The organism is Streptomyces spinoverrucosus (genome assembly GCF_006539505.1).
GTDB classification, from domain to species: Bacteria; Actinomycetota; Actinomycetes; order Streptomycetales; family Streptomycetaceae; genus Streptomyces; species Streptomyces spinoverrucosus.
In genome coordinates, this window is sequence record NZ_BJND01000012.1 from 228447 (window position 1) to 284509 (window position 56063).

The 56063-nt window shown below is 70.7% G+C and carries 55 protein-coding genes (2 of these 55 cut by a window edge); 35 read left to right on the plus strand and 20 right to left on the minus strand.

Annotation, left to right across the window (positions count from 1 at the left end; genetic code table 11):
* The 6 genes from SSP24_RS09305 to SSP24_RS09330 form a co-directional block, all read left to right on the plus strand.
* Positions 1–1543, plus strand: the 3' portion of a protein-coding gene (locus SSP24_RS09305) for a glycoside hydrolase family 13 protein (protein WP_141308774.1). It extends 89 nt beyond the left edge of the window; the window shows 1543 of its 1632 coding nt (coding positions 90–1632); its start codon lies off the left edge, out of view; it ends in the stop codon at positions 1541–1543.
* 13 nt (positions 1544–1556) lie between these two features.
* Positions 1557–2882 carry an ABC transporter substrate-binding protein gene (locus SSP24_RS09310; RefSeq protein WP_141308776.1) on the plus strand — a complete coding sequence of 442 codons (1326 nt, stop codon included), beginning with the start codon at positions 1557–1559 and terminating at the stop codon, positions 2880–2882.
* A gap of 1 nt (position 2883) precedes the next feature.
* Positions 2884–4242, plus strand: a complete 1359-nt coding sequence (locus tag SSP24_RS09315; RefSeq protein ID WP_141308778.1) for a carbohydrate ABC transporter permease — start codon at positions 2884–2886, stop codon at positions 4240–4242.
* Positions 4243–4273: 31 nt separating this feature from the next.
* Positions 4274–5113 carry a carbohydrate ABC transporter permease gene (locus tag SSP24_RS09320; RefSeq protein WP_141308780.1) on the plus strand — a complete coding sequence of 280 codons (840 nt, stop codon included), beginning with the start codon at positions 4274–4276 and terminating at the stop codon, positions 5111–5113.
* 64 nt (positions 5114–5177) lie between these two features.
* Entirely contained in the window at positions 5178–6884 is a 1707-nt protein-coding gene (locus tag SSP24_RS09325; RefSeq protein WP_141308782.1) for a helix-turn-helix domain-containing protein, read from the plus strand.
* A gap of 137 nt (positions 6885–7021) precedes the next feature.
* Positions 7022–8398: an FAD-binding oxidoreductase gene (locus SSP24_RS09330; RefSeq protein ID WP_141308784.1), complete on the plus strand. Its 1377-nt coding sequence runs from the start codon at positions 7022–7024 to the stop codon at positions 8396–8398.
* 50 nt (positions 8399–8448) lie between these two features.
* Here the strand turns inward: SSP24_RS09330 and pgl are convergent, their stop codons facing one another.
* From pgl to tkt, 5 genes are read right to left on the minus strand one after another with little or no spacing between them, the layout of a single operon-like run.
* A complete protein-coding gene (gene pgl / locus SSP24_RS09335) occupies positions 8449–9231 on the minus strand; it encodes a 6-phosphogluconolactonase (protein ID WP_141308786.1) in 783 nt (260 codons plus the stop codon).
* The gene (opcA, locus tag SSP24_RS09340) at positions 9228–10316 is read right to left on the minus strand and encodes a glucose-6-phosphate dehydrogenase assembly protein OpcA (RefSeq protein WP_141308788.1); all 1089 of its coding nucleotides are present in this window, start codon (positions 10314–10316) and stop codon (positions 9228–9230) included. Before opcA ends, pgl begins: the two co-directional genes overlap by 4 nt.
* Positions 10313–11836 carry a glucose-6-phosphate dehydrogenase gene (gene zwf / locus SSP24_RS09345; protein ID WP_141308790.1) on the minus strand — a complete coding sequence of 508 codons (1524 nt, stop codon included), beginning with the start codon at positions 11834–11836 and terminating at the stop codon, positions 10313–10315. The genes opcA and zwf overlap by 4 nt, the downstream gene beginning before the upstream one ends.
* A 4-nt stretch (positions 11837–11840) precedes the next feature.
* Entirely contained in the window at positions 11841–12959 is a 1119-nt protein-coding gene (tal, locus tag SSP24_RS09350; RefSeq protein ID WP_141308792.1) for a transaldolase, read from the minus strand.
* A 34-nt stretch (positions 12960–12993) separates the two neighbouring features.
* Positions 12994–15081 carry a transketolase gene (gene tkt / locus SSP24_RS09355; protein ID WP_141308794.1) on the minus strand — a complete coding sequence of 696 codons (2088 nt, stop codon included), beginning with the start codon at positions 15079–15081 and terminating at the stop codon, positions 12994–12996.
* Between the two features lie 360 nt (positions 15082–15441).
* Here tkt and SSP24_RS09365 point away from each other — a divergent pair, with 360 nt between their 5' ends.
* The 4 genes from SSP24_RS09365 (at position 15442) to SSP24_RS09380 (ending at position 18771) form a co-directional block, all read left to right on the plus strand.
* On the plus strand, positions 15442–16410 hold the full coding sequence (locus SSP24_RS09365) for a heme o synthase (RefSeq protein ID WP_373306656.1): 969 nt from the start codon (positions 15442–15444) through the stop codon (positions 16408–16410).
* A 55-nt stretch (positions 16411–16465) separates the two neighbouring features.
* Positions 16466–16777: a hypothetical protein gene (locus SSP24_RS09370; protein ID WP_141308796.1), complete on the plus strand. Its 312-nt coding sequence runs from the start codon at positions 16466–16468 to the stop codon at positions 16775–16777.
* 131 nt (positions 16778–16908) lie between these two features.
* Positions 16909–18015 carry an amidohydrolase family protein gene (locus tag SSP24_RS09375; RefSeq protein WP_141308798.1) on the plus strand — a complete coding sequence of 369 codons (1107 nt, stop codon included), beginning with the start codon at positions 16909–16911 and terminating at the stop codon, positions 18013–18015.
* An 18-nt stretch (positions 18016–18033) separates the two neighbouring features.
* Positions 18034–18771: a nucleotidyltransferase domain-containing protein gene (locus tag SSP24_RS09380; RefSeq protein ID WP_141308800.1), complete on the plus strand. Its 738-nt coding sequence runs from the start codon at positions 18034–18036 to the stop codon at positions 18769–18771.
* Here SSP24_RS09380 and SSP24_RS09385 read toward each other — a convergent pair.
* Genes SSP24_RS09385 through SSP24_RS09395 form a run of 3 tightly spaced genes read right to left on the minus strand, consistent with a single transcriptional unit; the run spans position 18726 to position 21476 of the window.
* Positions 18726–19751 (minus strand): COX15/CtaA family protein, encoded by a 1026-nt coding sequence (locus SSP24_RS09385; RefSeq protein WP_141308802.1) that lies wholly within the window; start codon positions 19749–19751, stop codon positions 18726–18728. The genes SSP24_RS09380 and SSP24_RS09385 overlap by 46 nt on opposite strands.
* 34 nt (positions 19752–19785) lie before the next feature.
* On the minus strand, positions 19786–20502 hold the full coding sequence (locus tag SSP24_RS09390; RefSeq protein WP_167529552.1) for an ABC transporter permease: 717 nt from the start codon (positions 20500–20502) through the stop codon (positions 19786–19788).
* A gap of 50 nt (positions 20503–20552) precedes the next feature.
* A complete protein-coding gene (locus tag SSP24_RS09395; RefSeq protein ID WP_141308807.1) occupies positions 20553–21476 on the minus strand; it encodes an ABC transporter ATP-binding protein in 924 nt (307 codons plus the stop codon).
* A 208-nt stretch (positions 21477–21684) separates the two neighbouring features.
* Between SSP24_RS09395 and SSP24_RS09400 the strand changes: the two genes are divergently transcribed.
* The 8 genes from SSP24_RS09400 to SSP24_RS09435 all read left to right on the plus strand — a co-directional run bounded on the left by SSP24_RS09400 (position 21685) and on the right by SSP24_RS09435 (position 28266).
* Positions 21685–22422 (plus strand): helix-turn-helix transcriptional regulator, encoded by a 738-nt coding sequence (locus SSP24_RS09400; protein WP_141308809.1) that lies wholly within the window; start codon positions 21685–21687, stop codon positions 22420–22422.
* Complete coding sequence (gene sufB, locus SSP24_RS09405; RefSeq protein WP_141308811.1) at positions 22419–23840, plus strand: Fe-S cluster assembly protein SufB; 1422 nt, start codon at positions 22419–22421, stop codon at positions 23838–23840. Before SSP24_RS09400 ends, sufB begins: the two co-directional genes overlap by 4 nt.
* A gap of 89 nt (positions 23841–23929) precedes the next feature.
* On the plus strand, positions 23930–25114 hold the full coding sequence (gene sufD / locus SSP24_RS09410; protein ID WP_141308813.1) for a Fe-S cluster assembly protein SufD: 1185 nt from the start codon (positions 23930–23932) through the stop codon (positions 25112–25114).
* On the plus strand, positions 25111–25431 hold the full coding sequence (locus tag SSP24_RS09415) for a bifunctional 3-phenylpropionate/cinnamic acid dioxygenase ferredoxin subunit (RefSeq protein WP_141308815.1): 321 nt from the start codon (positions 25111–25113) through the stop codon (positions 25429–25431). The genes sufD and SSP24_RS09415 overlap by 4 nt, the downstream gene beginning before the upstream one ends.
* A gap of 7 nt (positions 25432–25438) precedes the next feature.
* Entirely contained in the window at positions 25439–26203 is a 765-nt protein-coding gene (sufC, locus tag SSP24_RS09420) for a Fe-S cluster assembly ATPase SufC (RefSeq protein ID WP_141308818.1), read from the plus strand.
* A complete protein-coding gene (locus SSP24_RS09425; protein WP_141308820.1) occupies positions 26200–27456 on the plus strand; it encodes a cysteine desulfurase in 1257 nt (418 codons plus the stop codon). The genes sufC and SSP24_RS09425 overlap by 4 nt, the downstream gene beginning before the upstream one ends.
* 16 nt (positions 27457–27472) lie before the next feature.
* Entirely contained in the window at positions 27473–27937 is a 465-nt protein-coding gene (gene sufU / locus SSP24_RS09430; protein WP_141308822.1) for a Fe-S cluster assembly sulfur transfer protein SufU, read from the plus strand.
* A complete protein-coding gene (locus SSP24_RS09435) occupies positions 27934–28266 on the plus strand; it encodes a metal-sulfur cluster assembly factor (RefSeq protein WP_073942328.1) in 333 nt (110 codons plus the stop codon). Before sufU ends, SSP24_RS09435 begins: the two co-directional genes overlap by 4 nt.
* Positions 28267–28313: 47 nt before the next feature.
* Here SSP24_RS09435 and SSP24_RS09440 read toward each other — a convergent pair whose 3' ends face one another.
* Positions 28314–29183: an AbfB domain-containing protein gene (locus SSP24_RS09440; protein ID WP_141308824.1), complete on the minus strand. Its 870-nt coding sequence runs from the start codon at positions 29181–29183 to the stop codon at positions 28314–28316.
* A 212-nt stretch (positions 29184–29395) separates the two neighbouring features.
* On the opposite strand from SSP24_RS09440, the gene SSP24_RS09445 reads away from it, so the two are divergent.
* From SSP24_RS09445 to dapD, 3 genes are read left to right on the plus strand one after another with little or no spacing between them, the layout of a single operon-like run.
* Positions 29396–29716 (plus strand): DMT family transporter, encoded by a 321-nt coding sequence (locus SSP24_RS09445; protein WP_141308826.1) that lies wholly within the window; start codon positions 29396–29398, stop codon positions 29714–29716.
* Positions 29716–30285 carry a TetR/AcrR family transcriptional regulator gene (locus SSP24_RS09450; RefSeq protein WP_141308828.1) on the plus strand — a complete coding sequence of 190 codons (570 nt, stop codon included), beginning with the start codon at positions 29716–29718 and terminating at the stop codon, positions 30283–30285. The genes SSP24_RS09445 and SSP24_RS09450 overlap by 1 nt, the downstream gene beginning before the upstream one ends.
* A gap of 53 nt (positions 30286–30338) precedes the next feature.
* Complete coding sequence (gene dapD, locus SSP24_RS09455; protein WP_141308830.1) at positions 30339–31328, plus strand: 2,3,4,5-tetrahydropyridine-2,6-dicarboxylate N-succinyltransferase; 990 nt, start codon at positions 30339–30341, stop codon at positions 31326–31328.
* Positions 31329–31370: 42 nt separating this feature from the next.
* Here dapD and SSP24_RS09460 read toward each other — a convergent pair whose 3' ends face one another.
* Entirely contained in the window at positions 31371–32309 is a 939-nt protein-coding gene (locus SSP24_RS09460) for a GNAT family N-acetyltransferase (RefSeq protein WP_229864863.1), read from the minus strand.
* 102 nt (positions 32310–32411) lie between these two features.
* On the opposite strand from SSP24_RS09460, the gene SSP24_RS09465 reads away from it, so the two are divergent.
* A complete protein-coding gene (locus SSP24_RS09465) occupies positions 32412–32648 on the plus strand; it encodes a hypothetical protein (RefSeq protein WP_141308832.1) in 237 nt (78 codons plus the stop codon).
* 80 nt (positions 32649–32728) lie between these two features.
* On the opposite strand, the gene dapA is transcribed toward SSP24_RS09465, so the two are convergent.
* Positions 32729–33667 carry a 4-hydroxy-tetrahydrodipicolinate synthase gene (dapA, locus tag SSP24_RS09470; protein ID WP_167529548.1) on the minus strand — a complete coding sequence of 313 codons (939 nt, stop codon included), beginning with the start codon at positions 33665–33667 and terminating at the stop codon, positions 32729–32731.
* A 133-nt stretch (positions 33668–33800) separates the two neighbouring features.
* Between dapA and SSP24_RS42795 the strand changes: the two genes are divergently transcribed.
* The 7 genes from SSP24_RS42795 to SSP24_RS09500 all read left to right on the plus strand — a co-directional run bounded on the left by SSP24_RS42795 (position 33801) and on the right by SSP24_RS09500 (position 37777).
* Positions 33801–33977: a hypothetical protein gene (locus SSP24_RS42795; protein WP_167529539.1), complete on the plus strand. Its 177-nt coding sequence runs from the start codon at positions 33801–33803 to the stop codon at positions 33975–33977.
* Positions 33974–34720: a hypothetical protein gene (locus SSP24_RS09475; protein ID WP_141308836.1), complete on the plus strand. Its 747-nt coding sequence runs from the start codon at positions 33974–33976 to the stop codon at positions 34718–34720. Before SSP24_RS42795 ends, SSP24_RS09475 begins: the two co-directional genes overlap by 4 nt.
* 52 nt (positions 34721–34772) lie before the next feature.
* Entirely contained in the window at positions 34773–35192 is a 420-nt protein-coding gene (locus SSP24_RS09480) for a phage holin family protein (protein WP_141308838.1), read from the plus strand.
* The gene (locus SSP24_RS09485) at positions 35189–35686 is read left to right on the plus strand and encodes a DUF3618 domain-containing protein (protein ID WP_141308840.1); all 498 of its coding nucleotides are present in this window, start codon (positions 35189–35191) and stop codon (positions 35684–35686) included. Before SSP24_RS09480 ends, SSP24_RS09485 begins: the two co-directional genes overlap by 4 nt.
* A 143-nt stretch (positions 35687–35829) precedes the next feature.
* Positions 35830–36441 carry an ArsR/SmtB family transcription factor gene (locus tag SSP24_RS09490; RefSeq protein ID WP_141308842.1) on the plus strand — a complete coding sequence of 204 codons (612 nt, stop codon included), beginning with the start codon at positions 35830–35832 and terminating at the stop codon, positions 36439–36441.
* 31 nt (positions 36442–36472) lie between these two features.
* A complete protein-coding gene (locus SSP24_RS09495) occupies positions 36473–37210 on the plus strand; it encodes an SRPBCC family protein (protein ID WP_141308844.1) in 738 nt (245 codons plus the stop codon).
* A 27-nt stretch (positions 37211–37237) separates the two neighbouring features.
* Positions 37238–37777 (plus strand): GNAT family N-acetyltransferase, encoded by a 540-nt coding sequence (locus tag SSP24_RS09500; RefSeq protein ID WP_141308846.1) that lies wholly within the window; start codon positions 37238–37240, stop codon positions 37775–37777.
* Positions 37778–37842: 65 nt separating this feature from the next.
* Here the strand turns inward: SSP24_RS09500 and SSP24_RS09505 are convergent, their stop codons facing one another.
* Positions 37843–39669: a DUF8508 domain-containing protein gene (locus SSP24_RS09505; protein ID WP_141308848.1), complete on the minus strand. Its 1827-nt coding sequence runs from the start codon at positions 39667–39669 to the stop codon at positions 37843–37845.
* Between the two features lie 306 nt (positions 39670–39975).
* Between SSP24_RS09505 and SSP24_RS09510 the strand changes: the two genes are divergently transcribed.
* From SSP24_RS09510 to SSP24_RS09525, 4 genes are all read left to right on the plus strand, one after another.
* Positions 39976–41406 (plus strand): hypothetical protein, encoded by a 1431-nt coding sequence (locus tag SSP24_RS09510; protein WP_141308850.1) that lies wholly within the window; start codon positions 39976–39978, stop codon positions 41404–41406.
* Positions 41407–41599: 193 nt separating this feature from the next.
* Complete coding sequence (locus SSP24_RS09515) at positions 41600–43045, plus strand: alkaline phosphatase PhoX (RefSeq protein ID WP_141308852.1); 1446 nt, start codon at positions 41600–41602, stop codon at positions 43043–43045.
* Positions 43046–43389: 344 nt separating this feature from the next.
* Entirely contained in the window at positions 43390–44979 is a 1590-nt protein-coding gene (locus SSP24_RS09520) for a TROVE domain-containing protein (protein ID WP_141308854.1), read from the plus strand.
* Between the two features lie 121 nt (positions 44980–45100).
* Positions 45101–45673, plus strand: a complete 573-nt coding sequence (locus SSP24_RS09525; protein WP_141308856.1) for a TetR/AcrR family transcriptional regulator — start codon at positions 45101–45103, stop codon at positions 45671–45673.
* Between the two features lie 167 nt (positions 45674–45840).
* Here the strand turns inward: SSP24_RS09525 and SSP24_RS09530 are convergent, their stop codons facing one another.
* The 7 genes from SSP24_RS09530 to SSP24_RS09565 form a co-directional block, all read right to left on the minus strand.
* Positions 45841–47067 carry a TerD family protein gene (locus SSP24_RS09530; protein ID WP_141308975.1) on the minus strand — a complete coding sequence of 409 codons (1227 nt, stop codon included), beginning with the start codon at positions 47065–47067 and terminating at the stop codon, positions 45841–45843.
* A 293-nt stretch (positions 47068–47360) separates the two neighbouring features.
* Positions 47361–48350 carry a zinc-dependent alcohol dehydrogenase family protein gene (locus tag SSP24_RS09540; protein ID WP_141308860.1) on the minus strand — a complete coding sequence of 330 codons (990 nt, stop codon included), beginning with the start codon at positions 48348–48350 and terminating at the stop codon, positions 47361–47363.
* Positions 48347–49189, minus strand: a complete 843-nt coding sequence (locus SSP24_RS09545) for a carbohydrate ABC transporter permease (protein WP_141308862.1) — start codon at positions 49187–49189, stop codon at positions 48347–48349. The genes SSP24_RS09540 and SSP24_RS09545 overlap by 4 nt, the downstream gene beginning before the upstream one ends.
* Positions 49186–50127: a carbohydrate ABC transporter permease gene (locus SSP24_RS09550; RefSeq protein WP_141308864.1), complete on the minus strand. Its 942-nt coding sequence runs from the start codon at positions 50125–50127 to the stop codon at positions 49186–49188. Before SSP24_RS09550 ends, SSP24_RS09545 begins: the two co-directional genes overlap by 4 nt.
* On the minus strand, positions 50124–51494 hold the full coding sequence (locus SSP24_RS09555) for an ABC transporter substrate-binding protein (protein WP_141308866.1): 1371 nt from the start codon (positions 51492–51494) through the stop codon (positions 50124–50126). The genes SSP24_RS09550 and SSP24_RS09555 overlap by 4 nt, the downstream gene beginning before the upstream one ends.
* Before the next feature lie 79 nt (positions 51495–51573).
* Positions 51574–52341 (minus strand): DeoR/GlpR family DNA-binding transcription regulator, encoded by a 768-nt coding sequence (locus SSP24_RS09560; RefSeq protein ID WP_167529549.1) that lies wholly within the window; start codon positions 52339–52341, stop codon positions 51574–51576.
* A gap of 304 nt (positions 52342–52645) precedes the next feature.
* Positions 52646–53470, minus strand: a complete 825-nt coding sequence (locus tag SSP24_RS09565) for an NAD-dependent epimerase/dehydratase family protein (protein ID WP_141308870.1) — start codon at positions 53468–53470, stop codon at positions 52646–52648.
* 230 nt (positions 53471–53700) lie between these two features.
* Between SSP24_RS09565 and SSP24_RS09570 the strand changes: the two genes are divergently transcribed.
* Entirely contained in the window at positions 53701–54642 is a 942-nt protein-coding gene (locus SSP24_RS09570) for a 5-dehydro-4-deoxyglucarate dehydratase (protein ID WP_141308872.1), read from the plus strand.
* Complete coding sequence (locus SSP24_RS09575) at positions 54639–55802, plus strand: hypothetical protein (protein WP_141308874.1); 1164 nt, start codon at positions 54639–54641, stop codon at positions 55800–55802. Before SSP24_RS09570 ends, SSP24_RS09575 begins: the two co-directional genes overlap by 4 nt.
* On the opposite strand, the gene SSP24_RS09580 is transcribed toward SSP24_RS09575, so the two are convergent.
* On the minus strand, positions 55739–56063 hold the 3' end of the coding sequence (locus SSP24_RS09580; RefSeq protein WP_141308876.1) for an MFS transporter. Its footprint extends 908 nt past the window's final position; 325 of the gene's 1233 nt are visible here — the last part of the coding sequence; its start codon lies off the right edge, out of view; its stop codon occupies positions 55739–55741. The genes SSP24_RS09575 and SSP24_RS09580 overlap by 64 nt on opposite strands.

Below are 56063 nucleotides of genomic sequence, written 5' to 3' on the forward strand. Positions count from 1 at the left end.
CGATCTCGCCGGGGTCCGGGCCGGGCTGCCGTACCTGAAGAAGCTCGGGGTCGACGGGATCTGGCTGAGCCCCTTCTATCCGTCGCCGCAGCACGACCACGGGTACGACGTGGCCGACTACTGCGACGTCGACCCGCTGTTCGGCGATCTCGCCGAGTTCGACCTCCTGGTGCGGGCCGCCCGGCGGCTCGGCATCAAGGTGCTGCTGGACATCGTGCCGAACCACTGCTCCAGCGAGCACCGCTGGTTCCGCGAGGCGCTGGCCTCGCCGCCCGGCAGCGCGGCCCGCGCCCGCTTCCACTTCGCCGACGGCCGCGGCCCCGACGGCGCCGAGCCGCCCAACAACTGGCACGCCATGTTCGGCGGCCCGGCCTGGACCCGGGTCCCCGACGGCCAGTGGTACCTGCACATGTTCACGCCCGAGCAGCCGGACTGGAACTGGCGCAACCCCGAGACCGGCGCCGAGTTCGCGCGGGTGCTGCGTTTCTGGCTCGACCGCGGTGTCGACGGCTTCCGCATCGACGTGGCCGCCGGCCTCTTCAAGCACCCCGACCTGCCGGACTCCCCGGATCCGGAGGCCGACGCCCGCACCCGCGACTCGGTCAACCCGCTCGCCTGGAACCAGCCCGAGGTGCACGACGTGTGGCGGCAGTGGCGCGCCATCTGCGACGAGTACGCCGCCCGCGACGGCCGGGAGCGGCTGCTGGTCGGCGAGGTGTCCGTGCCGACCGCCCGCGAGCACGCCCTGTACGTCCGCCCGGACGAACTCCACCAGGCCTTCTTCTTCGACCTGCTCGGTGCCCCCTGGGACCCGGACGCCTTCCGCAAGGTCATCTCCGAGGCCATGCAGGACATCGCCGGGACCGGCTCCACGGTCACCTGGGTCCTCAACAACCACGACCAGGTCCGCACCGTCACCCGCTATGGCGAACCCGCTCCCGAAGGCAGCGGCCTGGGCGCCGCCCGTGCCCGTGCCGCCGCGCTGTTGATGCTGGCGCTGCCCGGGGCCGCGTACATCTATCAGGGCGAGGAGCTGGGCCTGCCCGAGGTCGTCGATCTGCCCGACGATGTGCTCACCGACCCGATCTTTCGCCGCACCGGCAGCCGGGCCCGGATCCGTGACGGCTGCCGGGTGCCGCTGCCGTGGTCGGGGCAGGCCTCGCCGTTCGGGTTCACCTCCGGTGTCGAGGGCGTCAAGCCGTGGCTGCCGCAGCCCGAGTGGTTCGCCGAGCACGCCACCGACCGGGCCCTCGCCGACACCCGCTCCTTCTGGCACCTGTACCGCGACGGCCTCCAACTGCGCGCCTCACTGCCCCAGTTGGGCGAGGGCACGCTGCGCTGGCTGGACACCCCGCCGGACGTCCTGGCCTTCGCCCGCGGCGACGACCTGGTCTGCGCCGTGAACTTCGGCACTGCCCCTGTACCGGCCCCCGTCCCCGGCGCCCCGCTGCTGGCGAGCGGGCCCTGCCCCGACGCCGGGGTGCTGCCCGGCTCCACCGCCGCCTGGTGGATCACCGACCCCTCGTCAACTCCCCACCTCTGAAGGGACATCAACGATGATGCGACGACGTACCACCCTGCTCACCGGCTGCACCGCCCTCGTCCTGGCACTCGGCGCGACCGCCTGCGGCGGCGGCCCGGTCACGGCCGGCGGCGGGGACAAGGCGCTCAGCGGCCAGACGGTCACCGTGGCCGGTGTCTGGTCCGGCAGCGAGCAGGAGAACTTCCAGAAGGTGCTCGACGCCTTCAGCGAGAAGACCGGCGCGAAGACCCAGTTCGTGTCCACCGGGGACAACGTCTCCACCGTCGTCGGCAGCAAGATCGAGGGCGGCAACGCCCCCGACGTGGTGATGGTCCCGCAGGTCGGCGTGCTCCAGCAGTTCGCCAAGGAGGGCTGGCTCAAGCCGCTCTCCAAGACCGCCCAGTCCGCCGTCGACGCCAACTACGCGGGCGTCTGGAAGACGTACGGCAGTGTCGACGGCACGCTGTACGGCCTGTACTTCAAGGCCGCCCACAAGTCGACCGTCTGGTACAGCCCCGACGCCCTCACCCAGGCCGGGGTCGAGCCGCCGACGACGTACGAGGACATGCTGAAGGCCGGACAGACCATCTCGGACTCCGGGCTCGCCGCCTTCTCGGTCGCAGGGCAGGACGGCTGGACGCTCACCGACTGGTTCGAGAACATCTACCTCTCCCAGGCCGGGCCCGAGAAGTACGACGCCCTCGCCGCGCACCAGCTGAAGTGGACGGACGCTTCGGTGGTCGACGCGCTGACGACGCTCGGCAAGCTGTTCAAGGACAAGCAGCTCATAGCGGGCGGGCAGAAGGGGGCCCTCAACACCGACTTCCCGGGCTCGGTGGAGAAGGTGTTCGGGCCGAAGCCCGAGGCCGGCATGGTCTACGAGGGGGACTTCGTCGCCGGGGTCGCCAAGGACCAGTTCGGCAGGACCATCGGCGAGGACGCGAACTTCTTCCCCTTCCCTGCGGTCGGCGGCGGTGACGCGCCGGTCGTCAGCGGCGGCGACGCGGCCGTCGTCCTGAAGGACGGCAAGAACGCCGAGGCCGGGATGCAGCTCCTGGAGTACCTCGCCACCCCCGAGGCCGCGGCGGTGTGGGCCGAGGCGGGCGGCTTCCTGTCGCCGAACAAGAAGCTCGACCTCGCCTCCTACGGCGACGACGTGACCCGCGCGACCGCCAAGTCCCTGGTCGGCGCGGGCGACTCGGTCCGCTTCGACATGTCCGACCAGGCACCGGCGGCCTTCGGCGGCACCAAGGGCGCCGGCGAGTGGAAGATCCTTCAGGACTTCCTGCGCGACCCGTCCGACCCGAAGGGCACGGCGGCCGACCTGGAGGCCGCGGCGGCGAAGGCGTACCGGGGCTGACATGGCAGCCACACTGGTGAAAGAGGCGAGCCGTCCGGCCGCCGCGGGCTCCGGGAACGGCCGGCGCCCGCGGCGGCGGGGTCCGCTCGTCGCCCTGCTCTTCGTCCTCCCCGCGCTGCTCCTGCTCGGCGCGCTCGTCGTCTACCCCGTGCTGTTCTCCGTCGGCCGCAGCTTCTTCGACGCGTCCGGCACCCGGTTCGTGGGCGGCGACAACTACACCGAGATGTTCCGCGACCCGGCGACGCTGAAGGCCGTACGCAACACGGCGATCTGGGTCGTCGTCGCACCGACGCTGCTGACCGGGCTGGGGCTGATCCTGGCCGTGCTCGTGGAGAAGGTCCGCTGGGCGACGGCGTTCAAGCTGCTGCTGTTCATGCCGATGGCGGTGTCCTTCCTCGCGGCCGGCATCATCTTCCGGCTCGCCTACGACGAGGACCCGGACAAGGGTGTGCTGAACGCCGCCGTGGTCTCCGTCCACGACGCCTTCGAGGGCACGTCGTCCTATCCGACCGCGCGGGCGCGCGACGGGCAGGGGATGACCAAGGAGGCGGACGGGGCGTACCGGACGACGGCGAGCGCGTCGCCGGGTCAGACGGTGGTGCTCGGCCTGGTCGGGGTGCTGCCGGGTGACCTGCCCGGCGGTGCGCGGCCCGCGTACCCGGCGGCCGAGCAGAAGGCCGGTGCCGGTGAGCTGCGCGGAGTCGTGTACCTGGACTTCACGCCCGGTGGGGGAGGGGAGCAGGGCCGGGTCGACCGGCAGGAGAGCGGGCTGCCCGAGATGACGGTCGAGGCGGTGCGCGACGGCAGGACCGCCGGTACGACGACCACGGCGTCCGACGGCTCCTTCCGCTTCGCGGGCCTGGACTCGGGCTCGTACACACTGCGGCTGCCCGCCTCGAACTTCTCCCCGCCCTACGACGGCATCTCCTGGCTCGGGCCCACGCTGGTGACACCCGCGATCATCGGGGCGTACCTGTGGATCTGGACCGGCTTCGCGATGGTGCTGATCGGCGCGGGGCTGTCGACGCTGCCGAGGGACGCGCTGGAGGCGGCGCGGATGGACGGCGCCAACGAGTGGCAGATCTTCCGCAGGATCACGGTGCCGCTGCTGGCGCCGGTACTGACGGTCGTCTTCGTCACCCTGGTGATCAACGTGATGAAGGTCTTCGACCTCGTCTACATCATCGCGCCCGGCCCGGTGCAGGAGGACGCGACCGTGCTGGCGACACAGATGTGGCTGGTGTCCTTCGGCGGGGGCAACGACCAGGGCCTCGGCAGCGCGCTGGGCGTCCTGCTGCTGCTCCTGGTGATCCCCGCGATGGTCTTCAACGTCCGCCGTTTCCGAAGGAGCCAGCGATGAAAGGGGAGCCGGCGATGAAGGGAAGTCAGCGATGAACGCCGTCCGACGAAGCCTGGGCAACAGCCTGGTCCAGGCCTTCCTCGTGGTGGTGGGCCTGATCTGGCTCACCCCGCTGGCCGGGCTGTTCCTGTCGTCGCTGCGGTCCGCCGAGGACACCGCGAAGGGCGGCTGGTGGACGGTGTTCACCAGCCCCGGCCAACTGTCCTTCGACAACTACTCGGCGCTGCTGGAGAACGCGGGCATCACGCAGGCGTTCTGGAACACGGTCCTGATCTCGGTGCCGACGACGGTCCTGGTCGTCGTCATCGCGGCCCTCGCCGGATACGCCTTCGCCTGGCTGGACTTCCCGGGCCGCGAGCCGCTGTTCCTTCTGGTGGTGGCGTTGCTGGTGGTGCCGGTCCAGATCGGTCTGCTGCCGGTGGCCAAACTCTTCGGCCAGCTGGGCCTGTTCGGCACGATCCCGGGCGTCGTCCTCTTCCATGTGGCCTACGGCCTGCCGTTCGCGGTGTTCCTGCTGCGCAACTACTTCGCCGAGATGCCGAAGGAGATGCTGGAGGCCGCCCGGATGGACGGCGGCAGCGAGTGGCGCATCTTCACCCGCCTCGTCCTGCCGGTGGGCCGGCCGGCCATCGCCAGCCTCGCCATCTTCCAGTTCCTGTGGGTGTGGAACGACATGCTGGTGGCCCTGCTGTTCGCGGACAGCTCCTCACAGCCGCTGACGGTTGAACTCCAGTCGCAGATACGGCAGTTCGGCAGCAACATCGACGTCCTGGCGCCGGGGGCCTTTGTCTCGCTGATCGTGCCGGTGGCGGTGTTCTTCGCGTTCCAGCGGCACTTTGTGCAGGGGGTGATGGCGGGCTCGGTCAAGTAGTGCCGCCCTGCCTATCCTGGTGAGGGGACGGTCCGGCTCGCGGGGCGCGAGAAGGGAGCCGCGGGTGGCTGACCACAGCACCGGCACCGGCACCGGTACGGACACCGGCACCGCATCGGCTGCCTCGCAGGCCCTTCGCCGCGCCCGGGACGCCGTCGCCCGGGAGGCGTGGGCCGAGGCGTATCGCCTGCTCAGCGGAGTGTCCGCCGGTCTCACCCCGGACGACTTCGCGGCCTACGCGGACGCCGCCTGGTGGACGAGCCATGTCGAGGAGTCGATCACCGCGCGGATGAAGGCCTATGCCGGGTACGTCGCGGCGGGCGCCGAGCGGCGTGCCGGGTACTGCGCCTGGATGCTCTTCTACGAGCACCAGCTGGCGGGCCGCACGGCGGTGGCCGCCGGATGGCTGCGCCGGGCGCGGCGGCATCTGAGCGGGGAGCCCGAGTGCGTCGAGCAGTGCTATCTGGCGTGGATGGAGGCCGAGGCGGCCGCGGCGCGCGGGGCGTTCGACGAGGCCATGGCCGTGGCCCGGCGGATGGCGGGGATCGCGCGGCAGTGCGGCAGCCCGGACCTGTACGCGATGAGCGTTCAGGCGCAGGCGGGTGTCCTGCTGGCCCAGGGCCGGGTCGCCGAGGGTCTCGACCTGCTCGACGACGCGATGTGCTCGGCCATGGCGGGCGAGCTGAGCGCCTTCTTCACCGGCTGGATCTACTGCCTGGGCCTGCAGCGCTGCATGGCCTGCGCCGATCTGGAGCGTGCTGCCGAATGGACCGACGCGGCCATGAAGTGGTGCGCGGCCATGCCGGCGGAGAACAACTTCCGGGGCCTGTGCCGGGTGCACCGCGTGCAGGTGCTGGACCTGCGCGGCCGCTGGCCCCAGGCGCTTGACCAGGCCGTACGGACCTGCGAGGAGCTGCTGCCCTACGAGCGCCGGATCGCCGGCGAGGCGTTCTGCGCCACCGGGGACATCCAGCGGCGCCGCGGTGAGCTGGCCGCGGCCGAGGCGGCGTACCAGCGGGCGCACGAACTCGGCCGTGACCCGCAGCCCGGCCTCGCCCTGCTGCGGCTGGCCCAGGGCAGGCCCGAGGCGTCGGCCACCGCCCTGCGGCTCGCCCTGGCGGGCGGCGCGGACGACGGGGACGACCGGCTCGGGCGCTGCCGGCTGCTCGCCGCGCAGGTCGAGATCTCGCTCGCGCTCGGCCGGCTCGACGAGGCCCGTGCGGCGGCGGCCGAGCTGGAGACCCTCGCCCGCGACTGGCAGCAGCGGCGCGCGTCGCACACGACGATGCTGCATGCTGTCGCCGCGTCGGCGGGCGGTGCGGTCGCCTACGCCGAACACGACCTCGATCGTGCGCTGTCGCTGCTCCGCCGGGCGCTCGCCCTGTGGTTGGCGCTGGACGTGCCGTACGAGGAGGCGCAGGTCCGGATGACGCTGGCCGCCGCCGACCGGACCGCCGGCGACGACGAAGGCGCCCGCATGGAGCTGCGGGCCGCGCGGGCGACCTTCGAGCGGCTGGGCGCCGTGCCGGACGCGCGGCGGGCGGCGGCGCTGCTCGGGAGCGCGGGCGGCCGGCAGCCCGGCGAACTCACGGACCGGGAGATCCAGGTGCTGCGGCTGGTCGCCGCGGGCAGGACGAACCGGGCGATCGCCGCGGAGCTGGTGATCAGCGAGCACACCGTCGCCCGGCACCTCAACAACATCTTCGCCAAGCTCGACGTGAACTCGCGGGCCGCGGCGACCGCGTACGCGTACCAGAACCGCCTGGCCTGAATGGGCCGTTCTGCCCATGCCCGACGGGGCGGGATGGGCGGTTCCGGCGATGAGGGCCGCCCGGACCGGGGCGTACACCGGTGGTGCGACCCGTTCTCCGACCTGACGGAAAGCCTGACGGAAAGCAGGTGGCGGTCATGACCACCTCCACACGTTCCCTGGACGAGCGGCGGCTGCGCGGATCCGTGCGCGGCGACATCGTCGAGCCCGGCGACCCCGACTACGACGAGGCCCGCACGGTCTACAACGCCATGATCGACAAACGGCCCGCCATCGTCGTCCGGGCCGTCGACGCGGGCGATGTCATCGCCACCGTGGACTTCGCCCGCGAACAGGGGCTGCCACTCGCCGTGCGCGGCGGCAGCCACAGCGTCCCCGGCTACGGCACCTGCGACGACGGGGTCGTCCTCGACCTCGGGCGGATGCACGGGATCCGGGTCGACCCCGAGACGCGTACCGCGTGGGCCGAGGGCGGTTGCACCTGGGCCGACGTCAACCACGCCACGCACGCCTTCGGCCTGGCCACCACCGGCGGAGTCGTCTCCACGACCGGCATCGGCGGCCTCACCACGGGCGGCGGCATGGGCTATCTGGCCCGGCGTTGCGGTCTGGCCTGCGACAACCTGCTCTCGGTCGACCTGGTGACCGCCGACGGATCCTTCCTGACCTGCACCGAGGACCAGCACGCCGACCTGATGTGGGCGGTGCGCGGCGGAGGCGGGAACTTCGGGGTCGTCACGTCGTTCGCGTACCGGCTGCACCCCATCGCCGACATCCTCGGCGGGCCGACGTTCTTCCCGCTCGACGGCGAGGTGATCCGCCGCTACCGAGAGATGATCGCCGACGCGGACGACAGGCTCGGCGCGCTGCTCATCGTGGGCCTCGGACCGCCGCTTCCGTTCCTGCCCGAGCGCTGGCACGGCCGGCCGGTCTGCGCGGTGGTCGGCTGCTGGAGCGGACCGGAGGAGCAGGACGACCGGATCCGGTCCCGGATCGCCGGGCTCGGCCCCGTCCTCGGTCGGAAGGTCGACCGCATTCCCTACCCGGTGATCAACACGCTGTTCGACGAGCTGCTGCCCGCGGGCCTCTTCCACTACTGGAAGGGCACCTTCAGCCGCGGCCTGCCGGACGGGGTCATCGACGCGTACGTCGAGTACGGCGCCTCGACCCCCACCATCCAGAGCGCCACGGTGGTGTTCCCCCTCGACGGCGCCGTCCAGCGGGTCGGGCCCGAGGACACCGCCTTCGCCTACCGGGATGTCGACTTCGCGACCGCGCTCAGCCCCGCCCTCACGACCCGCGAGGACTGCGAGGCCCAGAAGGACTGGATCCGGGCCTTCTACGGGGCGCTCCGCCCGCACTCCGCCGAGGGCGGGTACGTCAACTTCATGGACGCGGACGACCAGGATCGCGTACGCGCCAACTACCGTACGAACCACGCCCGTCTGACGGAGATCAAGCGGCGCCACGACCCCGGGAACCTGTTCCGGCTCAACCACAACATCGCCCCGTGAGACGAGAAGGCCCCAGGCGATCGACCTGGGGCCTTCCGGGAAAGCGGTTCTCAGGGTGAAGCCGGAGGATACAGCGATCGCGGCAGCTGGGAGGCCGCCGCCGCGTCCAGCAGCCACAGGGTGCGCTGCCTGCCGTACGCGCCCGCTGCCGGGGCCTGGATCTCGCCGGCGCCCGAGAGCGCCATGGCCGCGGCGTTCGCCTTGTCCTCGCCCGCCGCCAGCAGCCACACCTCACGGGCCGCCCGGATCGCCGGGAGGGTGAGGGTGATACGGGTCGGTGGAGGCTTGGGGGCGCCGTGGACGCCGACCACCATGCGGTCCGTCTCCCGCACCGCGGGCAGCTCCGGGAACAGGGACGCCACGTGGGTGTCCGGGCCGACGCCCAGCATCAGGACGTCGAACGTCGGGACCGGGGCGTGGTTCTCCGGGACCGCCGCCCCGGCCAGTTCCTCGGCGTAGGCGGCCGCCGCCGCGTCCACGTCCGAACCGTACGGGCCGTCCGACGCGGGCATGGCGTGCACGCGCTTCGGGTCCAGCGGGACGGAGTCGAGGAGCGCCTCGCGGGCCTGGGTGACATTGCGGTCCGGGTCGCCCTCGGGCAGGAAGCGCTCGTCGCCCCACCACAGGTCCAGGCGGGCCCAGTCGATGGCGTCCCGGGCGGGCGCGGCGGCCAGCGCGGCCAGCAGGCCGTTGCCGTTGCGGCCGCCGGTCAGGACGACGGACGCGGTGCCGCGCGAGGCCTGTGCGTCCACGATCTTCGTGATCAGCCGGGCCGCGGCGGCCTGCGCCATCAGTTCCTTGTCGCGGTGGACGACCAGTTGGGGTGTGCTCACTTCGCCGCCGCCTTCTTCACCGGTGCCGGCGCCGCCGCGTCCTTCGCGGGTGCTTTCGCAGCGGTTTCGAGGGGAGCCGGGACGGCTTCCGGCTCGTCGCCGGCGCCGTCTCCTTCGGCTTCTCCTTTGGCGGGCGGCTCCGCCGCGGCGGCCGACGCCGAGGCGTTCAGCCGGTCCACCCCGTACCGCAGCGCCGACGCATACGTGTCGTCCGGATCCAGCCGCCGCAGCTCCTCCGCGATCAGCTCGGCCGTCTCCCGGCGCTTCAGCGCCACCGCACGGTCCGGCTGGCCCTGGATGGACAGCGTGGCCAGCGAGCCGTCGGCGCGGTCGAGGGCGATCGGGCCGCAGTCGGTGTCCATGCGGACCGCCGTGAGACCGGGCCCCGGGGACAGCGAGCGCCGGACGGGGACGTCCAGCCGGTCCGCGAGCCACATCGCCAGCAGCTCACAGCTCGGGTTGAACTCCTCGCCCTCCACCTCGACACCCTTGACCTCGCAGACGACCTGGTCGAGGGCCGCCGCGAGCATCGAGCGCCAGGGCGTGATCCGGGTCCACGACAGGTCGGTGTCGCCGGGCGTGTAGGTGTCGGCGCGGGCGGACAGCTCCCGCACCGGCTGCTCGGCGGCGTAGGTGTCGGTGACCCGGCGCTGGGCCAGCGCGCCGAGCGGGTCGTTCGCCGGGTCGAGAGGCGCGTTGACCGGCCACCACACGACGACGGGGGCGTCCGGCAGCAGCAGCGGCAGCACCACCGACTGCGCGTGGTCGGCCACATCGCCGTACAGCCGCAGGATCACCGTCTCGCCGGTGCCCGCGTCCGCGCCCACCCGCACCTCGGCGTCGAGGCGGGACTGCGTGCGGTCCCGGGGGGTGCGCGAGACGCGCCTGATGACGAGGAGGGTGCGCGAGGGGTGCTCGCGCGAGGCGTCGTTGGCGGCCTTCAGGGCGTCGTAGGCGTTCTCCTCGTCGGTGACGATGACCAGGGTGAGGACCATGCCGACGGCGGGTGTGCCGATGGCGCGGCGGCCCTGCACAAGCGCCTTGTTGACCTTGCTGGCCGTGGTGTCGGTGAGGTCTATCTTCATGGCCGGCGCCAGCTCCGTCCGTCTCGTTCGAGCATCTGGTCCGCCTCGACGGGCCCCCACGTGCCGGCCGGGTACTGAGCGGGCCTGCCGTTGCGGTCCCAGTACTCCTCGATCGGGTCGAGGATCTTCCAGGACAGCTCGACCTCCTCGGTGCGCGGGAAGAGGTTGGAGTCGCCCAGCAGGACGTCCAGGATCAGCCGCTCGTACGCCTCCGGGCTGGACTCCGTGAAGGACTCGCCGTACGCGAAGTCCATGGAGACGTCCCGGATCTCCATCGAGGTGCCCGGCACCTTGGAGCCGAAGCGGACGGTGACGCCCTCGTCGGGCTGGACGCGGATGACGATCGCGTTCTGGCCCAGCTCCTCGGTGGCCGTGGTGCCGAAGGGGGAGTGCGGGGCGCGCTGGAAGACCACCGCGATCTCGGTGACGCGGCGCCCGAGGCGCTTGCCGGTGCGCAGGTAGAACGGCACGCCGGCCCACCGCCGGTTGTCGATCTCCAGCTTGATCGCGGCGTAGGTGTCGGTCTTGGACGCGCGGTCGATGCCGTCCTCTTCGAGGTAGCCGATGACCTTCGCGCCGCCCTGCCAGCCCGCCGCGTACTGTCCGCGCACGGTGTCGCGGCCCAGGTCCTTGGGCAGCTGCACGGCGCCCAGCACCTTGGTCTTCTCCGCGGCCAGCGCGTCCGCGTCGAAGGAGGCCGGCTCCTCCATCGCGGTCAGCGCGAGCAGCTGCAGCAGATGGTTCTGGATGACGTCACGGGCGGCGCCGATCCCGTCGTAGTACCCGGCCCGGCCGCCGATGCCGATGTCCTCGGCCATGGTGATCTGCACGTGGTCCACGAAGGACCGGTTCCAGATCGGCTCGAACATGGTGTTGGCGAAGCGCAGCGCCAGGATGTTCTGGACGGTCTCCTTGCCCAGGTAGTGGTCGATCCGGAAGACCTGGTCCGGGGCGAAGACCTCGTGGACGACCTTGTTCAGTTCCTCGGCCGACGTCAGGTCGTGCCCGAACGGCTTCTCGATCACCGCGCGGCGCCACGAGCCGCTCGTCTGGTCGGCCAGCCCGTGCTTCTTCAGCTGCTGGATGACCACCGGGAAGGAGCGCGGCGGCACCGACAGGTAGAAGGCGAAGTTGCCGCCCGTGCCCTGCGCCTTGTCCAGCTCGTCGATGGTGCCGCGCAGCCGCTCGAAGGCGTCGTCGTCGTCGAAGGTGCCCTGCACGAAGCGCATCCCCTGGATGAGCTGCTGCCAGACCTCCTCGCGGAACGGCGTACGGGCGTGTGCCTTGACGGCGTCGTGGACCTCCTGCGCGAAGTCCTCGTTGGCCCACTCGCGGCGGGCGAACCCGACCAGCGAGAAGCCCGGCGGCAGCAGACCCCGGTTCGCGAGGTCGTACACCGCGGGCATCAGCTTCTTTCGTGACAAATCGCCCGTGACGCCAAAGATGACCAGGCCCGACGGCCCCGCGATACGCGGGAGCCGTCGGTCTGCGGGGTCACGCAGCGGGTTGCTGCTCGACAAGGTTTCAGCCCTCCGAAGGGGCGAGTCGCTTCAGCTCGGCCTCGGTCGAGGCCAGCAGGTCGTTCCAGGACGCCTCGAACTTCTCGACGCCCTCGTCCTCAAGAAGCTGGACCACGTCGTCGTACTTGATCCCGAGCTGCTCGACCGCGTCGAGTTCGGCGCGGGCCTGCTCGTACGTCCCGGCGACGGTGTTGCCGGTGATCTGCCCGTGGTCCTCGGTGGCCAGCAGGGTGGCCTCGGGCATGGTGTTGACAGTGTTCGGCGCGACCAGGTCGTCGACGTACATGGTGTCCTTGTACGCCTTGTCCTTCACGCCGGTCGACGCCCACAGCGGACGCTGCTTGTTGGCGCCCGCCTTGTCCAGCGCGCTCCAGCGGTCCGAGCCGAAGACCTCCTCGTACGCCTGGTAGGCGAGCCGCGCGTTGGCGACGGCGGCCTTGCCGCGCAGCGCCTTGGCCTCGTCGGTGCCGAGCGCGTCGATCCGCTTGTCGATCTCGGTGTCCACGCGGGACACGAAGAAGGACGCCACCGAGTGGATCAGGGAGAGGTCGAGGCCCTTCGCCTTCGCCTTCTCCAGACCGGAGAGGTAGGCGTCCATGACCTCGCGGTAGCGCTCCAGCGAGAAGATCAGCGTGACGTTGACGCTGATGCCGTTGCCGATCGTCTCGGTGATCGCCGGCAGACCCGCCTTGGTGGCCGGGATCTTGATCAGGGTGTTGGGCCGGTCCACCAGCCAGGCCAGCTGCCGGGCCTCGGCGACGGTCGCGCGGGTGTTGTGCGCGAGGCGCGGGTCGACCTCGATGGACACCCGGCCGTCCTTGCCGCCGGTGGCGTCGAAGACGGGGCGCAGGATGTCGGCGGCGTCCCGGACGTCCGCCGTGGTGATCATGCGGACGGCTTCCTCGACGGTGACCTTGCGGGCGGCGAGGTCGGCGAGCTGCTGCTCGTACCCGTCACCGGACGAGATCGCCTTCTGGAAGATCGTCGGGTTGGTGGTGACGCCCACGACGTGCTGCTGGTCGATCAGCTCGGCGAGGTTGCCGGACGTGATCCGCTTGCGCGACAGGTCGTCCAGCCAGATCGCGACGCCTTCATCGGAGAGGCGCTTCAGTGCGTCTGTCATGGAAAATGCATCTCCTACGTGTCGTATATGAGCGTCAGCGCTGGGCTGCGGCGATCGATTCCCGGGCTGCGGAGGCGACGTTCTCGGCAGTGAAGCCGTACTCGCGGAAAAGGACCTTGCCGTCGGCCGAAGCCCCGAAGTGCTCCAGGGAAACGATGCGACCGGCGTCCCCGACGTACTTGTGCCAGGTCAGGCCGATCCCCGCCTCGACCGCGACACGAGCCTTCACGGACGGTGGCAGCACGCTGTCCCGGTACCCCTGGTCCTGCTCCTCGAACCACTCCACGGACGGCATCGACACCACGCGCGTGGGCACACCGTCGGCCTGGAGCCGCTCGCGCGCCTCGACGGCCACATGCACCTCGGAACCGGTGGCGATGAGGACGACCTGCGGCTCGCCGCCCTCGGCCTCCAACATCACGTAACCGCCGCGCGCGGCCTCGTCGTTGGGCTCGTACGTCGGCACGCCCTGGCGGGTCAGCACGAGGCCGTGCGGGGCACCCTTGCCGAACTCCTTGGTGTACCGCCCGAGGATCTCGCGCCAGGCGATCGCGGTCTCGTTGGCGTCCGCCGGGCGGACCACGTTCAGCCCCGGGATCGCGCGCAGCGACGCCAGGTGCTCGACCGGCTGGTGCGTCGGGCCGTCCTCACCGAGACCGATGGAGTCGTGCGTCCAGACGTACGTCACCGGCAGGTGCATCAGCGCCGACAGGCGTACGGCGTTGCGCATGTAGTCGGAGAACACCAGGAACGTGCCGCCGTAGACACGGGTGTTGCCGTGCAGCGTGATGCCGTTCATCTCCGCGGCCATGGAGTGCTCACGGATGCCGAAGTGGATCGTGCGGCCGTACGGGTCGGCCTCGGGCAGCGGGTTGTCCGCCGGGAGGAACGACGACGTCTTGTCGATCGTCGTGTTGTTCGAGCCGGCCAGGTCGGCCGAGCCGCCCCACAGCTCGGGGATCACCGCGCCGAGGGCCTGGAGCACCTTGCCGGACGCGGCACGCGTCGCGACGCCCTTGCCCGCCTCGAAGACCGGGATCTTCTCCTCCCAGCCGGTGGGCAGCTCGCCCTTGCTGATCCGGTCGAACTCGGCGGCGCGCTCGGGGTTGTTGTCGCGCCACTCCTGGAACGACTTCTCCCACTCGGCCTTCGCCTGCCGGCCCCGCTCGATCGCCTGCCGGGTGTGGCCGATGACCTCGTCCGCGACCTCGAAGCTCTGCTCCGGGTCGAAGCCGAGGACGCGCTTGGTGGCCGCGACCTCCTCGTCGCCGAGCGCCGAGCCGTGCGCGGCCTCGGTGTTCTGGGCGTTGGGGGCGGGCCAGGCGATGATCGAGCGCATCGCGATGAAGGACGGCCGGTCCGTGACCTTCTTGGCCGCCTCGATCGCGTTGTAGATCGCGTGCGGGTCCAGGTCGCCGTCCGGCTTCGGGGCGATCCGCTGCACGTGCCAGCCGTACGCCTCGTACCGCTTGACCGTGTCCTCGGAGACGGCGGTCTCGGTGTCGCCCTCGATCGAGATGTGGTTGTCGTCCCACAGCAGGATGAGGTTGCCGAGCCTCTGGTGGCCGGCGAGGGAGGAGGCCTCGGCGGAGATGCCCTCCTGGAGGCAGCCGTCACCGGCGATGCAGTAGACGAAGTGGTCGAACGGGGACTCGCCCTGGGCCGCGTCCGGGTCGAACAGACCGCGCTCGTAGCGAGCCGCCATCGCCATGCCGACCGCGTTGGCGACACCCTGGCCGAGCGGGCCGGTGGTGGTCTCGACGCCCACGGTGTGGCCGTACTCGGGGTGACCCGGGGTCTTCGAACCCCACGTCCTGAAGGCCTTCAGATCGTCCAGCTCCAGGCCGAAGCCGGCCAGGTACAGCTGGGTGTAGAGGGTCAGGGACGAGTGACCGGCGGACAGGACGAAACGGTCCCGCCCCACCCAGTCGGCGTCCGCCGGGTCGTGCCGCATCACCTTCTGGAAGAGGGTGTAGGCGGCCGGCGCCAGGCTCATCGCCGTACCGGGATGGCCGTTGCCGACCTTCTGTACGGCATCGGCGGCCAGGACGCGGGCGGTGTCGACGGCCCGCTGGTCCAGCTCGGTCCACTCGAGGTCTGTGGTGGTCGGCTTGGTGCTCACCCTGGGTCAGGGCTCCTCTCCACATGTCGAAGGCCGGTGTCCTGCGCGTACACCGGCTGCCGGTGCACTGGGCGCCCACCGGCCGTTGTCGAGCCTACCCCCGTAAGAACGTGCGTTTTTTCGAGTCATTCCAGACTGCCGGGAGTGTCGTGGATCCGCCTCCCGACCGGGTCGCTTTCGCATTCGGCAAGTGAATACGCAGCCGCTCATCTGACCGCTCAATCGACGCCCTCGGCGCACCTCGGAGCACGCCGTCCAACACGACCCCACCCCCGCGAAGGTCGCGGTATGGGCAACGTCTACAGTGGCGTGGTACGCGCGAGCCTTTACCGGGACTTCACACGGTTTGGGCTTGCTGGGATGTCTCTGTCAGGGGTGTGCGTGACGGCCGTTGAATCCCGTCCTGCGGGGCTTATCGGGACGAGCGAGAGCCCGAGTCACCGGCCGTTCGGGGCCCGTGTGAAGGCGTTCGTGGCGCTGACCAAGCCGCGGATCATCGAGCTGCTGCTGATCACCACAGTGCCGGTGATGTTCCTCGCCGAGCAGGGTGTGCCGGACCTCGGCCTCGTGCTCGTCACCTGCATCGCCGGGTACCTCTCCGCGGGCGGCGCCAACGCGCTCAACATGTACATCGACCGTGACATCGACGCGCTGATGGACCGCACCTCGCAGCGTCCGCTGGTCACCGGCATGGTCAGTCCGCGCGAGTGCCTCGCCTTCGGCATCGCCCTCGCGATCGCCTCCACTCTTCTCTTCGGCCTCGCGGTCAACTGGCTGTCGGCGTGGCTCGCCCTCGGCGCACTCCTCTTCTACGTCGTCGTCTACACGATGATCCTCAAGCGCCGCACCTCGCAGAACATCGTGTGGGGCGGTATCGCGGGCTGTATGCCGGTGCTGATCGGCTGGACGGCGGTGACGAACTCGCTGTCCTGGGCGCCGCTCATCCTGTTCATGGTCATCTTCTTCTGGACGCCGCCGCACTACTGGCCGCTGTCGATGAAGGTGAAGGACGACTACGCGCGCGTCGGTGTGCCGATGCTGCCGGTCATCGCGTCCAACAAGGTCGTCGCCAAGCAGATCGTGATCTACAGCTGGGTCATGGTCGCCGTCTCGCTGCTGCTGACCCCGCTCGGCTACACCGGCTGGTTCTACACGCTGGTCGCGCTGGTGGCCGGCGGCTGGTGGCTGTGGGAGGCGCACGCGCTGCAGAACCGGGCGAAGGCCGAGGTGACGGGCGCGAAGCTGAAGGAGATGCGGCTGTTCCACTGGTCGATCACCTATGTGTCGCTGCTGTTCGTGGCGGTGGCGGTGGACCCCTTCCTGCGCTAGGACCTGTCGTTTCCGGCGCTGGTCGTTTCGGCTACTCGTCGGTAGCATCCTGGTCATGGGAGACACGCAGCAGGTGGACGAGCGCCGGGTGACCCGGCTCGCCAAGCAGATCAACGCCTTCGCCAAGGCCCACGGAGGGGCGGAGGCCCAGGTCTCGTACATCGGACAGCGCGGTGCCCGGATTGTGCTGGTCGGCGAGGACGGCGGCTGGGGCGACCTGGTGGCACCGACGTACGCGATCGCCGAGAAGGCGGTGGAGAAGTCCGGCCTCACGGCCCACGAGGCGTTCGACGGCGAGTTCGCGGCGAAGGTGAAGACCGGCCCGTACGAGTGGAAGCGGATGGCCGGGATCCAGATCGGCGGCTGAGCGGCACCCCTTTCCGGGCATTCCCGGGTATTTCCCGGACGTTTTTCCGAGGGCGCGGGGAACGCAACACCTGACACCCGGTTCACCCGTTAGGACTCGTAGGAGTACGTGGTCCAGTCGCGGGAGTCCGGATGATCGAAACGCCGTCCCTCGTGGACCAGTACTGCCACGGCGTGCTGAGAACGGAGCTGGGCCTCGGCACCTTCGAGGCCCAGCTGGCCCGCACCGAGGGCCCGCCCGCCCCCGGCACCACCCTCTTCGACACCCAGACCGGCTTCGCGGTACGCCGCTGGTGCCCCCCGCTGCTCGGCCTGGAACCGCACTGCCCGCCCGCCCGCTATCTCGCCCGGCGTCGCGAACTCGGCGTACTGGAGGCGGCCCGGCGGTTGCTGCGCGGCAGTGGCATCACGACGTATCTCATCGACACCGGACTGCCCGGCGACCTGACCAGCCCCGCCGAGATGGCCTCGACCGCGACCGCCGAGGCGCGTGAGATCGTCCGCCTGGAACTGCTGGCCGAGCAGGTCGCCGACACCTCCGGCACCGTCGAGTCATTCCTGGCGAACCTCGCCGAGTCGGTGCACGGGGCCGCGGCGAACGCCGTCGCCTTCACCTCGGTCGCGGGTGTCCGGCACGGCCTCGCGCTCGCGCCCGAGCCGCCGGGGGCGGGTGAGGTGCGGGGCGCGGCGGGCCGCTGGCTGGCCGGTCGGCGGGTCGGCGGCGAGCTGAGCGACCCGGTGCTGCTACGGCATCTGCTGTGGATCGCGGTCGCCTCCGGCCTGCCCCTCCAGCTGCACGCCGGGCTCGGTGAACCGGGCCTGCGCATCGACCGCACGGACCCGGTGCTGCTCACGGACTTCGTCCGCGCGACGGCCGGCATGGGCACCGACCTGATCCTGCTGCACGGCTACCCGTACCACCGCCACGCCGCCCACCTCGCCGGCGTCTTCCCGCACGTCTACGCCGACTCCGGCGCCGCCCTGGTCCGCACCGGCGCCCGCGCCGCCACCGTCCTCGCCGAGATCCTGGAACTGGCCCCCTTCGGCAAGATCCTCTTCTCCAGCGGCGCCCAGGGCCTGCCCGAACTGCACGTGGTCGGCGCCCGCCTGTTCCGCGAGGCCCTGGCCCGCGTCCTGGGCACCTGGGTGACGGAGGGCGCCTGGTCCCTGACGGACGCCCAGCGGGTCGCGGGCCTGATCGCGGCGGGGAACGCGCGCAGGGTGTACGGGCTGGACTGAGCCACACAGACTGGGCGGATGCCGACCCAGGACTTACTCGACCGCTTCCTCATCGAACTCGGGCCGCTGAAGCCGCTCGCGGTCTGGGCGCACGGTTCGCTCGCCGGTGGCGATTACCAGGAGGGCCGTAGCGACCTCGACCTGATCGCGGTGCTGCCGGGGCCCGTGACGCCGGTCACGGCATGGCGGGTCGCGGCGCTGCACAGCCGGCTGCGTGCCGAGCCCCTCGCGGCCAGGCTGCACTGCAGCTATCTGACGCCCGGCACGTCGGCCGACTCCCGGCGGCCGCACCTCACGTGGGCGCACCGGCGGTTGATGCGCCGCCCGGTCACCCCCGTGACCCGCCGGGAACTGCACGCCTTCGGCCGGGTGCTGTACGGCGTCCCGCCGGCGGACGTGGTCCCACCCGTTGTGGACCAGGAGCTGAACGGCTTCGTCGTACGCGACCAGCGGGACTTCTGGCGGCCCGCCGTACGCCGGGCGCCGCTGTGGACGCGGGACGTCTGGGTCGACGTGGGGCTGACGACCTTCGCGCGGGCCGCCGTGACTCTGCGGGACGGGCGGTTGATCTCCAAGCGGGAGGCGCTGGAGGTGCTGCCCGGCCTCGGGGCGCCCGCGGAGGTGGTCGAGGACATCCGCGGGCGGCGGTACGGCGATCCCGCGCCGCCCGCCCCGGAGTGGACCGCGCGGCGCGGCGAGCTGACGCGGAGCTACCTGGGGCCGGCCATCGACGCGCTGGTGGTGGCGTACTCCTGAGGCGCCGGTGTGTCGGACGGGGTGTCCGTCGGGCGTTCGCGCAGGGACAGGGTTACGCGGAGGACCGCGATCCAGACCAGGCAGGAGCCGAGCATGTGCAGGGCGACCAGGAGTTCGGGGAGGTCTGTGAAGTACTGGACGTAGCCGATGACGCCCTGGGCGAGCAGGACCAGGAACAGGTCGCGGGTGCGGTTCAGCGGGCCGCGCGGGGCGTCGACGGCCTTGAGGACGAACCACAGCGCGAAGGTCAGCGTCACCACGATCCACGCCAGGACCGCGTGCACCTTGCTGACCGTCTCCCAGTCGACCGGCATGCGCGGTACGTCGCTGGAGTCACCCGCGTGCGGGCCCGCCCCGGTGACCACCGTGCCGACCATGATCAGCAGGGCGCTCGCGGCGATCAGGCACCACACCAGCTGCCGCACGGCCTTGCCGACCAGCGGCCGCGCCGCACCGTCGCCCTCCCGGATGCGCTGCCACATCACCGCGGCGACGGTGATCAGCGCCGTGGTGGCGAGGAAGTGGGCCGCGACCGTGTACGGGTTGAGACCGACCAGCACGACGATGCCGCCGAGCACGGCGTTGCTCATCACGACCCAGAACTGCGCCCAGCCCAGCCGGGTCAGGCTGCGCCGCCACGGCTTCTGCGCGCGGGCCGCGATGATGGCCCAGCCGACCGCCGCGCACAGCACATACGTGAGCATGCGGTTGCCGAACTCGATGACGCCGTGCAGACCCATCTCGCGGGTCGCGGTCAGGGAGTCGGCCGTGCACTTGGGCCAGGTCGGGCAGCCGAGGCCCGAGCCGGTCAGCCGGACCGCGCCGCCGGTGACCACGATGACCACCGACATGACGAGTGCCGCGAGAGCCGCTCGCTGAACCGTCCTGGTGGTGGGGGTCCAGCGTGCGGCGATGAAGGCGAGGGGGTTGCGCAGGGCCGCTGCGGCGTCGGCGCGGGTCAACTTTGGCACGGGCACCATCGTAGGGGGCCGCTTGTGCACGCGTTCACGAGGGTCACTCCCAGCGGAAGAAGCGGCCCGCCGCCGCCAGGCCCACCACCGACCACCCGGCCAGGATCCCCAGGTCGCCCCACGGCATCCCGCCCCCGTGCTGGAGCACGTCCCGCAGCCCGTCCGACAGCGCCGAGATGGGCAGCAGACCCAGCACGCTCTGCGCCGCGTCCGGGAACTTGTCCAGCGGGACGATCACCCCGCCGCCGACGAGCAGTAGCAGGAAGACGAGGTTCGCGGCGGCCAGCGTCGCCTCCGCCTTGAGCGTGCCCGCCATCAGCAGACCGAGCCCGGAGAAGGCGGCCGTACCGAGGACCAGCAGGAGCAGCACGGTGAACGGATTGCCCTGCGGCGACCAGCCCAGCGCTAGGGCGATCACCGTCACGAGGATCACCTGGAGCACCTCGACGACCAGCACGGACGCGGTCTTCGCGGTCATCAGGCCCCAGCGGGGGAGCGGGGAGGACGCCAGCCGCTTCAGCACGCCGTACCGGCGTTCGAAGCCCGTCGCGATCGCCTGGCCCGTGAACGCCGTCGACATCACGGCGAGAGCGAGGATGCCGGGGGCGAGGAAGTCGACGGCCTTTCCCTCGCCGGTGTCGACGATGTCGACGGTGCTGAAGAGCGCGAGCAGCAGCGTCGGAATGATCACCGTCAGCAGCAGCTGCTCGCCGTTGCGCAGCAGCATCTTCGTCTCCAGCGCCGCCTGCGCCGCGATCATGCGGGGGAGCGGCGCCGCGCCGGGCTTCGGGACATACGTACCAGCGCTGGTCACGAGCGCAGCTCCTTGCCGGTGAGCTCCAGAAAGACGTCCTCCAGAGTGTGCCGTTCCACCGAGATCCGGTCCGGCATCACCCCGTGCTGGGCGCACCACGACGTCACCGTCGCCAGCAGCTGCGGGTCGACCTTGCCGACGACCCGGTACGAGCCCGGCGTCAGCTCGGCGGCCGCGCAGTCCGCGGGGAGCGCCTTGAGCAGGGAGCCGATGTCGAGGCCGGGGCGGCCGGTGAAGCGCAGCGTGTTCTCGGCGCCGCCGCGGCACAACTCCTCGGGAGAGCCCTGGGCGATGACCCGGCCGGCGTCGATGATCGCGACGTCGTCGGCGAGCTGCTCGGCCTCGTCCATGTAGTGGGTCGTGAGGATCACGGAGACGCCGTCCGCGCGCAGGTCCCGGACCAGGTCCCACGTGGCCCGGCGGGCCTGCGGGTCAAGACCTGCGGTCGGCTCGTCCAGGAACACCAGCTCCGGGCGGCCGACGACGGCCATGGCCAGCGCCAGCCGCTGCTGCTGGCCCCCGGAGAGGCGGCGGTACGTCGTGCGGCCGCAGCTGCCGAGGCCGAGGCGTTCGATCAGGGCGTCCACATCCAGCGGGTGCGCGTGCAGCCGGGCCACATGGCGGAGCATCTCGTCGGCGCGGGCGCCGGAGTAGACGCCGCCGGACTGGAGCATCACGCCGATCCGCGGCCGCAGCTCGCGGGACTGCCGCACCGGGTCGAGGCCCAGGACACGCACCGTGCCCGAGTCCGGCCTCCGGTACCCCTCGCAGGTCTCGACCGTGGTCGTCTTGCCGGCCCCGTTGGGACCGAGCACCGCGGTGACGCCCGCACGGGCCCGCAGGTCCAGGCCGTTCACCGCGGTCTTGTCGCCGTACCGCTTCACCAGGGCCTGCACCTGGACCACGGGCTCACTTCGCATGGGTCCAGAGTCTAGGTTCGCGGCCCGCGCCCGCGGGGGCGGGGGGCCGGATCCGGCCGGTGACCAGGAACCCCCTCCGACTAGGCACGATGATCGATCAAAGATCGTTTCCGCAGGTCAGCTTAGGTTTGCCTAAGTGACGCAGGGCACCGTCGGGCGGACAGGACGCCGCTTGCCTGTCTCTGAGGAATTACGCAACAATGGCGTTGTGAAAAACGTCGGCGAGGCTCGGGAGACCCCCACGGGGGCCCCTCAGGAGGAGTTCGCGACCGGTGAGCGCTCGACGCGCAACCGGGTCGCGCGGTCCATCCTGGACCACGGCCCGTCGACCGTCGCCGAACTCGCCGGACGGCTCGGCCTCACCCAGGCGGCCGTACGCCGGCACCTGGACGCGCTGGTCGCCGACGATGTCGTCGAGGCACGCGAGCAGCGGGTCTACGGAGCGCGCACCCGCGGCCGGCCCGCCAAGGTGTTCGCCCTCACCGACTGCGGCCGGGACGCCTTCGACCAGTCGTACGACAAGCTCGCCGCCGACGCGCTGCGCTGGATCGCCGAGCGTGAGGGCGGCAGCGAGGCGGTCGCCGCCTTCGCCCGCGCCCGGATGGCCGCCCAGGCGGCCGCGTATCGGAAGGCGGTAGAGGCGGCCGCACCCGAGGAGCGGACGGAAGCGCTGGCCAAGGCCCTGAGCGTGGACGGGTACGCTGCTACCGCGCGCAGCGCGCCCACCGGCGAGCAGCTGTGCCAGCACCACTGCCCGGTCGCCCACGTCGCCGAGCAGTTTCCGCAGCTGTGCGAGGCCGAGACGGAGATCTTCGCCGAGCTGCTCGGTACGCATGTCCAGCGGCTGGCCACCATCGCGCACGGCGACGGTGTCTGCACGACGTTCATCCCCAAGACTTCCAAGACCCACAACACTGCAAGCACGGCCGGGAGGAACCCCGCATGACTCTCCCCACGGAGACTGCCCACCCCGAACTCGAGGGCCTGGGCAAGTACGAATACGGCTGGGCCGACTCCGACGAGGCCGGCGCCGCAGCGAAGCGCGGCCTGAACGAGGACGTCGTCCGGGACATCTCCTCGAAGAAGTCCGAGCCGGAGTGGATGACCAAGCTCCGCCTCAAGGGCCTGAAGCTCTTCGAGAAGAAGCCCATGCCGAACTGGGGCTCGGACCTGTCGGGCATCGACTTCGACAACATCAAGTACTTCGTGCGCTCCACGGAGAAGCAGGCGGAGTCCTGGGAGGACCTGCCCGAGGACATCAAGAACACGTACGACAAGCTCGGCATCCCCGAGGCGGAGAAGCAGCGCCTCGTGGCCGGTGTCGCCGCGCAGTACGAGTCGGAGGTCGTCTACCACCAGATCCGTGAGGACCTGGAGGAGCAGGGCGTCATCTTCCTCGACACCGACACCGCGCTGAAGGAGCACCCGGAGCTCTTCAAGGAGTACTTCGGGACCGTCATCCCGCCCGGTGACAACAAGTTCGCGTCGCTGAACACCGCCGTGTGGTCGGGCGGCTCCTTCATCTACGTCCCGCCGGGCGTGCACGTGGAGATCCCGCTCCAGGCCTACTTCCGGATCAACACGGAGAACATGGGCCAGTTCGAGCGGACCCTGATCATCGTCGACGAGGGTGCCTACGTGCACTACGTCGAGGGCTGCACCGCGCCGATCTACAAGTCGGACTCGCTGCACTCCGCGGTCGTCGAGATCATCGTCAAGAAGAACGCCCGCTGCCGCTACACGACCATCCAGAACTGGTCGAACAACGTCTACAACCTGGTCACCAAGCGCGCCGTCGCCTACGAGGGCGCGACCATGGAGTGGATCGACGGCAACATCGGCTCCAAGGTGACGATGAAGTACCCGGCCGTCTACCTGATGGGCGAGCACGCCAAGGGCGAAACCCTGTCCATCGCCTTCGCGGGCGAGGGCCAGCACCAGGACGCGGGCGCCAAGATGGTCCACATGGCCCCGAACACCTCGTCCAACATCGTGTCGAAGTCCGTGGCGCGTGGCGGTGGCCGTACGTCCTACCGCGGTCTGATCGAGATCGGCGAGGGCGCCCCGGGTTCGAAGTCCAACGTGCTCTGTGACGCCCTGCTCGTCGACACGATCTCCCGCTCGGACACCTACCCGTACGTGGACGTCCGTGAGGACGACGTGTCCATGGGCCACGAGGCGACCGTCTCCAAGGTCTCCGAGGACCAGCTCTTCTACCTGATGAGCCGTGGTCTGAGCGAGGACGAGGCGATGGCGATGATCGTGCGCGGCTTCGTCGAGCCGATCGCCAAGGAGCTGCCCATGGAGTACGCCCTTGAGCTCAACCGGCTGATCGAGCTGCAGATGGAAGGCGCGGTCGGCTAAGACCCGCCCTCCGGTCCAGCAGCAGGCGACCCGCCTCTCCGGGGCGGGCCGAAGATCGCAAACGTAGGAAAGAGAGCAGACCGACAGCCATGGCTGAGGCTCAGAACATCCCGGTGGGTTCCACCACCGCCGGCTCGATCGCGGTCGCCGCGGAGTCGACCGTCGTCTCGCGCATGAGCGCGCCCCCGTCCTTCGACGTGGCGGACTTCCCGGTCCCGCACGGCCGTGAGGAGGAGTGGCGGTTCACCCCGCTGGAGCGCCTGCGCGGCCTGCACGACGGCACCGCCGTCGCCACCGGCGAGGGCGTCAAGGTCGAGGTGGAGGCCCCCGAGGGCGTCACCGTCGAGACCGTCGGCCGCGACGACGCGCGGCTCGGCCGGGCCGGCACCCCGGTGGACCGCATCGCCGCCCAGGCGTACTCGGCGTTCGAGAAGGCCGGGGTCGTCACCGTCCCCAAGGAGACGGTCCTCACCGAGCCGATCCGCATCGCCGTGCACGGCCAGGGCGGCATCGCCTACGGCCACCAGGTCATCGAGCTGGGAGCCTTCGCCGAGGCCGTCGTCGTCATCGACCACACCGGTGACGCCGTGCTCGCCGCCAACGTCGACTACATCCTGGGCGACGGCGCCAAGCTGACCGTCGTCTCCGTCCAGGACTGGGACGACAAGGCCGTGCACGTGGCCCAGCACAACGCCCTCGTCGGCCGCGACGCCAGCTTCAAGTCGGTCGTCGTCACCTTCGGCGGCGATCTGGTACGGCTGCACCCGCGCGTCACCTACGCGGGCACCGGCGGCGAGGCCGAGCTGTACGGCCTGTACTTCACGGACGCCGGCCAGCACCAGGAGCACCGCCTGCTGGTCACCCACAACACCCCGCACTGCAAGTCCAACGTCGCCTACAAGGGCGCGCTCCAGGGCGACGACGCGCACGCGGTGTGGATCGGCGACGTGCTGATCGAGGCCAAGGCCGAGGGCACGGACACGTACGAGATGAACCGCAACCTGGTCCTCACGGACGGCGCGCGGGTCGACTCGGTGCCGAACCTGGAGATCGAGACCGGCGAGATCGTCGGCGCCGGTCACGCCTCCGCCACCGGCCGTTTCGACGACGAGCAGCTGTTCTACCTGATGGCCCGCGGTATCCCGGAGCACGAGGCCCGCCGACTGGTGGTCCGCGGCTTCTTCGCCGAGCTGGTCCAGCAGATCGGCGTACCGGACATCGAGGAGCGGCTCATCGCCAAGATCGAAGAGGAGCTGGAGGCGTCGGTCGCATGACCACCTTCGTACGCGTATGCGCGCTGAGCGAGCTGGAGGAGGACACCCCTAAGCGGGTGGAACTCGACGGCACGCCGGTGTCCATCGTGCACACCGAGGGCGAGGTGTTCGCGATCTACGACATCTGCTCCCACGCGAACGTCTCGCTCTCCGAGGGCGAGGTGGAGGACTGCCAGATCGAGTGCTGGCTGCACGGCTCCTCCTTCGACCTGCGCACCGGCAAGCCGTCCGGCCTCCCCGCGACGCGCCCCGTCCCCGTATACCCCGTAAAGATCGAAGGGGACGACGTACTCGTCTCCCTCACCCAGGAGTCCTGAGGCACCCATGGCAACGCTTGAAATCCGAGACCTGCACGTCACCGTCGAGGCCGACAACGCCACGAAGGAGATCCTCAAGGGCGTCGACCTCACCGTGAAGCAGGGCGAGACGCACGCCATCATGGGCCCCAACGGCTCGGGCAAGTCGACCCTCGCCTACTCCCTCGCGGGTCACCCGAAGTACACCATCACCGAGGGCACCGTCACCCTCGACGGCGAGGACGTCCTGGAGATGTCCGTCGACGAGCGCGCCCGCGCGGGCCTGTTCCTGGCGATGCAGTACCCGGTCGAGGTCCCCGGCGTCTCGGTCTCCAACTTCCTGCGCACCTCCGCCACCGCGATCCGCGGCGAGGCCCCCAAGCTGCGCACCTGGGTGAAGGAGGTCAAGGAGGCCATGGAGCGCCTCAACATGGACCCGGCCTTCGCCGAGCGCAACGTCAACGAGGGCTTCTCCGGCGGTGAGAAGAAGCGGCACGAGATCCTCCAGCTGGAGCTGCTCAAGCCGAAGATCGCGATCCTCGACGAGACCGACTCCGGCCTCGACGTCGACGCGCTGCGTGTCGTGTCGGAGGGTGTGAACCGCGTCCGTGAGACGGGCGAGGTCGGCACCCTGCTGATCACCCACTACACGCGCATCCTGCGCTACATCAAGCCCGACCACGTCCACGTCTTCTCGGCCGGTCGCATCGTGGAGTCCGGCGGCGCCGAGCTCGCCGACAAGCTGGAGGAAGAGGGCTACGAGGCATACACGAAGGGTGGCGCATCCGCGTGACACAGCTGCCGGGCCTCCTCGACACCGAGGCGATCCGCAAGGACTTCCCCGTCCTGGACCGACTGATCCACGACGGCAAGAAACTTGTGTACCTGGACAACGCGGCGACCTCGCAGAAGCCGCGTCAGGTGCTGGACGCCCTGAGTGAGTACTACGAGCGCTACAACGCCAACGTCCACCGCGGTGTGCATGTGCTCGCCGAGGAGGCCACGGCGCTGTACGAGGGCGCTCGCGACAAGGTCGCGGAGTTCATCAACGCGCCCAGCCGCGACGAGGTGATCTTCACCAAGAATGCCTCGGAGTCGCTGAACCTCGTGGCCAACATGCTCGGCTGGGCCGACGAGCCCTACCGGGTGGACTCCGACACCGAGATCGTCATCACGGAGATGGAGCACCACTCCAACATCGTGCCGTGGCAGCTGCTGGCGCAGCGCACGGGCGCGAAGCTGAAGTGGTTCGGCCTGACCGACGACGGCCGGCTCGACCTGTCCAACATCGACGAGATCATCACGGAGAAGACGAAGATCGTCTCCTTTGTGCTCGTCTCCAACATCCTGGGCACGGTCAACCCCGTCGATGCGATAGTGCGCCGCGCGCAGGAGGTGGGCGCGCTGGTGTGCGTCGACGCCTCGCAGGCCGCGCCGCACATGCCGCTGGACGTGCAGGCTCTGCAGGCCGACTTCGTGGCCTTCACCGGCCACAAGATGTGCGGTCCGACGGGCATCGGCGTGCTGTGGGGCCGCCAGGAGCTGCTGGAGGACCTGCCCCCGTTCCTCGGTGGCGGCGAGATGATCGAGACGGTGTCGATGCACTCGTCGACGTACGCCCCGGCACCGCACAAGTTCGAGGCGGGCACGCCGCCGATCGCGCAGGCGGTCGGCCTGGGCGCGGCGATCGACTACCTCAACGCGATCGGCATGGACAAGATCCTCGCCCATGAGCACGCGCTCACCGAGTACGCGGTGAAGCGGCTGCTTGAGGTCCCGGAGCTGCGCATCATCGGCCCGACCACGGCCGAGGACCGCGGCGCCGCGATCTCCTTCACCCTCGGTGACATCCACCCGCACGACGTGGGCCAGGTCCTCGACGAGCAGGGCATCGCGGTCCGCGTGGGCCACCACTGCGCGCGCCCGGTCTGCCTGCGGTACGGAATTCCTGCGACCACGCGAGCGTCGTTCTATCTGTACTCCACGCCGGCCGAGATCGACGCACTGGTCGACGGCCTGGAGCACGTACGGAACTTCTTCGGCTGATGGGACGAGCGACCGCATGAAGCTGGATTCGATGTACCAGGAAGTCATCCTGGACCACTACAAGAACCCGCATGGGCGTGGTCTGCGGGATGGCGACGCCGAGGTGCACCATGTGAACCCGACCTGCGGCGACGAGATCACACTGCGCGTGAAGTACGACGGCACGACCATCAGCGACGTCTCGTACGAGGGCCAGGGCTGCTCCATCAGCCAGGCGAGCGCCTCCGTGCTGAACGAGCTGCTGGTCGGCAAGGAGCTGGCCGAGGCGCGGAAGATCCAGGAGACCTTCCTGGAGCTGATGCAGTCCAAGGGGAAGATCGAACCGGACGACGCGATGGAGGACATCCTGGAGGACGCGGTGGCGTTCGCGGGTGTCTCCAAGTACCCGGCCCGGGTGAAGTGCGCCCTCCTGAGCTGGATGGCGTGGAAGGACGCGACGGCCCAGGCGCTGGGCGCCGACGCCGAAAGGAAGACTGCATGAGCGAGACCGTGGAGATGAAACCGGCCTCGGAGGAGGAGCTCCGCGAGGCCCTGATGGACGTCGTCGACCCCGAGCTGGGCATCGACGTCGTCAACCTCGGCCTGATCTACGGCATCCACATCGACGACTCCAATGTGGCGACCGTCGACATGACCCTGACGTCCGCGGCCTGCCCGCTCACCGACGTCATCGAGGACCAGGCCAAGTCCGCGACGGACGGCCTGGTCAGCGAACTGCGCATCAACTGGGTCTGGATGCCGCCGTGGGGCCCGGACAAGATCACGGACGATGGGCGGGAGCAGCTGCGGGCGCTCGGGTTCAACGTCTGAGCCCGCTCGCAGGTTGTTTCTCGTACGTTCTTTCAGTGGCCCCCGGTCTACCGCCGGGGGCCACTGCCGTACCCGTACCCGTGGTCGCTCCCCGTCTCCGTCACGTCGGTCACCAGGCGGAACGCCGCGTCGGCGTAGTACTGGCCGTCCTGCTGGAACGGGTCCAGGCGCAGCCGGAAGTCCCGGTGGCGCAGGAAGCGGCCGGGGTAGTTGACGGACTCCAGGGCGATCGCGTCGGAGTGGCCGAGGGAGCGGGGGCAGAACGTGGCGTCCTGCCGGAACAGCCCGGAGCCGTCGTGGCCCTCGGCGCGCAGGACGAACTCGCGGTGGCGGAGGTAGTCGCCGTCGGCCGTGACGAAGGAGTAGCAGGAGGCGTCGGCCAGGCCCTTGACGAGTTTGAGGGTGGCGTCCTGGCGGGCCGAGGACGAGCTGACCGTGTCGAGGGTGACCTGACCGTCGCTCACCCGCCAGTAGCGGTCCGGGTAGTTGACCGATCGCACGAACCGCCAGGTGTCCGAACTCGTGGGCGGCTTCGGGGCGTTGGAGGACGTGGCGCCGGGCGCGGGGGACTCGGGGGGTGCGCTGTGGGTGGGGCTCGGCTTCCCGGACGCGGTCCGCGAGGGCTGGGCGGACGACAGGGAGCTCTTGCCGGGGGGTGTGGTCGTGCCTGTCGCGGAGGGGCTGGCGAAGGAGATCAGGCCGGGTATGGTCGCGCCGTCCGTGGGGGCCGCGCTCTTGGGTGACATGTCGTCAGGGTGCGTTTCCATGACGGCCACTGCGGTCACGCAGGCGACGACCGTGGCCAGGGCGAGGGCGCCCGCCAGCCAGAGGCGCCGGGTTCCGGGGACCCGGGAGGTGTCCGGGGTCCAGTTGTTCTCCCACGGCTGCTGCGGGGGTGGGGCGGTGCTTTCGGGCATGCGCGAATCCTCCAGGGGCGCGCGGGGAAGGGCGCGGCCGCGAGGGGCCGGTCTTTGAGCGGTGAAACACTAGTGGACGGTGTGACGCTTGAGCAGGTTGATTCGGCAAGCGTTTGCACATTGGTTTCCTCATTGGTTTCCACATTGGCTTCCGCCACCAGCCTGCGACCTTTTATGTACGGCTGTACACATCGTTGTGTACCCTCGTACACATGGGATTCCTCCTGCTCGCCGGGGCCATCGCCGCCGAGATCGCCGCGACCACCGCCATGAAGTACAGCCACGGCTTCACCCGGCTCTGGCCCTCGCTGATCACCGCCCTCGGGTACGTGATCGCGTTCGGGCTACTGGCCCAGACCCTGAAAACGATCTCCGTCGGCACGGCGTACGCGATCTGGTCCGGCGTCGGCACCGCGGCGATCGCGGTGATCGGGATGCTGTTCCTCGGCGAGGGGATGACCGTGGCCAAGGCCGCCGGGATCGCGTTGATCGTCGTGGGAGTCGTGGTGCTCAACCTGGGCGGTGCGCACTGATGGTCCGGCGCTACGACCCCGAGCGGCGGCAGCGGATCATCGACGCGGCGATCCGCGTGGTCGGCGCCAAGGGCATCGCCGGGCTGAGCCACCGGTCCGTCGCCGCGGAGGCCGATGTGCCGCTCGGTTCGACGACGTACCACTTCAAGACCCTGGACGACCTGCTGGTCGCGGCGCTGCGGCAGGCGAACGAGGGCTTCGCCGAGCTGGTCGCCGGGCGCGAGTCGCTGACCGATCCGGGGACCGACCTGGCCGCCGAGCTCGCCGCCCTGCTGGGTGAGTGGCTCGCGGGCGACCGTGCGGGCGTGGAGTTGGAGTACGAGCTGTACCTCGCCGCGCTGCGCCGCCCGGCGCTGCGGCCGGTGGCCGCGGAGTGGACGGAGAACGTGAGCGAACGTCTGGCCAGCCGCACCGACCCGGCGACCACTCGGGCGTTGCTCGCGCTGATGGACGGCATCTGTCTGCAGGTGCTGCTGACAGGGGCGGCGTATGAGGAGGGGTGGGCGCGGGAGCTCTTGGGGAGGGTGATCCGGACCGGCGGCGGTGCCACCATCCCGCCCGCCACCTGAGACATCCCCTCGCTGGTTCGCATCCGTGGCCCCGCGCCGGTTAGGTTGCCCTCATGACCGACACGACTGCTCCTCGCACCACCGGCGCCGTGGCCGCCGGCCTCGCCACGATCGCCGCCGACGGCACTGTTCTCGACACCTGGTTCCCCGCGCCCGAGCTGGCCGCCGAGCCCGGACCGGCCGGTACCGAGCGCCTCGACGAGGCGCGCACCGCCGAGCTGCTCGGTGAGCACGGCGTCGCCGCCGTCGGCAAGGACGAGGTGCGCGGCGTGGAGGTCGTGGCGGTCCGGACGGTCATCTCCTCCGTCGAGGACAAGCCGCTCGACACCCACGACGCCTACCTGCGCCTGCACCTGCTCTCGCACCGCCTGGTCAAGCCGAACGAGCCGAACCTCGACGGCATCTTCGGCCTGCTCGCCAACGTCGCCTGGACCTCGCTCGGCCCGGTCGCCGTCGAGGCCCTGGAGACCGTACGGCTCGCCGCCCGCGCCCGCGGCCTGCACCTCAGCGTCTTCGGTGTCGACAAGTTCCCGCGCATGACCGACTACGTGGCCCCGGCCGGCGTCCGGATCGCCGACGCCGACCGCGTCCGCCTCGGTGCCCACCTCGCCGCCGGCACCACCGTCATGCACGAGGGTTTCGTCAACTTCAACGCCGGCACCCTCGGCACCTCCATGGTCGAGGGCCGGATCTCGCAGGGCGTCGTCGTCGGCGACGGCTCCGACATCGGCGGCGGCGCGTCCACCATGGGCATGCTGTCCGGCGGCGGCAAGGAGCGGGTCGCCATCGGTGAGCGCTCCCTCGTCGGCGCCGAGGCCGGTATCGGTATCGCGCTCGGCGACGACTGCGTGGTCGAGGCGGGCCTCTACCTCACCGCCGGCACCCGCGTCACCATGCCCGACGGCCAGATCGTCAAGGCCCGCGAGCTGTCCGGCGCCTCCAACATCCTCTTCCGCCGCAACTCCGTCACCGGCACGGTCGAGGCCCGGCCGAACAACGCCGACTGGGGCGGGCTGAACGACGTACTGCACAGCCACAACTGATCACCGGCGGCCGTACCTGCGTCGGAGGCCCGAGAGGCCTCCTCAGTAGAGGATCGACGGCAGGTACGCCCCGGCGGGCTCGTTGTAGAGGCCGATGGTCATCAAGCTCATCAGTTGCACAACCCTGAGGCCGTTCGCGAGCCCCCATTGCAGCAGCAGGCTGTTGCTTGCGGGCACGAGGATGCCGGGGCCGCCAAAGGCGGGAGCCGAGGCGATCAGGGCCTGGAGGCCCGTGGTCGTTTCGGCTACCGCGTGCGCGAAGAAGGCCAGATCCGTGGCGTAACCGGTGACGCGCCCCTCGTCCTCGACCACCCGGGCCGTGCCTTGTTTCAGCGCGTCGGCGACCTCGCCGCCACGGTCGACGCCGTGTACCCGACGGCACACGTCGTTGCAGGCGGCGAGGTCCGCGTCCGTGGCCTCCCGAACTGTAAGCCCAGCCACTGTGCGCAAGATCGCTGGTCCCTGCATGCATGCCAGCGTCTCCCGGAACACGAACCCCAGGCTTGCGTACAGCGAGAACGATCTGGTGTGGTAGCCGCTTTGCAGCAGCCGCAGGCCCGGCACTCTGCGCTCGGCGGACCGTTGCATCACGTCCCGCATCAGCCGGCGGCCAACACCTCGGTTCTGCATGGCGGGATCGATGGTGATGGGCCCGACACCGACAACGGGCGAGCGCTCGTCGAGGAAGTTGCTCCCCACGATCCGCCCGTCGAACTCGGCGACGACACTGTAGAACCCCGGGTGGGTCAGGAACGCCTCGATCAGTGCGATGCCCACCTCGGGACTGGGTACGTCGGGGGGAAACGCGTGCTCACGGGCCAGCCCGGCGAAGGCCTCGAAACAGATCCTGCCGCATTCCGCGGCATCGTCGGCGGTACCCGGGCGCAGTACAAGATCCACGACCGCCAGCCCCTTCCATAGCTCCATAGCCTCCTGGGTGATCCGCCCCTCCCTGTCATCTTCCTCTCTCTCGGTGATCACTTAAAAGGATTACTGTCCGTTACCTCGGGCGGCCCTCGGCAGATGAATCCGGTGGACCCAGTGTCCGATCAGATGCCGAAACGGTGAGACGAGGACTGAGCAATGACGAACGAGCGGGCGAGGATCGCGGCGCGTCGGGTGACCGGTGTGGTGACCCTGGCGACGATGTGCTGGCTCCCGACCGGTGCCGCGCACGCCGACGAGACCAACAAGGCCTCGCACAACGGCCCGCGGATCGGCCTGGTCAACCTCGGCCAGGTCGACGACCCGATGGAGGACGTGCTGGAGCACTTCCGGGTGGTCGGCGACGAGCAGACCACGGAGAACGCCGCGGGCTGATCCGTCCCGCCGCGAGCACCGAGGCCCGGGCCCCTCACCGGGGGCTCCGGGCCTTCGTGGTCACACTGCGCAATCGCGGGTCATGCAGAAAGGTGTCGCTCGTCCGCCGTCCGTTCCTCGTACGTCGCCAGCTCCCGGTACGCCGCCAGCAGACCGTCCGTCGCCTCGCGGCCCGCCGGGCGCAGGGGCGGGCGGACCGGGCCCGACGGCAGGTCCAGCGCGGCCAGCAGCGCCTTGGCGGTGACCGTGCCGGGGAGGCCGGCGGACATCATCGACTCGATGAGGGGAACGGCCCGCAGCTGGCGGCGGGCCGCGCGGGCCGTGTCGCCCGCGTCGAAGTCGTCGAGTACGGCGCGGATGTGGCGGGGGATCACATTAGCCACGGTGCTGACGCAGCCCGCCGCGCCCACCGCGTAAAGGGCGAGATTGTGCTCGTCGCAGCCCGCGTAGTACGCCAGGTCCGTGCGGGACAGGACCTTCTGGGTGCCGAGGAAGTCGTACGAGCAGTCCTTGACCGCCACGACGCGGGGATGCTCGGCGAGCCGGATCATTGTCTCCGGTTCGATGCGGGTGCCGGTGCGGCCCGGGATGTCGTACAGCATGAGCGGCAGGCCGGACGCGTCCGCCACCTCCCGGAAGTGTGCTTCCACCGCGTCCTGTGGCGGCCTGCTGTAGTACGGGGTGACGACCAGCGCGCCGTCCGCGCCCGCCTGCTCGGCCTGAAGCGTGAGCTCGATCGTGTGGCGGGTGTCGGAGGTGCCGACGCCCGTGACGACGGACGCGCGATCCCCCACCGCTTCCCGGACCGCCCGGACGAGCGCCGCCTTCTCGGCGTCGGACGTGGTCGGCGATTCGCCCGTCGTGCCGCTGAGCACCAGCCCGTCGCAGCCACGCGACACCAGCCGCTCGGCGAGCCGCTGCGCGCCGTCGAGGTCGAGCGCACCCGCCTCGGTGAAGGGCGTGATCATCGCGCAGAGAGCGCGGCCGAAGGGCGGGGCGGGGGAGGCGGTGTTCGTCATGGGAGTAGTGTCGGCAGGGGGATCGTGTAGATCCACTTAAATTTTCTACGACGTATGCGTAAGCCTTCCTACGATGCGGTGACGGGGGCGGAGCGCAGGGCGCTATGGGCAACCCCGCCCCTCATGGGTCACCATGGCCGGGACGGTCCACCACCACCTGGTCCTGGGAGGCGTCATGAAGCTCGGCAAGGCACTCGCCACCGGAGTCGCGGAGGAGCAGCCGGTCGCTCACGAGGAGGAACTCGAACTCCCCGTGGAAATCGAGGACTTGGCGGAGTCCGCGCCCGAAGAGGTGCCGACCGCCCGATGAGGCTGCGGCTTCCGGAGGAACGTCCGACGGAGCCGCCGACCGGCTACAAGATCGCCCACCCGGTGCTGTCGCAGGACGGCACCCGGGCCGGGTTCACCGGTGTGTCGCTCGGCGGCGCGCTGCCGTACGGGGTCGTGGCCGACGCGTCCTGCGTCTACGGTCTGCGGCACGCGGCGCCCCACCGCCGTTGTGACTGCGGTTTCCACTGCGTGCACGATCGCTCGGTGGCCGAGGGGCTGCTGTGCACCGCCGAGCACCGGACGGCGGTGCTCCTGAAAGTGCTGGTCCTCGGGCGTTACATCCGTTTCGAACGCGGTTTCCGGTACGCCCGCCAGAGGGTGCGCACGGCGACCGTCGGCCCCTGCGCCTGCGGTACCACCGCCGCCGCGCTGGCCGACGCGGGCTGGGGCAGGCCCGGCTGGCACGCCCTGGCCCCGTCCTGCGCGGGCTGCCTGCGCGGCCGTACGTCCGTCTCCCTCGCCTCCTTCGCACGGCTGGCCGGGGAGGGGCTGCGGGTAGTGGCGGGCGCGGGGGCGGGGGCGGCAGCGGGCGCTTCCGGGGCGCCCGAACGGTCATCGACCGGCCCCGGCGAAGCCGGCCTGCCGCCCGCGTCGCCGCCCGCCGACCTCGGCGTACCCGAACTCGTCGCCGAAGCCGCCCTGTTGCAGGCCCGCCTCGACTGGTTCCAGGCCCAGCTCGCGCGGCTCGGCCGGCGCGGTGGCGGGGACGTGGGGCACGGGTAGCGAGGGCCGGTGCGGGTACCCGGTGTTCCGAACCGAGAGGAGGCGGAACACCGTGACCGGTATCCCGGACACCAAGCCCGTGGCCGAGGAGCACCACTCGGTGGGCGAACTCGTCGGCCAGGCAACCGAACAACTCTCCCAGCTCGTACGGCAGGAAGTGCACCTCGCCAAGGAGGAGCTGGCCGAAAAGGGCCGGCGCGCGGGTCGCGGCGGCGGACTCCTCGGCGCCGCGGGCGCCGTCGCCTACGCCGGGCTGCTCGCCCTCGCCGCCACGGCCGCCGCCGCGCTCTCGCTGACGCTGCCCGTCTGGGCCGCGGCGCTGATCGTCACCGGCGTGCTCTTCGCGCTCGCCGGACTACTGGCCGCGACCGGCCGCGCCCAGCTGCGCCGCGCGGCACCGCCCACGCCCGAGGAGACCCTCGGGAGCGTCAGGGCCGATGTCGAGGAGATCAGGGAAAGGGCACATCGATGACAGACAGGACGACGCGGGGGAGCGGCGCCAAGGGGCCCGACGAACTGCGCCGACAGATCGCGCAGACCCGCAGCCAACTCGGCGACACGATAGAGGAGTTGGCGGAAAGGGCGGACGTCAAGGGCCGTGCCAGGGCCCGCGCTGCCGACCTGAAGGACAAGGCCGGTGCCATGACCGTCCAGCTGCGCAGCACCGCCGCCCACGCCGGCCACGCCGTTCAGGGCAAGGCGGCCCAGGCGGGGCACGCGGTGCAGGGCAGGGCCGCCGAGGCGACGCACGCGGTGCAGGGCAGGGCCGCGAAGGCGAGCCACGCGGTGCAGGGCAGGGCCGCCCGGGCGAGTGAGGCCGTGGAGCACGGTGACATGCCGCGGCCGGTGCGTACGGTCGTCCAGGCCGGGCTACGGCATCCCCGGCCGGTGCTGGTCGCCGGGGCGGCGGTCGGTGCGGTGCTCGTCGCGGCGGCGGTGCTGCGGCGGCGGCACTGCGGGCGGTAGGTGACCGGAGCGCTGGTCGGCGCCTGAGCGCCGGTCGAGAACGAAGGCTGGTCGGTGGATGTACCGGCCGGCCTTCTTCATGGCCCGCCACCGAAAACTCCAATCGCCTGGACAAAAAAAGTTTTCGGTGCCAGGGTGGAGGCATGCTGGACGTGACCGTGATCGAGGACCCCGAGGCCGCAGCCGTCTGTCTGGACCCCGTGCGGGCCCGGCTGCTCGCCCGGCTCGCGGACGGCCCCGCGTCGGCCGCGATGCTGGCCGGCCAGGTGGGGCTGCCCCGGCAGAAGGTGAACTACCACCTCAAGGCGCTGGAGCGGCACGGCCTGGTCGAGCTCGCGGGGGAGCGCCGCAAGGGCAACGTCACCGAGCGGCTGATGCGTGCGACCGCCGCGTCGTACGTCATCTCACCGCTCGCCCTGGCCGCCGTACAGCCCGACCCGGACCGCTTCCGGGACCAGCTGTCCGCGCGCTGGCTGCTCGCGCTCGGCGCGCGGCTCGTGCGGGACGTCGGCACGCTGATCTCGGGCGCGGCGAAGGCCCGCAAGCGGCTCGCGACATACGCGCTCGACGGCGAGGTGCGGTTTGCCTCGGCCGCCGACCGGGCGGCGTTCGTCGAGGAGCTGACGGCGGGCGTGACCGCGCTGATCCACAAGTACGACGCCCCGGATGCCGAGGGCGGCCGGGATCACCGGATCGTCGTGGCCGTCCACCCCACGGTCAAACCCCAGCCCCCTGCCCCTGAACTCGACAGCTAGTACCGCTGGTACCACCGCCACAGGAGCCACCATGTCCAAGGAATTCGAGATCGCCCGAGAGTTCGAGGTCGACGCCACGCCCGAGCAGGTGTGGGAGGCCATCACCACCGGCACCGGCGGCTGGCTGTGGCCGATGGAGGCGCCCGAGCCGCGGAAGGGCGGCAAGGGACCCTTCGGATCCGAGGTCATCGCCTGGGATCCGCCGCACCGGTACACCAACCGTGTCGAGGACGTCGAGGGCATCTCCGAGCAGACCCTCAACCAGCTCGACTACACCGTCGAGCCGCGCGACGACGGGCGGCGGGCCTGGGTGCGGTACGTGCACAGCGGGATCTTCGTCGACGACTGGGACAACCAGTACGACGGCGCGAGCAAGCACACCGACTTCTACCTGCACACCCTGCGCGAGTACCTCACGACGTTCGGCGGCCGGCCGGTCGTCGCCTTCGCCACCTTCGACGGACCCGAGGCATCCGGCACGCCCGACGCCCTCGACACCGTCGCGCGAGCGCTCGGACTGGCGGACGACACCGCCCAGGGCGAGCGGGTCCAGGCACGCGGACCCGAGGGACAACTCCTCGACGCCGTGGTCGACTTCCGCAACCCGTACTTCATCGGGCTGCGCACCGACGACGCGATGCTCCGCTTCTTCGGACGCAACCACTGGGGCTACCGGGTCGGAATGTCGGTGCACGACTTCGCACCGAGCGCCGACGCCGAGGCGGACGAGGCCGCCTGGCAGGGCTGGCTGAACGGCGTGTTCAGCTAGTCCGTTTCGTTCGGATAGCGTGCGCGGATGGAAGATCTGGGAATCGCGGCTTGGCCGCCTGAGCCGATCAGGACCGAGCGGCTCGTGCTCCGTGAGCCCGAGGCGCGGGACCGTGCGGCGTTCATCGAGCTGCTCGCCTCGTCGGAGGTGCACATCTACCTCGGCGGTCCCCGGCCGCGTGAGGAGCTTGAGCGCGAGATGCCCGAGGTGCCCGAGCGGTGGCCCGGGAGCTTCGTCGTTGAGCTCGACGGCGCGATGATCGGCCAGATCCTGCTCAGGAGAGCAACCGGGCACCGCCGCCCGGCTGCCGCGGGGAAGGCCGATCTCGGCTACCTGTTCCTGCCGCGGGCGTGGGGATGCGGGTACGCCTTCGAGGCGTGCGCGGCGGCACTCGACTGGCTCGCCGGCGTGCTTCCCGGCGAGCCGGTGGTGCTCGCCACCCAGAGCGCCAATGTCGCCTCGATGCGCCTCGCGGCGAAGCTGGGGTTCACCGAGGTGGAGCGGTTCGAGGCATGGGGCGCCGAGCAGTGGCTCGGTATGCGGTCCCCGGTCACGCCGTCCAGTTGAGTTCGGCCTGTCGTTTGGATCATGGCGGCGTCCAAACGACAGGCCCTGGCCCTGATCGCAGGCGGTTACGGGTGGAACCGCAGCACCTGCGGGTCGTGGTCGCTGATCTGGTCGTGGAACTCGGCGTTGATGTGCACGCTGTCGTACTCGAAGTCGCACCCGCGCCGGATGGACGGGCTGATCAGGATCTGGTCCAGCGTCTGGCTGTTGCCCTGGTAGACGTACGAGTAACGCTCGCTCCTGGGCAGCGACTTGATCGCCGACCACAGCGCGCCGTCGCCTTCGAGGATCTCCACCGTGTCGGAGAACTCGAAGTCGTTGATGTCGCCGAGCGTGACGACGTCCGCGTTCTTCTGGGTGTCCAGGATCTGCTTCACGAACGTGTTCACCGCCGTGGCCTGGAGGTGGCGCTGGGTCTCCGAGCTGCGGGTCGGCGGCTGGTACTGGGCGTGCAGCGACTGGTCGCCGCCCTTCGACGCGAAGTGGTTCGCGATCACGAAGACCGTCCTGCCCCGGAAGACGAACTCCCCGACCAGCGGCTTGCGGCTGTCCTCCCAGGCCGCGTTCGTCGGGTCGATCCGGCCGGGAGACACGGTCAGGGCCGCCTTGCCGCGCACCTTGGTCACGCCGGTGGCGGTCGTGGCGTCGCCGCCCGGGCGGTCGGTGAAGGACACCCGCTGAGGGTTGAACAGGAACACGTTGCGGATGTTGCCGCCGGGCTGGCCGCCGTCCTCGCCGTCCACCGGGTCGACGGAGCGCCAGTCGTAGCGCGGGCCGCCCGCGGCGACGATCGCGTCGATCAGCTTCGACATCGTCTGGTCGGCGCCGACCGTGCCGTCGTTCTTCGTGCCGTTGTTGTCCTGGATCTCCTCCAGGGACAGGATGTCCGGCGACTGGAGGTTGTGCACGATCGCGGCGGCGTGCTCGTCGAACGTGCCGTCGGCCGGGTCGAGGTTCTCGACGTTGTACGTCGCCACCGCCAGCTCGCCGCGCCGCTGCTTACGGGTCGTCTCGCGCTCCAGGCCGCCCTGCTCCAGGGTGCCGAGCTCGCGCGCGACGAGGGTGTAACCACCGAACTGGGTGTAGTCCAGCGGGCCGGTCGTGGTGCCGGTGAGCACGTCGCCGACGTTCGCGTCCGGGAAGTCGGAGGCCTTGCCGAGGGACTGGATCTGCAGCCGGCCGGTGTTCTGCGAGGCGTAGGAGCCGTAGACCGCGCCGCCGTGGCGGCTGGCGTTCTCGCGCGGCTTCACCGTGACCCACAGCTCGGTGTACGGGTCGGTGGCGCCGACCACGCGGGTGTTGGCGACCTGGACGTTCATGCCCTCCAGGGACTCGTAGTAGTCCAGGGCGTACTTCGTCGGCCGGAGCGTCAGGCCGTTGATGGAACCCTTCGCCGCCGGGTCCCCGGCCGGGGCGTAGGCGTTCGGCACGGACCGGGCGTCGATCACCGTGGCGGCCGGGACGGCGTTGCCGCTGGACACGACGGTGATCGTCGGCCGGGTGATCTCGGTGAGCGCCTGGTTGCCGGAGGAGGTGCCGCCCGGGACGTACTCGGACACCGTTCCCGACACAGTCACCGAGTCACCGACGGCGACCTTCGGGGTGGAGCCGGTGAAGACGAAGATGCCCTCACTGGTGGCCGGGTCGGCGTCCGCGCTCGGGTCCTGGATCCAGAACCCGCGCGACGAACCGTAGGTGCGCACGCCGGTGACGATTCCGGCCACGTCGGTGACCTGCTGACCGGCGTACGGGGATATCCGCGTACTGCCCTGGATGTCATGGATGCGCACCGCGTCCGCGTGCGCGGGCGAGGCGATGACGACGGTGGACGCCGCGGAACAGACGGCGGCGACGGTGAGCGCGGCAAGGCGCGCGGAAGACTTGCTCGGCAACGGGATCCCTCCGGGGACGTACGTGAGCGCCGGGACGAGGGTGGAACGAAAAAACAGTGACGACGCGCGTAGAAACCGTGAACGGAGTGAACACCTGTCCCCCCAATTTCTACGCGCGTCAATTTCCTGTGTACTCAGGCCACTTGTCAAGGTTTCGGCCATGTACGGCGCCCGACGGGGAGATGAACCGGGCGGCATGGGGTGAAATCCGTCTAGGCTGAGCGGCTGAGTCGTACGACGACTTTCGGGGTCGTACGACGTCCAGACGGTCGTACGGCCTTCCAGGCGCCCTAGGAGATCTCCCCGATGTCAGACAGCTCCCCCCTGCCGCCGGTGCGGCTGACCTCCGAAGCTGAGCTGGCGCGCGACGCGCTGTCCACGCCGTTGCTGTCCCGGGCCGCCCGGCTCGCCCGCTGGGCCGGGCCCGAGACCCGCGTGCACGCCGGGGGCGCACTGGTCGACGAGCAGCTGCCCGCCGCGGCCGAGGTGCTCGGGCTGAGCGGGGACGACGCGGCGGCGCCGGCCGGCGAGGCCTGGCGGGTGGCCGTGGACACCGGGCTGGTCGAGATCGTCGACGAGGCGGCCGGCACGGTCACGGCGGGCGAGGAGCTGGCGCAGCTCACCGGCGGCTCCCCGCACGAGGTGCTCGACGTGTGGCTGGGCGCCCTGGAGACGGTGCTCGCCGATGCGAGCGTGCCCGACCTCGACGACCTGGCCGAGGCGATGGCCGAGGACGGCCGCGTCGACACGTCCGCGCTGGACTGGGACTTCGAGGCGGAGTCCGCGTTCCTCGACGGCGTGCTCGGCAACCTCTACCTGCTCACCGTCAGCGAGGACGGCCCCGGCGGGGCGGCGGTGCCGCTGCCCGTGCTGGCCGCGTCGATGATCGTGCCCAATGACATGGCCGAGCCCACCAACGACGTCCTGGAGCAGGTGTCCGACGCGATGATGCGGCTGGACGACCAGTTCCGGGTGCTGCAGCCGGTGGGGCTGGTGGAGTACCAGCCGGTCGACGAGACGCTGATGGCGGACACCGAGGATGCCGGGGACGCCGGGGAGGAGCCCGACGCCGACGTCTCCCGGTACGGCATGGTCCGGCTCACCCCGCTCGGCCTGTACGGGCTGCGGGCGCGGCTGCTGGAGGCCGGTTTCGACGCACCCGCCGTGGGCGAACTGGCCGACAAGGGCGCCGACGCGCTGCTCGACGGAACGGCCGTCTTCGGGCCGCGGGCCGCGCAGGCCGAGACCGAGCAGTGGCTGGCCCGCCGCGAACCGCTCGCCGCGGCACGGGAGTTGCTCGCCGCCGCCCGGGGCGCGGACTCCGGCGCCCCGCTGCGCCGGCTGCGCTGCCAGCAGGCTCTCTCCCTCGTCGGCCCCGACGCCGAACCCGCCCTGCGGGACGTCCTCGACGACCCCGAGCTGGGTGGTCTGGCAAGGGTCTGGCTGACGGAGCACGGCTGTACGGACGTACCCGCCCCGTCCGAGTCGATGATCTTCTGGCTCACCGTGGACACCCTGGCCGCGCAACTCGCCGCCGAGGGCAACTCCGAGGAACTGCGCGGCCTGGTGGAGGGCCTCGCGGAACAGCACAGCGGTTTCTTCGCGGCGGCCTGGCGGGTGGACCATCCGGCCACGGCGGACGTCCTGGAGGCGATGGGGCGCATCCACCCGGACAAGAGGATCGCCAAGGAAGCCAGGAAGGCGGCGTTCAAGGCGCGGTCGCAGCACGGAGGTTGACGGTTTCTGACGTTGCGGGGGCGGTTGCCAGCCTTACGTGGCCGGATTGCTCCCCGTTGGGGCGTACGCATTCATGGAAGCGAGCCCTGTGGTGTCGCTCGGTGTTCAAGTGGGGTTCATGGGCGGGCGACAGCGTTGCGCCGACCCGAGGTCCGCCACCCTCCACGGCACTCGCCCCGTCACAGGAGACAGCATGTCGCTCACTCGCAGGGACTTCGCCAGGACCACCGCGATCACCGGCGCCGGTGTCGCACTCGCGGGCAGCGTCGGCGCGCTCGCCAGCGCCCCCGGCGCCCTCGCGTCCGCCGAGACGGAGACCACGGGCCAGGAGTCCGCGGCCAGGCACGGCGGCGTCGGATACGGCCCGCTCGTCCCCGACCCCGACGGCATCCTCGCGCTGCCCGCCGGTTTCTCGTACAAGATCCTCACCTACGCGGGCAGGACCAAGCTGGAGTCGGGCGAGTTCACCCCCGCCGAGCACGACGGCACCGCGACCTTCCCCGGCCCGCGCGGCACCACCCTCCTGGTCAACAACCACGAGATGGACGGCCCGCGCGACGAGCAGGAGTACCCCGTACCGCTCATCGACGGCCTCGTCTACGACCCGGCCGCCCCGGGCGGCTGCACGGTCGTCGAGGTGCGCCGCGACGGCCGGGTCGCCGAGTGGGTCGGCATCGCCGGCACCGCCAACAACTGCGCCGGCGGCTCCACCCCCTGGGGCACCTGGCTGACCTGCGAGGAGAACTCCGACCGGGCCGGCGAGAACGGCATGACCAAGGACCACGGCTACGTCTTCGAGGTCGACCCCTGCGACCGGCGCGCCAACCGCGACCCCAAGCCGCTGAAGTTCTTCGGCCGTTACGACCACGAGGCCGTCGTCATCGACCCCAAGCGCGGCCACGCCTACCTCACCGAGGACGCCGACGAGCCCAACGGCCTGTTCTACCGCTGGACCCCGCCGAAGGGCTTCGAGTACGGCCACGGCAAGCTCCGCACCCTCGCCGACGACGCCGGTGTCCTGCAGGCGCCCAAGTGCTACAACTCCGGCGGCCACTTCGTCGACGACCTCTCCCGCGCCACCAAGGTCGGCACCGTCTACGGCGTCGACTGGGTCGATGTCCCGGACCGCGACGCCAGGACGGTCTCCGTGCGGGAGCAGTTCGGCGAGGGCGAGATCACCCGCGCCCGCAAGCTGGAGGGCATGTGGTGGGGCGACGGCGGCGCGTACATCGTCTCCTCGTACGCCCGTGAGGAGAGCCCCGTCCAGCACGACGGCCAGGTCTGGTTCTACGACCCCAAGCGCCGGACACTGACGCTGAAGGTCCTGCTCGGCGTGAACCCCGACCCGGCCAAGGACGGCGCCTTCGACGGCCCCGACAACATCACCGTCTCCCCGTACGGCGGCCTGGTCATCGCCGAGGACGGCGACGGCATCCAGCACCTGTTCGGCGCCACCGACAGCGGCCGTACCTACCCCATCGCCCGCAACGACCTGAACATCGGCACCGAAGAGGAGCCCGAGTACAGCGAGTTCACCGGCGTCACCTTCTCACCCGACGGCAGGACCCTGTACGCCAACATCCAGGAGCCGGGCATCCTGCTCGCCATCACCGGCCCCTGGAAGCGCCAGAAGCGGTAATTAATTCGCTCGCCGGTCCCGTGCTGCGCCTCCTACAGTGAGAGCACAACGTCACGCACCTCCCGGTGCGAAGGCGGCGGCTACTTCTCTGAAAAGAATCCACGCCGCCGCCGTTTTGATCTCGGGAGGCGCAGCTTGTGGTGGGTGCCCGGTGCGCAGGCAGCGGATACTTCCAGGACCTGGTGGGAGACCGTGCGGGTTCGAATCCCGTCATCGACTCAGGGTCGATGTGGCGGAATGGGCAGACGCGCCAGGGTATGCACCGTCGCCGATTTCGATCTCGGGCACACCTCCTCTCGCTGCGCCTCCCTCCGAAACACGGAAAGAATTCGGGGGAGTTCACCATGGCGCGATTCAACACCAGGGCCGCCAAGGCGCAGCCGACCTCGCGGGTGACGTCGACGGGGCGCGTCCTGCGTACCTTCCAGGGCGGCCGGGGCCATGAGCGCGACGCGCGCTCCGAGCTTTTCCTGCTCGCCGTCTCCAACTTCGTATCGCAGCAGACCTTCTACGAGACCGGCGCCGACCGCGACGACCGGTTCGCGCGCCTTGTGCGCGAGCTCGCCGTCACCGACCCGGCGTGGACCGCGGGGCTGCTCGGCTGGCTGCGCGGCGCGGGCAACCTCCGTACCGCATCGGTCGTGGGCGCCGCCGAGTACGTGAAGGGGCGTCTGGAGGCCGGTGCGAGCGACGGTCCGTCGAACCGTCAGGTAGTCGACTCCGTGCTCCAGCGCCCCGACGAGCCGGGCGAGTTGCTCGCGTACTGGACCGCGCTGTACGGCCGTAACATCCCGAAGCCCGTCAAGCGCGGCGTCGCCGATGCCGTACGACGGCTCTACAGCGGAAAGTCGCTGCTGAAGTACGACACCGCTTCCAAGGGTTACCGCTTCGGCGACATCCTCAACCTGGTGCACGCGGCGCCGGACCCGGACAAGCCGTGGCAGGGCGAACTGTTCCAGTACGCCCTGGACCGCCGGCACAACCCGGACACAGCCGTGCCGCCCGCCTCGGACCGCGTCCTCACCGCGCACCGTGAGCTGATGGCGCTGCCGGTCGAGGAGCGGCGGGCGGTCGTCACCGCGCCGGACGGCGCCGAGCGGCTCGCGGCGGCCGGGATGACCTGGGAGGCGCTGGCGGGCTGGCTCCAGGGGCCGATGGACAGGGCGGCCTGGGAGGCCGTGATCCCGTCCATGGGCACCATGGCCCTGGTCCGCAACCTGCGCAACTTCGACGAGGCCGGGGTGTCCGACGAGGTCGCGGCGCAGGTCGCGGCCCGGATCAGCGACCCGGCGGAAGTCGTACGGTCGCGGCAGTTCCCGTTCCGGTACCTGGCGGCGTACCAGCACGCGCCGTCGCTGCGCTGGTCGTACCCGCTGGAGCAGGCGCTCGGCCACTCGCTGGCCAACGTGCCCGCGCTGCCCGGCCGGACGCTGGTGCTCGTCGACCGCTCGGGTTCGATGTTCTACTCGCAGCTGTCCGACCGGTCGGAGCTCAACCGGGCCGACGCGGCGGCGATCTTCGGCACGGCGCTCGCGCTGCGGGCGGCGGACGCGGATCTCGTCGAGTTCGGGACGAGCAGCAACCCGGTGCCGTTCCGCAAGGAGGAGTCGGTGCTCAAGGTGCTGGAGCGGTTCGGCGACCTGGGCGGCACCGACACCACCGAGGCGGTACGCCGGCATTACCGCGAGCACGACCGGGTGCTCATCGTCACCGACGAGCAGTACGCCTACAGCCGCCACGGCGACCCGACCGAGCAGGTCCCGTCGCACATTCCGGTCTACACCTGGAACCTGGCCGGGTACCGGGCGGGCCACGGCCCGTCCGGGAAGGGCAACAGGCACACGTTCGGCGGGCTGTCGGACGCGGCGTTCCGGATGGTGCCGCTGCTGGAGGCGGCGCGGGACGCCGACTGGCCGTGGGTGTCGACTGGTTGATCCATCCAGGGGTTCCTTGATGCCGAGGGGCACCGGATGAGGCCCACGGGCGGCGGGTACACCGTCCGTGGGCCTCATCAGTAGCATCGGGGAGAGTCTCCGGTTTGCGAGGAGTTGCTGGATGGCGCAGGTCAAGCCCATGCGTGCGGACGCTCGGCGGAACTACGAGCGGTTGCTGAAGGCGGCGGTGGAGGCCTTCGCCGAGCATGGGGAGGGTGCGTCGCTCGATGACATCGCCAAGCGGGCGGGGGTCGGGTCCGGCACGCTCTACCGTCACTTCCCCACGCGCCGGGCGCTGTTGGAGGCCGCCTACCTCGACCGGATCGAGGCGCTCGCGCTGCGCGCCGACGTGATCGCGGGGGAGCTGCCGCCGGGTGAGGCGCTGGTGGAGTGGCTCAATGAACTGGGCCTGGGCATGATCCAGGTCCGTGGCCTGAAGTCGCTGCTGGGTTCGGCCGTCACGGACGAGGGCTCGGCCTTGGCCACCGCCTGCGGTACCAGCCTCAGGCGAGCGGCGGAGCGACTCGTGCGGGCGGCGCAGGCGGAGGGGACCCTGAGGGCGGACGTCGAGCCGATCGAGATCCTGCGGCTGACGCACGGGGTGGCGACGGCGTCGGAGCTGGCGGACGGGGAGGGCAGGGACATCCGGCGGTATCTGTCCCTGCTGATGGAGGGACTGCGGGCGGTGCGGTGAGTGACGTCCCGGCGGGCCGTGCGCATTGTCAGGTGTGGCAGCCGCAGTCCGACGCGGTGGCGGCCCGTTTTCGGGTGATCGGCCAGGACGTGCGCCGTGCCCACCCCGAGGACGCGGAACCCCGGGGTGGGCACGGCGCTCGCACGCTGCTCCGACCGGCGTTTCTCCTACAGGGCCTGCGCCGCCGGCTTGACCATGTTGCGGACCGTGCGGGCCTTGACGAAGTCGCCCATGGCCGTCATCTCCCACTCGCCGGAGTACTGGCGGATCAGCTTGGCCATCATCACGCCGGTCTGCGGCTCGGCATTGGTGAGGTCGAAGCGGACGAGTTCCTCGCCGCTGCCCGCGTCGATCAGGCGGCAGTAGGCCTTGGCGACCTCGGTGAACTTCTGGCCGGAGAACGAGTTGACCGTGAAGACCAGGCCGGTGACCTCCTGCGGGATGCGGCCGAGGTCGACGGTGATCACCTCGTCGTCGCCGCCGCCCTCGCCGGTGAGGTTGTCGCCGGAGTGGCGGATCGCGCCGTTCACGATCTGGAGCTTGCCGAAGTAGCAGCTGTCGATGTGGTTGCGCTGCGGGCCGTACGCGATGACCGAGGCGTCCAGGTCGATGTCCCGGCCGCGGTACGCCGGCTCCCAGCCGAGGCCCATCTTGACCTGGGAGAGCAGCGGGCGGCCGCCCTTGACCAGGGAGACGGTCTGGTTCTTCTGGAGGCTGACGCGGCCCTTGTCGAGGTTGATCTTCCCGGCGCCGGGGGCGGCGGCGGGGGCCGGCGGGGCCGCCGGGGGTGCGGCGGGCGCCGCGGGCGGGGTGAGGTGCGGGTTCATGGCCGGGGCGGGCGGGGCCACCGGGGGCTGCATGGGCGCCGGGGGCGGGGTGACCGGCTGGGCCGGGGCGGCCGGTTCCTCCACCGTCACGCCGAAGTCCGTGGCGATGCCGGCCAGGCCGTTGGCGTAGCCCTGGCCCACCGCGCGGGCCTTCCAGGCGCCGTTGCGCAGGTAGATCTCGACGACCACCAGTGCCGTCTCGGTGCCGAGCTGCGGGGGCGTGAACGTGGCCAGGACGCTGTTGTCGTCCGCGTTGCGGATCGTGGCCGTCGGTTCGATGCCCTGGAAGGTCTGGCCCGCGGCGTCCGGACTCGCGGTGACGACGATCTTCTCGATGCCCGGGGGGAGGGCGGTGGTGTCGACCGTGATGGCGTCGGGGGCTGCGCCGCCGCCGGAGCGGTAGGCCACGCCGGGGCCGCTCGGCTGGTTGTAGAAGATGAAGTCGTCGTCGGAGCGCACCTTGCCGTCGGCGGTGAGCAGCAGGCCCGATACGTCGAGCCGCACCGGGGCGGCGACGTCCACCGTCACGCGGGCGGTGGAAAGAGGGATGTTCGAGCCGGGGGTCATAGCTGTCATGCCCGGTCAACGAGCGGGGGTGCTTTACCGTTCCCTTACCGAGCGGCCGATCGGGTCCCCGGCGGTTCGGGGCGGGCAGATGGGTTTCGCCCCCGCCGCCCCTACCCGTCCCTCCTCCAGGGGCTCCGCCCCTTCGACCCCGCCAGGGGGCTCTGCCCCCTGGACCCCCGCTCCTCAAACGCCGGAGAGGCTGAGATACCCAGCCCGTCCGGCGTTTGAGGACGAGGCCCTTCAGGCCGAAGGGGGGTCTGGGGGCGCAGCCCCCAGCAGCGGTCGGAAAACCCCTACGGCACCACGACGATCTTCCTGCCGACACCGGACGCGAACTGATCCAGGGCCTGCGGATAGCTGCTCAAGGGCAGGCGGTCGCTGATGAAGATCTCGGGGTTCAGGACACCGGCCGCGAACAGCTCCGCCGCGCGTTCGAAGCTGTGCAGGACCGCCATCGAGCCGGTGATGGTGATCTCCTGGTTGTAGATGCGGTACGGGTCGATCGTCACGCGCGTCGCGTAGTCCGCCACCCCGAACTGGAGGAACGTGCCCGCCTTCGCCACGCGGTCCAGGCCGTCCTGGATCGCCGCCGCGTTCCCGGTCGCGTCCACCACCACGTCCCAGCCCTGCGGACGGTCCAGTTCGTCGGCGTTGGCCGCCGACGCCGACACGCCCAGCTTGCGTGCCGTCTCCAGCCGGGCCGGGTTGACGTCCACCACGTCCACGCTCGCCGCGCCCGTGCGCTTGGCCAGCTCCAGCATCATCAGGCCCATCGTGCCCGAGCCGTAGATCAGGACGTGGGCGCCCAGGCGGGACTGCAGGACGTCGTAACCGCGAACCGCGCACGACAGCGGCTCGACCAGTGCCGCGTCCTGGGTGCGGATGTGCTCGGGGAGCTTGACGCAGTTCGCCACGGGCGCCACCGCGTACTGGGCGGCGCCCCCCGCCGTCGTCACGCCGATCGCGGCCCAGCGCTCGCAGAGGTTGTTGTGTCCGGTACGGCAGTAGCGGCACTCGTAGCAGTACAGCGACGGGTCGACGGCCACCTGGTCGCCGGGCGACACCTCGGTGACCTGGGTGCCGACGGCCACCACCTCGCCCGCGAACTCGTGCCCCGGCACGATCGGCAGCTTCGGTGCGAACTCCCCCTGCAGGATGTGCAGGTCCGTCCCGCACAGGCCGCACGCCGCGACCTCGACCACGACCTCGCGCGGCCCTGGCGTCGGGTCCGGGACCTCGGCGACGACGGCCTTGCCCACGGACTCGATGACGGCGGCCTTCATTTCACGGCTCCCAACGACAGGCCCTGGACCAGCTTGTCCTGGGCGGCGAACCCCGCGGCGAGCACCGGCAGGGAGATGACGAGCGACGCGGCGCACACCTTCGCCAGGAACAGGCCCTGGCTGGTGATGAAGCCGGTCAGGAAGACGGGGGCGGTCTCGGCGACCACGCCCGTGAGGACCCGGGCGAACAGCAGCTCGTTCCAGCTGAAGATGAAGCAGATCAGGGCGGTGGCGGCGATGCCGGGCAGGGCCATCGGGGCGATCACGCGGGCCAGGATCGTGGGCAGACGGGCGCCGTCCACGCGGGCCGCCTCGATCACCGCCACCGGGACCTCGGCCAGGAACGACTGCATCATCCACACCGCGATCGGCAGGTTCATGGAGGTGTAGAGGATGACCAACAGCCAGATGTTGTCCAGCAGTCCCGCGTTCTTGGCGAAGAGGTAGATCGGCAGCAGGCCCGCCACCACGGGCAGCATCTTCGTGGAGAGGAAGAAGAACAGTACGTCGGTCCACTTGCGCACCCGCCGGATCGACAGTGCGTAGGCCGCCGGGAGCGCCAGGAGCAGGACCAGAAGGGTCGAACTCACCGATGCCACCGTCGAGTTGATCAGCGACGGCCAGGGGCTCGCCCCGCCGCCGGTCCCGAAAAATTCGCGGTAGCCGTCGAGGGTGAGCGCGGCGCCGAAGGACGGCGGGTTGGTCGCCGCGTCCTGTTCGGAGTGGAAGGACGTCAGTGCCATCCACGCGATGGGCAGGAAGAAGACGATGCCTGCCAGCCAGGCCACCAGGCCGAGACCCAGGCCTTTACGGCGGGCATGCAGGGCTGCGGTGCTCATGCGCGGGACGCCTCCTCGCGGAACAGGGACGACACCACGCGCAGGGCGAAGGTCGCGATGATGATCGAGCCGATGACGACCAGGACGCCGGCGGCCGAGGCGAGGCCGTTCTCGTGGGCCTGGTAGAAGCTCTGGTAGACGGTGTAGGGGAGGTTCGCGGTGCCCAGGCCGCCGGATGTGATCGTGAAGACGGCGTCGAAGTTCTGCACGATGTAGATCGAGCCGAGCAGGGCTCCGAGTTCGAGGTAGCGGCGCAGGTGCGGGAGCGTGAGGTGGCGGAAGATCTGCCAGTCGTTCGCGCCGTCCACCCGCGCGGCCTCGATCTGCTCCGCGTCACGGCTCTGCAGCCCGGCCAGGATGATCAGCATCATGAACGGGGTCCACTGCCAGACCAGGGAGGCCTCGACCGCGAGCAGCGGGGTGGTGGAGATCCAGTCCGGCTGTGGGCCGCCCACATAGTGCAACAACCCATTGAACAGGCCGTATTCGGGGTTGTAGAGCACATGCTTCCACAGCAGTGCCGCCGCGACGGGGACGACCAGGAACGGCGCGATCAGCAGCGTGCGGACCACGCCCCGGCCCTTGAAGCGCCGGTCCAGCAGCAGTGCCAGCACCAGGCCGAGGAGCAGGCTGACCAGGACGACGGTCACGGTCAGCAGGATCGTCGTCCACACCGAGTTGCGCAGGTCGGCGTCGGTGAGGACGTGGCGGTAGTTGTCGATGCCGGTGAAGCGGCGGGCGTCGGGATAGAGGGCGTTCCAGTCGAAGAAGGAGATCACCAGCGTGGCCACGAACGGCAGCTGGGTCACGGCGATCATGAAGATCAGGGCGGGCAGCAGGGGCGCCCGGGTGGCCCAGGCGCGCAGCCGGGCCGACGGCTGGTGGTTCTGCCTGTGCACGGACGGTGTGGCCACGGGGGCCGTGGTGGTGGCGGTCATCGTCCCTCGTACTCCTCGGAGATCCGCTCGGCGAGCTGCTGGGACTTCTTCAGGGCCTCCTCGACGGACTGTCGTCCGGCGATGGCAGCGCTGATCTCCTGGGAGACCTTGGTGCCGAGGTCGGTGAACTCGGGGATGCCGACGAACTGGATGCCGGGCGCGGGACGCGGCTGCACACCGGGGTCGTTGGGCCGGGCGCCCTCGATGGCCTCCTTCGTCATCTCCTGGAAGGCGGCGGCTTCGGCGCGGTAGTCGGGGTTCGCGTACGTCGACGCGCGCTTGCCCGCCGGTACGTTCGACCAGCCGATCTGGTCGCCGACCAGCTGCTCGTACTCCTTGCCGGACGCCCAGGAGACGAACTGCCAGGCCTTGTCGGGGTTGCGGGAGGCGTTCTGGATGCCCCAGGCCCAGGTGTAGAGCCAGCCGGAGGACTCGGTCTGCTCCACGGGTGCGGGGGCGTAGCCGACCTTGCCCTTGACGGGGGAGTCGGCGGACTCCAGGGAACCGGCCGCGGAGGTGGCGTCGTACCACATGGCGACCTTGCCCTGGGTCATGTTGTTGAGGCACTCGGCGAAGCCGGACTGGGCGGCGCCGGACTCGCCGTGCTCACGCACCAGGTCGACATAGAACTTCGTCGCCTTTTCCCACTCGGGGGAGTCCAGCCGCGCCTTCCAGTTCTCGTCGAACCAGGTGCCGCCGAAGGTGTTCACCACGGTCGTCAGCGGTGCCATGACCTCGCCCCAGCCGGGCAGGCCGCGCAGGCAGATGCCCTTCATGCCGGGCTCGGCGCCGTCGACCTTGGCCGCGAGGTCGGCGACCTGGGTCCAGGTGGGGTGCTCGGGCATGGTGAGGCCCTGCGCCGCGAACACGTCCTTGCGGTACATCAGGAAAGACGACTCGCCGTAGAAGGGCTGGCCGTAGAGCTTGCCGTCGTCGGCGGTGAGGGACTGGCGCATCGGCCCGAGGACGTCCTGTTCGTCGTACGCCGGGTCGTCGGCGACGTAGGTGTCCATCTCCTTCAGCCAGCCGTTGCGGGCGTAGATCGGTATCTCGTAGTTGGAGAGGGTGGCGACGTCGTACTGGCCGGCCTGGTTGGCGAAGTCCTGGCTGATCTTGTCGCGGACGTCGTTCTCGGGCAGGACGGTGAAGTTGACCTTGATGCCGGTCTCTTTGGTGAAGTGGGCGGCGGTGAGCTTTTGCAGCTCGACCATCTGTGGGTTGTTGACCATCAGGACGTTGATCGAGTTGCCGCCCGATCCTGCCCCGCCCGCCCCGACCCAGCAGCCGGAGAGCAGCGGGGCGAGCAGCGTCCCTGCGGCGGCCATGGCGAGCGTGGCTCGCGGCCTCCGTCGGCTCTGGGTTCGCATGGATCGCTCCTGAACATTTGGGGAGATAAGGGGCATTGCTGGGCGTGGGGGTGTGCCCTATAGGGGGTGAGTTGGATTTTCAGACGCGGATGACCTGAGGGCCGAGCAGTGAGTAGCGGTGTGCTTCGGCGGTGGGCAGCAGGGTGCTCGTGACGATCGCCTCCAGCGCGCCGACCTCCGCGAACCGGCAGAAACTGACCGCCCCGAACTTGGTGTGCACGCCCGCGAAGACCGTGCGCCGCGCGGCCCGCACCGCCTGCGCCTTGACCTCGCTGACGGCCGGGTCGGGGGTGGTCAGACCGTGCTCCCGGGAGATGCCGTTGGCGCCGATGTAGGCGAGGTCGACCACGAAACCGGCGAGCATCTTCGTCGTCCAGTGGTCGACGGTGGCCAGCGTGCCCGAGCGGACCCGGCCGCCGAGCAGCAGCACCGAGAAGCCCTCCGCCTCGGCGAGCGCGCCCGCGACCGGCAGGGACGCGGTGACCACGGTCAGCGGCCGGTCCCTGGGGAGTGCCTCGGCGATGAGCTGCGGGGTGAAGCCCTCGTCGACGAAGACCGTCTCGGCGTCCCCGAGCAGCTCGGCCGCGGCGGCCGCGATCCGGCGCTTCTCGGGGACGTGGCTGGTGGCGCGGAAGGCGAGGGTGGTCTCGAAGCCGGCGCTCTCCACGGGGTAGGCGCCGCCGTGGGTGCGGCGGACCAGTCCGTGGTCCTCCAGGGCGCGCAGATCCCGCCGTACGGTCTCCTTGGCCACGCCGAGCTGGGCGGCGAGTGCGGTGACGTCGACGGAGCCGGTGGCGCGGGCGGCGCGTACGATTTCGCGCTGCCGTTCTTCTGCGGTTCGGTTCATCTCGGTCACCCGCCTTCTCGCCGCGCTGCCCGTTCGGGCCCTATGGGGGAAGTTTCTACAGCGGGTGCGGGGTTGTGACCAGGTCTGTTATGGGGTTGATAGTGCCCGGGTGTGCCCGTTCGGTCTTGGGTGCCGAAGGTTGTGGGGGGAGGGGTTGTGTGTCGTGTGCGGGTGCGTCGTGGCTGGTCGCGCAGTTCCCCGCGCCCCTGAGGGTGCTGTCGGACCGTTTCTTGAGGTGTGCCCGGACGTGTGGGTGGGCGGGCCCGTTTTCTGCCCGCCCGCCCCTGTCGTGGTCGGGATTTCGTCAGTACGGCCAGATCGGCGGGGCGGTCACGAAGTGGCCGCCCAGGTAGGCGTGTGCCTCGTTGGCGGGGTCCAGGTCGCCCTGTTCGGCGATCAGCTTCTCGGCGTACGGCTCGGAGTCGTCCTGGGGTTCGTAGCCGAGCGCCCGCGCGGTGGACAGGTCCCACCACAGGCGCGTGTTCGCGGAGGAGCCGTAGACGACCGTGTGGCCGACGTTCTCGGCGGTCAGGGCCGCGTGGAAGAGGCGGGCGCCGTCGGCGGGGCTCATCCACACCGAGAGCATGCGCACGCTGGTCGGCTCCGGGAAGCAGGAGCCGATGCGGACGGAGACGGTCTCCATGCCGTACTTGTCCCAGTAGAACTGCGCGAGGTCCTCGCCGAAGGACTTGGACAGGCCGTAGAAGGTGTCCGGGCGGCGCCGGATGTCGATCGGGATCAGCGCGCTCTCATCGAGAGGTGTGTCGCCCTGGGGGCGTGGGGTGTAGCCCACCGCGTGGTTGGAGGAGGCGAAGACGATGCGGCGGATGCCCTCCTCGCGGGCGGCCTCGTACAGGTTGTACGTGCCCTCGATGTTCGCCTTGAGGATCTTCTCGAAGGGGGCTTCCAAGGAGATGCCCGCGAGGTGGATGATCGCGTCGACGCCCCGCACCACCTCGCGCAGGGCCGTCCGGTCGGCGAGGTCCGCGGTGATCGCGTCCGGTGCGCCCTCGATGGGGCGCAGGTCGAGCAGGCGCAGTGTGTACCCGTGCGCCGGGAGCAGGTCCCGCATCAGGGTGCCGAGCCCGCCGGCGGCGCCGGTGAGCAGAACGGTGCGGGGAGCGGGCATCCTCGGGTCTCCTTGCGGGGCTCCTTGGGTGAACGGCCGTATGTATGCACGGCATTCACATTCGTGGACACGCTAAGGAGCGAGGCCGTGCCAGTCAAGGGGCGCGCCGAGGTATGAAATCCGCTGGTGTACTGGGGGTTGACCGGCTTGACCCCTCCCAGGGGGCCACCTTAGCGTGAACGCGTTCAGGAATGTGGACGCAGAGCATGAATATGGACCTTGGAGAGCCCGTGACGCCAGCTCCGCTCGCCGCCCGCCTCAGCGTCCCCAGCGGACCGCTGTTCTTCCCGGTCACCGCCTACCGGCCCGACGGTTCCCTGCACCTCGACGCCTACCGGGCACACGTCCGCCGCGGGGTCGACGCCGGCGCGGCCGCCGTCTTCGCGTGCTGCGGCACCGGCGAGTTCCACGCGCTCACGCCGGAGGAGTTCGAGGCCTGCGTCCGCGCGGCGGTGGAGGAGGCGGCGGGGCGCGTGCCGGTGGTCGCGGGCGCCGGATACGGGACCGCGCTCGCCGTACGCTACGCACGCCTCGCCGAACGGGCCGGGGCGGACGGGCTGCTCGCCATGCCGCCCTACCTCGTGCTCGCCGGGCAGGAGGGCCTGCTGCGGCACTACCGGGAGCTCGCGTCGGCCACCGCCCTGCCCGTCATCGTCTACCAGCGCGACAACGCCATCTTCACCCCCGAGACCGTCGTGGACCTCGCCCGCACGGACGGGATCATCGGCCTCAAGGACGGCCTCGGCGACCTGGACCTCATGCAGCGGATCGTGAGTGCGGTACGCACCGAAGTCCCGGGCGACTTCCTCTACTTCAACGGACTGCCGACCGCCGAGCAGACCCAGCTCGCCTACCACGCCATCGGCGTCCCGCTCTACTCCTCGGCCGTGTTCTGCTTCGCCCCCGAGATCGCCCTCGCCTTCCACGCCGCCCTGAACTCCGGCGACGACCGCACCGTCCGCCGCCTGCTGGACGGCTTCTACCGGCCGTTCGTCGAACTGCGGGCTCAGGGCCGCGGCTACGCCGTCGCCCTCGTCAAGGCGGGCGTACGGCTGCGCGGGCTCGATGTGGGCGAAGTACGGCCCCCGCTGCACGAACCGAGCGAGGATCATGTCAAACAGCTCGCTCAGGTGATCGAGCGTGGGTACGCGCTGCTGGAGGAGGACGCGTGAAGGCATCGGCGTTCGTCTACCCCTGGGACGTCAACGGGGACCCGGAGGCACCGGCACGGATCGCCGCGCTCGGCGTGGACCAGGTGACGCTCGCCGCCGCCTACCACTCCACGCGCGCCCTCACACCCCGCCACCCCCGCCACCGGATCGTCACCGCAGAACACGCCGCCGTGCTCTACCCCACGGACGCCCGCTGGGAGGGCCGCCCCCTGCGCCCGTACCCGGCCGGGGACTGGGCACCCGGCGACGCGTACGGCGAGGCGGCGGCCGCCCTCGCGGACGCCGGACTGGAGGTGCACACCTGGGTGGTCCTCGCGCACAACTCCCGCATGGGCGCCGAGCATCCGGACACCTCCGTCGTCAACGCCTACGGCGACCGCTACCCATGGGCGCCCTGCATCGCACAGCCCGCCACGCGCGCGTACCTCGTGGAACTGGCTGCCGAGGCCGCCGTACGGCCCGGTGCGCGCGGCACCGAGCTGGAGTCCCTCGGCTGGTACGGCCTCGCCCATCTGCACGCCCACGACAAGACCGCGGGCGTCGGCCTCGGTGACGCCGGGCAGTACCTGATGTCGCTGTGCTTCTGCCCCGACTGCCGGGCGGGCTACGCCGCACAGGGCCTCGATCCCGACGAGCTGGCGGACGCCGTACGCACCGCACTGGAACCGGTGTGGCAGGGGGCGCCCTCCGACGGCGGCTGGCCGGGTGTCGAGAAGCTGCTCGGCGAGACGAAGGCGACCGCCACGCGCGCGTGGCGCGACGACACCGCACGCACCCTCCAGGAGGCGGCCGTCGCGGCCGTCCGCGCCGCCGCACCCGACGGCTTCCAGGTCCTGTTGCACGCGGACCCGGTGTCGTACCACTGCGGCGCCAACGCGGGCGTGGACCCGGCGCACATCCTGTCCGTCGCGGACGGTGTGGTCGTGCCGTGCACGGGCGGGGCGGGCCTGCTGACGCCGTTCGCCGAGCAGGGCCGGGACGGTGCCGTGCTCGCCGCCAACTTCACCGTGGTCTCCGGGATGGGCGGACGCCCCGGCACCCTGGCCGAGGACGCCGCACGCGCGCGTGCCCTCGGTGCCACGGAACTGCGGCTGTATCACGCCGGGTTGGCGTCGGACGGCGACCTGGCGGCGGTGCGGGCGGCGCTGAACGGCAGCTGAAGCGGCGTCAGAAGCAGAGCTAGCCCCAACAGCACGAGCAGCGGCTGGTGGGGGAGCAGCTCGACCAGGGCGGCCCCCACCGCAAGGCCCAGCACGTTCGGCACGAACATCAGGGTGCTCGCCGTGGCGGCGGTACGGCCCAGGAGGGCGTCCGGTGTGCCGTGCTGTACGGCGGTCAGGGCGGCGATCAGCACACAGGGCAGCCCGGCGCCGATCGCGACGCTGCCCGCCCAGGCCGCCGGGTCGTACGGCACCGCCCGC

What these genes read in the sequence shown, in the direction of transcription:
- SSP24_RS09390 (WP_167529552.1), bottom strand. Translation starts at nt 20,502, where the DNA reads ATGATCGCGGCGCAGGCGGCGCTGGAGACGAAGATGCTGCTGCGCAAC.
- SSP24_RS09540 (WP_141308860.1), bottom strand. Translation starts at nt 48,350, where the DNA reads ATGAAGGCCGCCGTCATCGAGTCCGTGGGCAAGGCCGTCGTCGCCGAG.
- SSP24_RS09435 (WP_073942328.1), top strand. Translation starts at nt 27,934, where the DNA reads ATGAGCGAGACCGTGGAGATGAAACCGGCCTCGGAGGAGGAGCTCCGC.
- SSP24_RS09415 (WP_141308815.1), top strand. Translation starts at nt 25,111, where the DNA reads ATGACCACCTTCGTACGCGTATGCGCGCTGAGCGAGCTGGAGGAGGAC.
- dapA (WP_167529548.1), bottom strand. Translation starts at nt 33,667, where the DNA reads ATGACGAACACCGCCTCCCCCGCCCCGCCCTTCGGCCGCGCTCTCTGC.
- SSP24_RS09380 (WP_141308800.1), top strand. Translation starts at nt 18,034, where the DNA reads ATGCCGACCCAGGACTTACTCGACCGCTTCCTCATCGAACTCGGGCCG.
- SSP24_RS09520 (WP_141308854.1), top strand. Translation starts at nt 43,390, where the DNA reads ATGGCGCGATTCAACACCAGGGCCGCCAAGGCGCAGCCGACCTCGCGG.
- SSP24_RS09545 (WP_141308862.1), bottom strand. Translation starts at nt 49,189, where the DNA reads ATGAGCACCGCAGCCCTGCATGCCCGCCGTAAAGGCCTGGGTCTCGGC.
- SSP24_RS09495 (WP_141308844.1), top strand. Translation starts at nt 36,473, where the DNA reads ATGTCCAAGGAATTCGAGATCGCCCGAGAGTTCGAGGTCGACGCCACG.
- SSP24_RS09315 (WP_141308778.1), top strand. Translation starts at nt 2,884, where the DNA reads ATGGCAGCCACACTGGTGAAAGAGGCGAGCCGTCCGGCCGCCGCGGGC.
- SSP24_RS09515 (WP_141308852.1), top strand. Translation starts at nt 41,600, where the DNA reads ATGTCGCTCACTCGCAGGGACTTCGCCAGGACCACCGCGATCACCGGC.
- SSP24_RS09440 (WP_141308824.1), bottom strand. Translation starts at nt 29,183, where the DNA reads ATGCCCGAAAGCACCGCCCCACCCCCGCAGCAGCCGTGGGAGAACAAC.
- SSP24_RS09490 (WP_141308842.1), top strand. Translation starts at nt 35,830, where the DNA reads ATGCTGGACGTGACCGTGATCGAGGACCCCGAGGCCGCAGCCGTCTGT.
- SSP24_RS09450 (WP_141308828.1), top strand. Translation starts at nt 29,716, where the DNA reads ATGGTCCGGCGCTACGACCCCGAGCGGCGGCAGCGGATCATCGACGCG.
- dapD (WP_141308830.1), top strand. Translation starts at nt 30,339, where the DNA reads ATGACCGACACGACTGCTCCTCGCACCACCGGCGCCGTGGCCGCCGGC.
- SSP24_RS09310 (WP_141308776.1), top strand. Translation starts at nt 1,557, where the DNA reads ATGATGCGACGACGTACCACCCTGCTCACCGGCTGCACCGCCCTCGTC.
- SSP24_RS09500 (WP_141308846.1), top strand. Translation starts at nt 37,238, where the DNA reads ATGGAAGATCTGGGAATCGCGGCTTGGCCGCCTGAGCCGATCAGGACC.
- opcA (WP_141308788.1), bottom strand. Translation starts at nt 10,316, where the DNA reads ATGAAGATAGACCTCACCGACACCACGGCCAGCAAGGTCAACAAGGCG.
- SSP24_RS09320 (WP_141308780.1), top strand. Translation starts at nt 4,274, where the DNA reads ATGAACGCCGTCCGACGAAGCCTGGGCAACAGCCTGGTCCAGGCCTTC.
- tal (WP_141308792.1), bottom strand. Translation starts at nt 12,959, where the DNA reads ATGACAGACGCACTGAAGCGCCTCTCCGATGAAGGCGTCGCGATCTGG.
- sufD (WP_141308813.1), top strand. Translation starts at nt 23,930, where the DNA reads ATGGCTGAGGCTCAGAACATCCCGGTGGGTTCCACCACCGCCGGCTCG.
- SSP24_RS09395 (WP_141308807.1), bottom strand. Translation starts at nt 21,476, where the DNA reads ATGCGAAGTGAGCCCGTGGTCCAGGTGCAGGCCCTGGTGAAGCGGTAC.
- SSP24_RS09385 (WP_141308802.1), bottom strand. Translation starts at nt 19,751, where the DNA reads ATGGTGCCCGTGCCAAAGTTGACCCGCGCCGACGCCGCAGCGGCCCTG.
- SSP24_RS09555 (WP_141308866.1), bottom strand. Translation starts at nt 51,494, where the DNA reads ATGCGAACCCAGAGCCGACGGAGGCCGCGAGCCACGCTCGCCATGGCC.
- SSP24_RS09560 (WP_167529549.1), bottom strand. Translation starts at nt 52,341, where the DNA reads ATGAACCGAACCGCAGAAGAACGGCAGCGCGAAATCGTACGCGCCGCC.
- sufB (WP_141308811.1), top strand. Translation starts at nt 22,419, where the DNA reads ATGACTCTCCCCACGGAGACTGCCCACCCCGAACTCGAGGGCCTGGGC.
- sufU (WP_141308822.1), top strand. Translation starts at nt 27,473, where the DNA reads ATGAAGCTGGATTCGATGTACCAGGAAGTCATCCTGGACCACTACAAG.
- SSP24_RS09525 (WP_141308856.1), top strand. Translation starts at nt 45,101, where the DNA reads ATGGCGCAGGTCAAGCCCATGCGTGCGGACGCTCGGCGGAACTACGAG.
- SSP24_RS09475 (WP_141308836.1), top strand. Translation starts at nt 33,974, where the DNA reads ATGAGGCTGCGGCTTCCGGAGGAACGTCCGACGGAGCCGCCGACCGGC.
- SSP24_RS09530 (WP_141308975.1), bottom strand. Translation starts at nt 47,067, where the DNA reads ATGACCCCCGGCTCGAACATCCCTCTTTCCACCGCCCGCGTGACGGTG.
- SSP24_RS09565 (WP_141308870.1), bottom strand. Translation starts at nt 53,470, where the DNA reads ATGCCCGCTCCCCGCACCGTTCTGCTCACCGGCGCCGCCGGCGGGCTC.
- SSP24_RS09445 (WP_141308826.1), top strand. Translation starts at nt 29,396, where the DNA reads ATGGGATTCCTCCTGCTCGCCGGGGCCATCGCCGCCGAGATCGCCGCG.
- SSP24_RS09465 (WP_141308832.1), top strand. Translation starts at nt 32,412, where the DNA reads ATGACGAACGAGCGGGCGAGGATCGCGGCGCGTCGGGTGACCGGTGTG.
- SSP24_RS09375 (WP_141308798.1), top strand. Translation starts at nt 16,909, where the DNA reads ATGATCGAAACGCCGTCCCTCGTGGACCAGTACTGCCACGGCGTGCTG.
- SSP24_RS09330 (WP_141308784.1), top strand. Translation starts at nt 7,022, where the DNA reads ATGACCACCTCCACACGTTCCCTGGACGAGCGGCGGCTGCGCGGATCC.
- SSP24_RS09510 (WP_141308850.1), top strand. Translation starts at nt 39,976, where the DNA reads ATGTCAGACAGCTCCCCCCTGCCGCCGGTGCGGCTGACCTCCGAAGCT.
- sufC (WP_141308818.1), top strand. Translation starts at nt 25,439, where the DNA reads ATGGCAACGCTTGAAATCCGAGACCTGCACGTCACCGTCGAGGCCGAC.
- SSP24_RS42795 (WP_167529539.1), top strand. Translation starts at nt 33,801, where the DNA reads ATGGCCGGGACGGTCCACCACCACCTGGTCCTGGGAGGCGTCATGAAG.
- SSP24_RS09365 (WP_373306656.1), top strand. Translation starts at nt 15,442, where the DNA reads ATGTCTCTGTCAGGGGTGTGCGTGACGGCCGTTGAATCCCGTCCTGCG.
- SSP24_RS09550 (WP_141308864.1), bottom strand. Translation starts at nt 50,127, where the DNA reads ATGACCGCCACCACCACGGCCCCCGTGGCCACACCGTCCGTGCACAGG.
- SSP24_RS09485 (WP_141308840.1), top strand. Translation starts at nt 35,189, where the DNA reads ATGACAGACAGGACGACGCGGGGGAGCGGCGCCAAGGGGCCCGACGAA.
- SSP24_RS09370 (WP_141308796.1), top strand. Translation starts at nt 16,466, where the DNA reads ATGGGAGACACGCAGCAGGTGGACGAGCGCCGGGTGACCCGGCTCGCC.